Source organism: Bacillus sp. V33-4, assembly GCF_002860225.1.
Lineage (GTDB): Bacteria > Bacillota > Bacilli > Bacillales > Cytobacillaceae > Bacillus_BJ > Bacillus_BJ canaveralius.
The window spans coordinates 1-57,671 of record NZ_PGVC01000027.1 but is presented as its reverse complement, the minus strand read 5'-3'; the positions used below and the strand labels follow the sequence as shown (position 1 = coordinate 57,671).

Below are 57,671 nucleotides of genomic sequence, written 5' to 3'. Positions count from 1 at the left end.
CAACCGGCCTGGCGTTTGTCCAGAAGAAGGTAAATCCGTGGCTATTGCTCGTTTCGTCACTGATTGGTTTGGTTGATATTTACTGCATGGCGGCAATCTATGCCAATACGCTGGTTAGCGGCTGGCATTCGATTAACACCTTTACTTCCTTTTATGGTACAGCATTTGTGCTAGGACCGGTGCTGGCGGCTAGCTTTATCGCACCGTTATTACGGAACAAGCAGAGTGAAGCGGAAGCAAATGGCCTCGTGAAGTATGCTTTTTACATGGCGATATTCGGTATCGCCGTCCAAATCGTCGGAGTTGCCCTGTTTTCATCAGCTATGCCTGAAGTGAATATGATCAGCGGAACGAACGCAATGACCGGTTTGGAAGCGTATCAAGGCACAGTAGCTCTGCGCTGGATTATTGAAGTTATGGGAGTCGGCGTATTGGGATACTTGTCAATGGCGAACAGGAAAGTGTCTTTATCTTTTGCTTATGTGGCGCTCGCCGCACTGGTTTTCGCTGAAGGCATGAGCAGATATGTATTTTATGTTTTAGGTTCCTGATTTTCAAAATGAAGTTCTTTGAATGTGCAATCTTCTAGGGGGGTTAAAGTGATGGGTTTATTCAGTAAATGGGCAGAGAGTCTGGATTACGAATATGAAATATTAAAAACGTGCACCCGTCATCAAAGCCCCCGATCAAAATGTGAAAAGTGCCTGGATTCCTGCGATATTGATGCGATCTTAATTGTTAAAGGCGTTCCTGTTATTAATAATGAGGAGTGTATAGAATGCGGGAAATGCATGGCTGCTTGTCCTGTACAGGCAGTTGCAGGCATTTTCCCGAAAAGGACAGTGATTCAAAATCAGCTTGTAATTACAGATGACGATATACCTACAGTAATGGAACTCCTCGTCTACTATAAAAAAGGTATAAGAGCAATTGTCTGTGAACAAGAAAAATTGAATGAAAACTTGGAAAAAACAATCGATGAAGTGAATAGCGTCTTGCAGGAATTAGGTGAGTCCGCTTTTTCAGTTATTTTTCAAAAAGGCGGGGGCTCAACAGATACATCATGTACAAGAAGAGATTTGTTTATTGGCTGGAAACAAGAAACTCATTCTTGGATGAAGCAAATGACACCAGCTAAATGGCGGTTTAATCAAACTGACTTAGAATTGGCGAAACACTATCCAAACCATCAATTTTCCGAGATTAAATTGGACATTAGCAAATGTACTTTATGTAGGGCATGCCAGGTTCTTTGCGATAAAAACTGTTTGAATGTAACGGAAACTGACTTTTCTATTTCTGCTCAACGATGCTCATCTTGCCGCTTATGTGAGGATATATGTCCTGAAAAAGCAATCTTTGTTGAAGAAAAAATTTCACGACATAAAACAATAGAGCATCCTGTGTATACGAAAGTCTGTACATCATGCAACAAAAGCTTTGAGACATTGTCTGTGAACTCTGAAACATGTGTAACATGTATAAAAAGAAAAGGATTTTTGGTGGCGAGATAATAATTGAATTGTAAATCATATTTTAGGAGTGGTCTTGATGTTATCAAACATTGGAATACCGGGATTAATATTGGTTTTAGTACTCGCATTGATTATATTTGGTCCGAAGAAACTACCTGAAATTGGCCGGGCAATGGGGCAATCATTGAAGGAATTTAAAAATTCCACTAAAGGGATCATGGATGATGATAAAGAAAAAAAAGAGGAAAATGACATTAAGTCATAATATGAAGTAAAACTTTTTCGGATAAGGATGTGTTTTCTTTAGAATATGTCCTTTTTTTAAAAGATAAGCGTACTATGTCAAATAGTTTTTTTGGATTTTAGAGTAAGGCAAACACACCTATTCTAATTTAAATCCAAATTATGGATAAAAGAAGAGCAACTGACAGGAAGCTCTATGAAAGCTAACCACCAGTTCTCATGTCTGAAGTAGTTATCCCCGTTTCAATACTGTAGGGATGCATTCTGGCGTGAGTACAATCTGTTGATTTCATTAACGTACAATTCGCATTTACAGGACGAGGTGGACGATGCTTAACTCCGAGGTCTTATAGCCTCCAGAAAGTCGTTCCGATCTTACCTCGACCTCAAAAGCAGTGGCAGCTTTATTTAAATGATATTAGACAACCTAATAGTGGTTTAACAGATGCTAATAGGCAGGTATAGCTCAGTTTTTTATTCATTTCATGAAGCAAATTAAAACATTGTTGTTTTTTTGCCCGGTTTTTCTTTGTTTTCCCTAAATATATTCGGCCATTCCATTTTCCTTCAGCAGTTCGACGATTTCTTTGACAGACTGCGCTTTGTCCTTGGGACAGATTAATAGTGCATCCTCGGTGTCCGCAATGATGAAGCCGTCTACTCCTATTGTCGTGATTAGTCTGCCGTTTCCATATATGATCGAATTGCGTGTATCTATTCCCATGTGATTCGCTTTTATAATGTTGCCCGATTGATCCGGTGGGAAGATCGCGCCAAGCGCATCCCAGCTGCCGATATCATTCCAGCCAAATTGACCAGACAGAACAACGACTTCATCGGAGCGCTCAAGAATGCCGTAATCAATCGAAATGTTTTGAAGCGTCGGATAAATCTTATTAATGATTTCCTCTTCCTGCTCCGTACCCAGATAATCGCTGATTGGAAGCATCGTCTTATACAGCCGGGGCAGATAACGCTTGAAATTCTCAATAATAACGGATGTTTTCCAAATGAACATACCGCTATTCCACAAATAATTACCTGACGACAGATAGCCTTGCGCTTTCTGGAAGCTCGGTTTTTCTACAAATTCTGCTACTTCGTATACGGCCACAGGATTCGAAGCAATGGGCTCTTTATCAAAGGCGATATAGCCGTAGCCAGTAGAAGGGAATGTCGGTTTAGTTCCGATGGTTACGATTTTGTCCGTTTCCATCGCGACTGTACAGGCTTCGTCCAGCGTAATCCGGAATTGTTCTTCATCCGTTATATAATGATCGGAAGGCAATACGACCATTAAAGAATCACCGTGGGATTTTTCTATTGATAACGCCGCAAAAAGTATACTTGCAGCCGTGTTTCGCGCAACAGGCTCGATCAAAATGTTGCGTTTCGATACACTGCTATGCATGATACTCTCCAGCAATACAGCTTGAGAACGATTCGTCACGATTACTGTATTTTCCTGAGGGATAATGCCTTTGAATCGTTCGATGGTATCATTTAACATAATATCGTTTCCGCTAATATTTAAAAGCTGCTTCGGAATCTCTTGTCTGGACAGCGGCCAAAAGCGGGTTCCGCCCCCGCCCGCAAGGATAGTAGCAAATTTATTCATGATGCATCACCAAATGGGCAATATAGAAGGAAATGATACTCTCTGAGCCTTGATTAAGGTTCAACCCCGTCGAATGGATGCCGTCATAACAAGCCCCGGTTTGAGGATCAATTAGAGGGGTTTTTAATGAATTATTTCCTAAATACCATTCATAGCATAAGGCTGCTTGCTTCAGATAAGCGGTGTCTTCGAGCACGATCGCAGCTTCCTTACAAGCAAGAAGCATTTCACATGCTTCAATCGGCTGTTCGTCATAGGGAACGGCCTTTCCGTCTCGCAGCAGCCAGCCGTGGCTGCCAATCGGCTTATAATATCCTTCTTCAGAGTAGGTTTTGGATGCTAGAAAATCCAAGCTTTCCTTGGCCGTGTCCCTCAAACTAACTTTATCTGTAATACGGAATGCTTTTAATAGTGCCCATGGAAGCATCGAGTTTCCGTAGGTAAGGCTGTCTTCAAACCAATTCCAACCATTCCCCTTATTGCGGGTATATTGATTGTGCAGTCGGACCGCCATATTTTCGATCAGATCGATAATGAATGCTCTGGGCAGAATTACCTTCTCATCTGCGGTGCTTGGCGTGTGGAGATATGGAAAGGAGTAAGTTAAAGCATTAGGCGTTTCTATCAGGTAACTTAGACCGATTATGGCATAGGCTTGAGCACGTGGAGATCCGAGCGCATCGATATGCGATAATGCCTGATTGATTAAATAACGGCAGGTGTTTAGCAAATTATCGGGCAGGGAGGAGGAATGGGTGAGCGTGAATCCAAGCGCCCACAGCGTGCGTCCTTGACAATCCTCAGAGCCGCTATCCTCAACGAATGAACGGTTATAATCCATAAAGTTTCTAAAGTTTCCATCGGCATTCTGAGCGTGATGAATGAAGGAAATATAAGTATGAATCAGGTCCAACGTGACTGAATCTTTTTTGCTGCTATACAATAAAACGGCTGCGATTAATGCCCGTGCGTTATCATCTGTCGTATAGCCCATCGAGCGATCGGGAACTCCAAACTTGGTATGCTGAAAAATTCCTGTATCATCCGTTATCCTGCGCATATAATCGGACTTAAACTGTAGTATCGTTTGTACTCCCATCAAATCACACTCCTATTAGCTAACTCTGAAATCGTTATTTTCTCTTGGAATATTGTGGCATAGGTTTTCGCGATTTCGCTCCACAGCATGGTTCTTCCTAGTTCAAGTGTGCGATTTTCCATTTCTTTTATCATAGTAGGGTTGTCCAGTAATTGGAGGATGCAAGCTTCCAAGGAGGCAGAATCGCGGAAGTTTGCCAGTAAGCCCCTGCCCTCTGCCAGCATTTCCTCGGCATATCGGTAAGGAGTGGAAACTATGACCCTTCCATAACCGACTCCGTATGCCAAAGTGCCGCTAACGGCCTGATCCTTGCCTAAATAAGGAGTTATGTAGACGTCTGACATGACAAGCGATTGAATGACTTCTTCCTGCGTCAATAGCTTGTCGATGAAGAGAACGTTATGATTTAAATCGAATTCTTTCACAAGATCCATCAGCTTTTGTCTGTATACCTCGCCTGTTTCTTGTTTGACTACCGGATGTGTTTTCCCAAAAATGATATAGAGAGAATCCGGATGCTGTTTAACCACTTCGCGCATTGCCTCTATGCTATATTCAATTCCTTTGCCAGGACTTAGAAAGCCGAAGGTGGATAAAACTTTTCGATTCGCAAAGCCATATTGTTCTTTAAGCTTTGATCTTGATTCGGTTTTGACATAAGGCACGCCATGGTGAATGAAAGTGACTTTTGTGGCATCAATTCCATAAATAGAGATCAAATTCTTTACGCTAGACTTCGCCATCGTTACGACTTTAACACTTAGTTCCGCAACTCGATTCATGATGTGTCGCTGCTTGGCAGAAGGTTTAGTCAAGACGGTATGAAAAATGACGATATACGGAATACTCAGTCTCTCGACGAATGGAATCAAATACTCCCCGCTTTCTCCGCCATAAATACCGAATTCATGCTGGATAACGAGAAGATCAACGTCTGACAAGTCAAGATAATCAGCCGTATCTATATAATCCGACAGCTTGTACTGGTCAATTTCCCTCATCACCTGCTCCTGATAGTGGTAAGTTTCGTTGTTGTTGATTGCAATGATACGAGGTTTATTGAAGCCTTGAATGTGTTCGAATTCATCTAATAAATCTTGTGTAAATGTAGCAATGCCGCATTCTCTCGGCAGGCTGGTTCCTAGAAAAACGATATTCCGATTGTTGCTTGAATTTTTCATATAAAGAGCCTCCATAATTGTCGCGATTTTTGGGTAAAAAAAAGAAGATAAAGAAGTCTTTATTTTCTATAGGGAAAGTGGTATTTAATTTTCTGGAAATTCAAATTATTTCCTGTTCACACTATAACATGACCATTTTTTCTTGTCAATTTTATTGACTCTCCACCATTCTCCATATATATTAATGTAGGAGGTGCATGTATGGCAGTCATACGCAGTAAATTGAATGAAGTTATGGAAAATCACGATCCAAAATTATCTATACGTAAGCTTGCAAAAGATGTTAATTACCACTTTGATTCCGTTCGTCGAATGTATAAGGATGAGATGGTACAGTATCCCAGGGATTTGTTGCTAAAGCTTTGTCTATATTTTAATGTCCAGCCGGGACAGCTCATTAGAATCGAAGAGGATGAAGAAAGTGATTGCACGATAGATCAATCGATTGATCATGAGGAGGACGGCAATGACAAGGAAACCGATAAAAACGGAAACCTGTAAACAGCTTCTGGATAAATTTTATGCGAAGCCCCGTTTAACGAAAGTGGAGAAGCTAGCGTTCTCTGGGGTTGGAAATCGAGATGTATATAATATAACGGCCCCGTTTCGATTTGACGGGGAGGAAGTGATCTTAGGAAGAGTTGAGGAACGTGATAGTGAGTTCTCTCAAGTCTTCTTTTTTACATGCGACAATCAGATTTGGAGTCCCCGTAAACATACACATACCTATAATTTGCAGGATCCATGCACAACCATCATCAAGGGTGAATTAATTGTTGGCGGAGTTGAAGTCATCACTGCAGCCGATAATCCTGGGAAGATTGTGTCATGGATCACTCAATTTTATCGTGGGTTTCAAATTGATTCGTTACGTCACTTTTCATCTGGACCCGGTACGATGAAGGATATTCGCTTAATTGAGCTTGCGGATGGCAGGGTAGGCGTATTTACAAGGCCGCAAGGAGCAAGAGGCGGAAGAGGGCAAATCGGATTTACTATAATCGATTCTTTAGAGGAGCTCAATGAGCAAACCTTCATTGATGCAGAAATACTTCAAGATCAATTTGTTCCCGAAGATTGGGGAGGTGCGAACGAAGCGCATTTATTGAGGAATGGTCATGTGGGCGTTCTCGGGCATATAGCCTGCCTTGATATATTAGGTAACAAGCACTATTATTCTATGGTTTTTTCGATAAACCCCGAAACCTGTGAGAAAACACCTATAAAAATTATTGCTGCAAGAAGTGATTTTCCAAGAGGCCCCGGCAAACGGCCAGAGCTAGAGGATGTTATTTTTAGCGGTGGACTTATACGGTCGGGCAATGGCCGAGCAGTGCTTTCCGTTGGCGTTAGTGATGCCGAGGCTTATCAGATTGAAATCCCTGATCCTTTTATCGAATATGAATAATGAGAATGGCTTATTTGACTAGATTCTATGGTCATGTTATAATCAATATGACAAGAATTTATGGTCAAAAGAGAGCGGGAACAAACAAATGAGTAAATTTATTCTATTAAACAAGCGCACTGGTGAAACAAAGTCCCACATGAAACTAGCAAGAAAACAGGGACGCATCCCGGCTGTGTTGTATGGGATTGGTAAAGATACTTTATCATTAGAAGTTAATGAAAAAGAAATACTGGACATTTTGAAAAAAAATCCACGGGCTATTCTGCAGGGCAAGACATCCGATGAAAAAGTGATTCCGGTCATTGTTCAGAACATTCAAAGGGAAACCTTGTCGGGCAAATTGTTGCATATTGACTTTCAACATGTGAACATGGCTAAAAGCATGGATAGCAAAGTTACCATCCATTTTTCAGGAGAGGCAATCGGCGTGAAATCTGGTGGGGTACTGCAGGTGGAAATGTATGAAGTAGAAGTCCGCTGTATGCCTGATGATTTGCCGACTTCAATGGAAGTGGATATAAGCGGCCTTGCTTCTGGCGACCAGCTTCTCGTTTCTGACCTGATTTTCAAGGATGGAATTGAAGTATTGACTGATCCGAATGCTGTTATGATTCAGATCAAAACGGTTCACGAGGAAGTAGAAGAAACAGATCCCGTCCAAATATAATATAGAGAATGTGGTTACATCTCCTTACGGCAGAAAGTGTGAAAATTCATGGTTTCATGAACCTAGACACTGCTGCTTTGAGGGGATTTTTTTTTTTACTATCAGAATTTTTATCTTTGAAATTTGATACTGTCTAGCTCCGAGCACCATAGGATCGAGTGTTGTTACGAAGTGCCGTAACAACCTTCGGTAGTCAAATATTTACAGAGGTAATTAGCATAGCCTAAGCAATAAAGGAGGGAAGATGTATCAAGCACTCTTCAAGAAAGCATTTTAGTTGTCATCTTCGTATTTCATCCTCAAAATTCTGTGTATTTTAAGCAAACGTAAAGAATTTACAAATAATTTACAACTATCAGCAATTCTCCAGAAAATTCGGCTTTTCTGATGATTTCTACCGACCTTATCTTAATAAAAAATTTGCAATCTTTATATCTTTTCATTAAATCAGCTTAATATATGTTTTTTATGCTTAAGGTAATACATACACGTTGGGTTAAATGATTCACCAGGCCAGGTCTATCATTGGCTCAAGGACCAGCTCCTGCATTTAAAAGTTTTTCAGAATGAAAGAAACTAACTTTTTTGGCACGAAGGGTATATCCCGATTTCTCCAATCGAGTTAGGACTTACCATAACCGAAAAAACCTGTGTCAGAAAACTGGCAATCAACCAATGATTTAAGGGGGAAAAATAAATATGCGTAAATGGGCGATGACTTTTATCGTTGCAGTATTAATGACAATAACAGCAGCTTGCGGAAATAATTCAAGCTCTTCTGCTAATGACGGCGGGGCTGCTTCCGACACTACAGCTGAAGCTAATGAAGCCGAATTGGAAGGAACGTTGAACTTCTATACATCGCAGCCTGATGAAGATGCTGCTAAATTAGTGGAAGGGTTCCAGGCAAAATATCCTAAAGTAAAGGTAGAAACCTTCCGGTCAGGTACAGAAGAGGTTATTTCAAAAATCAAGGCGGAACAACTGGCTGGTGATATCCAGGCTGATGTACTGTTAGTGGCGGATGCTGTCACTTTTGAAAGCCTGAAGGAAGAGGATTTGCTTTTGTCTTACGAATCACCGGAAGCAGAAGGGATTTCGAAAGATTTGGTTGATCCTGATCGCACTTACTACGGCACTAAAGTAATGGCAACAGCGCTCGTTGTTAACACAGAAAACGTAGATAAAATGCCGTCGAGCTGGGATGTTTTGACCTCGGCAGAATCTAAAGGAAAGGTCATTATGCCGAGTCCATTATACTCGGGTGCTGCAGCATATAATTTAGGCGTACTAACACGCCACGATGATTTTGGCTGGGACTTTTATGAAAAAATCAGCTCCAATGAAGTGACAGTGACGAAGGGCAATGGTGATGTTCTTAAAAGTGTTGCGGGTGGAGAAAAGGATTACGGAATGGTTGTCGATTTTGTTGTTGCCCGTGCAAAATCAGAAGGTTCACCGGTTGAACTTGTTTATCCGCAAGAGGGCGTACCTGTTATAACAGAACCGATTGGGATTATGAAAGATTCGCAAAATGAAGCTGCAGCCAAGGCGTTTGTCGACTTTGTTTTATCTGAAGAAGGCCAGAAACTCGCTGCTGAGCTAGGATATACACCGATTCGTGAGGGTGTCGAGGCTCCGGAAGGATTGAAAACAATCGATGAGTTGAAAGTCATTTCTGCGGATATTAACGAACTTTTTCAATCAAGAGAAGATGATAAAAGACAGTTTGAACAAACAGTTGGTCAATAACTTGGCAACACTAGAGGAGTGGAGAAAATGATTCCACCATATCAAAGTTCATTAAGGAAAGCGAGAACGTTTTACTCGTTTTCCTTTTCTTCTATTTTTCGGAGCTGGTCGGGAATACTGGGCTTCTCATTGATTACATTTCTATTTTTACTGCCTGTATGCCGTTTGGTATGGTTGAGTGTTGTCTCGGAAGGGAACCTCAGTCTCAATCTGTATCAGGAGGTTTTAGCAGAAGCAGTAACATGGACAACGATAAAGAATACGCTTTGGATTACGATAGCGAGTACTTTTCTCTCATCAGTGTTAGGTGTAAGCCTCGCCTGGATGATGGCCTATGTAAATTTACGCAGAAAGAAATGGATACAATTATTTATTTTTATGCCGTTTATCATTCCTTCCTATATTACAACCCTGGCTTGGGTACAGTTTTTCGGCAAAAATGGCCCACTTGCAGCGTTATTTTCTTCGGACGGGCCAATCTTTAATTTATATAGTATGGAAGGAATTATTCTAGTGTTAGGGCTGTCCCATTATCCGCTTGTTTATTTATTGAGTATAGAAGTTTTTCGAAAAATCCCCCGGGAACTGCAACAGGCGGCCAGCGCAGGGGGAGCAGCAAATTGGACGATCTTTACGAAGATTGTTTTCCCGATGGCACTGCCTGGCATAGCCGGAGGAGGGCTGCTGGCTTTTTTGTCTAACCTTGATAACTTTGGAATTCCTGCTTTACTCGGAATTCCGGCCAACATTCGTGTACTAAGTACATATATTTATGAACAGGTCATAGGTTACGGGCCGACAGCATTTGCGAGGGCGGCAGTTTTGTCTGTTCTACTGGGATTGATTGCTTTAATCGGGACGGTGCTTCAGTGGTTGATTATTAGAAAAAGCCAGGTTCATGAAACGGCGAGCCGGGACATGGAACCCCGCTATTTTCTTTCAAACGGTTGGCGTTCGACTGTTGAGTTCACTCTCTGGACTTTTTTGCTTTGTACAAGCCTGATCCCTTTTCTGACGATGGCTGCAACGTCTTTTCTTAAAGCCTATGGTTTATCTTTTCGCTGGGAAAACCTTTCCTTGAAAAACTATCAATATCTATTGTTTGAAGATGCTAAAACGATAAATGCAGTTACCAACAGTGTTACCCTTGCTCTGGTTGCGATGCTTTGCTGTCTCGTAATCGGGACGACCATTGCTTATTTGCGCTTTAAACATCCATCTGTGTTTATTCGCATAACCGAGATGATGGTTACGATTCCTTATGCTCTTCCTGGTACTGTGTTTGCCCTCTCAATTATTCTCATGTGGCTGCAGCCGATCCGAGGATGGCAGCCCGGTGTGTATGGGACTGTTTGGATATTATTAATTGCCTATATTACAAGGTTTACCGTTCTGCAAATGCGCGGCAGCTTAACTGCACTTTCACAGATTGATCCTTCGATGGAAGAAGCAGCTTTGACAGCTGGTGCGGGATGGCTGGCGAAGTGGAGAAAGATCCTTGTGCCGCTCCTATTGCCTGGTGTAATGGGAGGCGCGTTGCTTGTATTCTTAACCGCTTTAACAGAATTAACAGTTTCAAGTTTGTTGTGGTCAAGCGGGTCGGAAACAATTGGGGTTGTCATTTTTAGTTTTGAACAGGCTGGTTACAGTACATTTTCAACAGCTTTTTCGAGTATGATTGTGCTGGCGATCCTGCTGCTCGGGATTTTGTTTATTTTCGTCGAAAAAGTTTGGAAGAAGCGGGTGATAAAGAACGATGATACACATTAATGAGGTAAGCAAGAAGTATGGAGGGTACACAGCACTAAAAAATATTAATCTCAAACTTCGTGAGCAAGAATTTGTCGCAATACTGGGACCTTCCGGCTGTGGTAAAACTACTTTGCTCAAGCTTTTGGCAGGATTTATGAAACCTTCATCCGGTGAGATCACGATTCATGATGATCTCGTTGCCGGTCCCTACAAGCTTGTTCCACCAGAAAAACGAAATATTAGTATGGTATTTCAATCTTTCGCCCTCTGGCCGCACATGACAGTCTCCGAGCATGTATATTTTCCGCTTAAACACCATCGTTATGGGAAAATCAAAGATAGACAGGAACAGGCTGACCGTGTTAGCGAGACGCTTGAAATGGTCGGCCTTGAGAATTTAAAGAACCGATATCCTTCCGAACTGTCGGGAGGCCAGCGCCAGCGCGTTGCTTTAGCAAGGGCGATCGTCCCCCGCCCGGCTTTATTGCTTATGGATGAACCACTCAGTGCGCTCGATGCGGAACTAAGGATGGAAATGCGTAAAGAAATTCAGGGAATTCACCGGCAGTTGGGCACAACCGTTGTCTACGTTACCCATGATCAAAGTGAGGCTCTCGCTATGTCGGACAGAATTGTGGTCATGAATAAAGGTGAAATTGAGCAAGTTGACCCGCCGGAAGCTATTTATACGAAACCCAGAACTGTGTTTGTTTCCACTTTTGTTGGAAAAAGCAATTTAATAACCGGAAAATGGATCAATATCGATACCTTTATTCCTGATGGTTTTCCGCATGTCAGCTGGCCGGATATGGGAACTTCGGTCGAACTCAAAAAGCAACATCTATACCCGATCAGGCCCGAACAATGGGTAGTCACCGAAGCGGAACGAGGCGAAGTAACGGGAGAAATTCTTTTCGCCCAGTTTCAGGGAAATGAAATTCATTATAGTGTATTAGTGAATGATCAAACGTTTAGTGTATATTCATCAGTTTTTAATAAACGCTTTATTCCTGGAGATAAGGTTAGCTTGAAAGTAAACATTGGTGTGAAGGAAACAGCGATATCCATTTGATCTGCACTTTTGGAGCTCAGTTTTCAGGTAAGCTGACTTTGTTTCGGAAAAGAGATGTAATGTGATAAAGTGGAAACAATCAGAATTATTACTGGGCTGTCTATTCTATTAGGCAGCTTTACACTTTATTTTTTCAAGAAGAGAGGATTAACATGAAGCAAACAGCTGGTCGATTTCAAAAAGAAATTACCGTAAGAAAACAAGTCAACTTAGATTATCTATTACATTTGCCGGAAGACTACCATTTTGACCAGGAGAAGGCTTATCCGCTTGTCCTATTTCTTCATGGAGTCGGAGAGCGTGGCAATAATGTAGAGTTTCTTAAAAGGAATGGGCTACCGAAGCTGGCAGAGACTAAGGAACTACCATTTATTCTTTTGTCACCGCAGTGCCCCAATTATGTGGACCGATATTCGAACTGGCTGTTAGAGTTGGATGCTGTTATCAATTTGCTGGATCAGACGATTCAAAAATACCGGGTTGATGAGAGCAGAATTTATCTAACCGGCTTAAGTATGGGCGGTTATGGTACATGGGAGCTTGCGATCCAGAATCCTGAAAGGTTTGCGGCGGTAGCACCCATATGCGGGGGCGGATCGGCAGAAAACGTTCATCGATTAAAAGATGTCCCTGTTTGGACTTTTCATGGCGCGAAGGATGATATCATTCCAATTGAAGAGACGGAACAGATGGTGGCTGCTCTTCAAGCAGCTGGAGGGAATGTAAAGTTTTCGGTCTATCCAGATGCAAAGCATGATTCATGGACGGAAACGTATAACAACCCGGAATTTTTCGAGTGGCTGCTCAGTCAAAGCAAGCTCCATTCATGAGGAGCAAGTCTATTTTGGAATTGTTTCGCAATACAAACTTATTTGTGGCAAAGTTTCGAACTTATGAAATTATGAAGTTATTCAATTGACGGTTTATTTCTCAAGTGCTATTATCTTATTAATCTTATTAAATTACTTGGTTTTCTTATCTAGAGAGGTGAAGGGATTTGGCCCGGTGAAACCTCGGCAGCGGACTCTTTTTAAGGGAGTACTGTGCTAATTCCAACAAGCACAAGGCTTGGAAGATAAGAGGCGTCTTTGCAGGACATCTTACTCTTCTTAATGATTTAAGAAGGGTTTTTTACTGCGGAAAAGGAGGGTATATAGTAGTGGGCGAATGGAACAAGAAACAACGTTTTGCAGCTTTATTGTCCGGTGAACGGGCAGACCGCCCAATAGTCAGCGGCTGGCGCCATATTTTAGACAAAGAACAGAATGCTAAAGACTTAGCAGAAGCGACCGTTGCTTTTACGAAGCAGTTCGATTGGGACTGGGTCAAAATCAATCCGCGGGCAACGTATTATGCAGAAGCATGGGGAAATACATACGATTTTCAGGATTATAGATCGGTTTTTCCGAAACAAACACGCGCAGTCATCCAAAAAGCTTCAGATGTTTGGGATATTCGTGAAAAAAAAGCTATAGAATCCACGCCATTAAAAGAGCAATTGGAGGCTGTAAAACAAATTCGTCAAGGGCTGCCTGATACTCCGCTTGTCCAAACGATCTTTTCACCATTAACGGTGCTGTTATTCCTGGCTGGCCAGTCGGCTTATGTGAATGATACGGTCTATGGCAGTGGAGATCCTGTCACCATTGCAGCATTATTGTCAGAACAAAGAACCGGTGTTCATCGCGCCTTACATGCAATTGCGCTGACATTGGCGGATTATGTAATAGAATTGAATCGTGCCGGCGCAGATGGCATCTTCTACGCTGTAACCGGTACTGCTAACCCGGATATGTTTGAGGAGGCTGCCTTCAATGAGTTTTCCAGACCTTATGATCTCATTGTGCTGGAAGCGGCCCAACAAGGGAAGCGAATCCTGCACACCTGCGGGGCACATGCCCATCCCGAACGGTTTAACGACTACCCAATTGATGGGATTAGCTGGGATACGAAGGCGGCAGGCAATCCTGATCTCGATGCAGCATTGAACGCGACAAAAGTAGGTGGTGTCGACCACGCGTTGTTTGCGGCAAATGATATTGGCCGGATTCGTGTTCAAGCTGAGGAAGCTCTGAGCATTATGGCAAATCAACCATTTATTTTAGCACCAAATTGCTCGATTCCGGTCAATGTGACGGAGGAAGCTTTAATACAGTTACGACAGTCAGTATTGAAAAAGGAGACAATGGAATGAAAAAATTAATCTTTGCTGTTTTATTAGGAATGGTATTGGTACTGGCGGCGTGCGGGAATGAATCGAAGACAAATTCAGCTTCAGAAGATAAAAAGGAAATTACCGTCGGCTTTGGGGTTGGAACGTATGAAGACCAATTCCGCAAAGGTATTTTACCGATTCTTGAGGAAAAAGGGTATAAAGTCAATATTAAGACATTTTCGCAAAACATGCAGGTAAACCCGGCGATGCAGGAAGGCTCAATCGATGCGAGTGTTTTCCAAAGTACTGCCTACATGGAGGGAATTAATGAAGAGAAAAACATGGATATGACGGGCATAGCCTTTATACCAAGTGCACCGCAGGGTTTATACTCCAAAAAGCACACATCCCTTGATGAAGTTAAAGATGGTACAACAGTGGCACTGCCAAATGACCCGGTTAATCAGGAACGTGCTGTACGAATTTTGGAAGAACTCGGTTGGGTAAAAGTGAAATCCGATGCCGGTATAACTGATTTTAACTTGAACAGCGTAGAACCGGATCAGTATGAAATTAAGTTCGAAGTATTGGATCCAGCTCAAATTTTGGTATCGCTGGAGGATGTAGATTATGGTGTAGTGAATGGGAACTACATTGCCAATGCCGGCAAGAAAATTACCGATGCGCTGAAGATTGAAAATACTCCGAAACAACACCGAAATATTGTATCGATCAATAAGAAAGATAAAGACACACAATGGGCAAAAGACTTGAAAGCAGCTTACGAATCGAGTGAATTTGAAGAATATATCAATTCTGAAAGCAAATATGATGGTTTCATTTTACCGGAGGCATGGAAAAATAATTAGGAAGGACTTGAGTAAAATGGGAAAGAAACGCATACATTTTATCGGCGGAGGCCAAATGGCTGAAGCGATGATACGTGCTGTTGTGGCCAACCAGACAGTGGCGGCTGGAGATATTAGCGTTACCGATATTAATGAAAGTCGGGCCCTGCTTCTCTGTGAATCATATGGTATTCAATGCCCTGCTTCACAAGAAACTGCCGTAGCTGAGGCCGACCTGGTCGTTATTGCTGTTCGTCCACAGGATGACCTAGCCGGATTGGGCAGGACTATCCGCCAATTTGCAGCACCGGATGCGGCCATTTTATCAATCGTTGCTGGTGTGACGATTGAAAAACTCGGCAGCTACTTCGGATCTGACCGTCCAATCATCCGTTGTATCCCAAATACCTTGACTGATACAGGGTTAGGGTACAGCGGTGCAGCATTGAATGACTATGCTTCCAAAGAGCAAGTTGACACCTTCCTAAACGGGTTTGGCAAAGTGCAATATCTTGATGAATCACTGATTGACATTTTTACAGGGTTCGGCGTGGCAGGACCGAATTACGTTTATTATTTCATAGAATCATTGGCCGATGCCGGCGTGCTTACAGGATTACCGAGGGAACAAGCCTGGGAAGTCGCTCTGGAAAATGTCGCAGGTGCTGTCGCGATGTTAAAGCATAGCGGACTTCATCCGAGGCAATTGTTGGACATTAATAATTCACCCGGCGGCGTCGGGATCAATGCCCTCTATGAATTAAACAACAGTGACTTCGCGGCGGGATTGCAGCGAAGTGTCCTGGCAGCCGTGAAGCGGACAACTGAACTAGGAGGACATCAGCAATGACGACGTTACATTGGGACCATACCGTTCATTATGTAAACGACCTGGAAAACGCGATTGAAACGTTTAAAGAAAACGGACTGATTGCATTCAAAGGCGGTTCGCATAAGCAGTGGGGCACATACAATGCCCTCAGCTATTTTGGCTTGACGTATATAGAGTTTTTGGCCATTGAAAACCGTGAATTAGTCGTCAAAGCCGATCCGTCAAACGTGGTCGTCAAGGATGCAATCAAGATGTTGCCGGCAAATGAAGCCTTCAGCCGCGTTGCCATCCGTACCGACGATATCGAAGATACAGCTGCTACATTGAAAGCAAACGGGTTAAAACTGTCACCCATCATTGATGGAAAACGTTTAAACACGCTCGGCCAATTGATTGAATGGCGGATGATGACGATTGAGGGTGATTTTCAGGGTCTTGTCTACCCATTTGTGATCCAGTGGAAAGGCAACGACGAAGATCGTTTGGAAAATCTCACAGCATCAGGGATTATCCAGCCCCATTCGGCCGGTGATGTTTCACTCGATCAAGCGGTTTTCCACGTGCAGGACCCGGCTGCTGTCGCGGCACATTGGCAAATGCTATTCGGGCTGTCAGTTATCGAATCGGGCGATTCCTCTGTAACGCTTGGGATTAGCGGCAAGTCGTTTATTTTCAAACAGGGGGCTGCCAATCAGTTAACACAGCTTGTTTTTAACACGGACGCAAATGATTTGAAAGGCAAATCGATAAAAATCGGGGAAGCTGAATACGTTTTTTAATCTTATGAAGTTACGATTAATGAGCGGAACTTGACATTTACGAGCGAAGAAAGCAGGACACCAATAGGTTTCCTGCTTCTTCTATACTGTGCTAGAAAGAAATAATCATTCCATTTTTCCCTGCGTAAGTGCCCATGGTGGCCCCCATATAATGCACAATTACGTCTTTAGGATTAAAGTTTTGAATGATTTCTTGTCTCATCAGTTCTGCATCATCTTCGTTGCCAGTGTGCGTAATCCCAAAAATGGTATCCGAGAAATCTGCTTTCCTTTCGCTAATGATTTCGATTGTTTTTTTATGAAATTTCTTCGTGCCGCGAATTTTCTCCTTCATTTCTACGACGCCGTTAATACCCTCTAAAATCACTTTAATATTAAGGATTTTCGCAACAGAACCCTGGAATCTGCTCAAGCGTCCACCTTTTACGATGTTTTCGAGTGTATCGAGGAGAATCAGAATGTTCATGTTTTTCCTGTATTCTGCCAGGTTTTCAATGATTTCTTCCATTGCATGACCTTTTTCAGCAAGTTCTGCAGCCCTGATAACTTGGAGGCCATGAGATAAAGAGCCAGCCAGTGTATCGAAAACCGTTACATTTCTGTTGGAGATATCTTTGCCGAGAAGAGCTGATTGATAGGTTCCGCTCAAACCCGAGGAAATGGTCAGGCAAAGCAGTTCAACGTTTTCTTCAAATTTGTTAAAGACTTCTGCGAAAGCTGCAGGCGATGGCTGTGATGTTTTCGGAAGCTCGCTTGAAGAAAACATTTTGACGAAAAATTCTTTTGGCGTTAAGTTAATCCCTTCTAAAAACTCTTCATTTTCTAATTGAATTTTTAAAGGAACGACAGCAACGTCGTATCGGTCTAACAATTCCTTTGGCAAATCTGCCGAGCTGTCCGTAATAATTTTGATCAATTCTGATCACACCCCTAAAAATGGAATATTTAATTAAACTATAACAGGTCTGTGATTATCACCATAAATTATAGCTTCAATCCTTTATTGAATTTTTTTAAGTGAGGGTCAGGCGCTCGTTGATAATGAATGTATGAAACCTTTGTGACATGTGTCCTGGTTAAGAAAATTTCGCTACGAGGATGATAAAATAAAGTTAAGAACAACAAATTTATTATGCACCAAAGGGGTGGTAATGGAACGAAAGATAAACTTATCTTTTTTTAAGCTTACTTGTGAAGTTATTCACGAAGGTGCATTATTTTTGAAAATTTCAAGAGGAAGGAGGTCTTTGTGATGAAATATAAAAAATCAATAAGTATTCTGACCTTATTATTACTTGTTTTATCGTTGGTTGCTTCAACTTATGGAATATTTTCAAGCGCTGGCTCCGGACCGCATCAATTTACCACATTGTCCGGTGAAACGATCCAGCTCTATGGGAAAGGAATTTATAAAAATGATTCTGTTTCAGGCGCTGAACAGGAAATAGCCCAGGATATCGTCACCCTTGGATTGGGAATTCCACTGCTCATGATTGCCCTTTGCCTATCGAGAAGGGAATCGATTCGCGGCCGTTTTTTGCTCGCCGGAACGTTGGGATTTTTTTTATACACCTATGCATCATACTCTTTTCTGACCACCTACAACTCGTTTTTTCTCCTCTATGTGATCCTGATGTCCGCTAGTTTTTTTGCATTCATATTAACGATTATGTCTTTTGATATGAAAAAAATGGCTGGTAATTTTAAACCGCGTATGCCCGTAAAATTTATTGGCAGCTTTCTTATTTTTATCGGGGTAGCGATCTTGATCATGTGGCTCGGCAGGATTATACCGGCACTAATGAACAATACGGTTCCTTATGGGCTCGATCATTATACAACGTTGGTGATTCAAGCCCTGGATCTCGGCCTTATCGTACCGGGAGGGATTTTATCGGGAGTGCTTGTACTAAAAAGAAAGCCGTTCGGATTTTTGCTCGCCGCCATTTTTATTGTCAAGGGATTTACAATGTTGACGGCAATTACCGCCATGTCCATCAGAATGATCATTGCCGGGGTCCAATCAAGCTTTGCAGAGATTGCAGTTTTTACTGTATTTAACATCGTCATTATCTTTTGTTTGTATCTTGTTATGAAAAATATTCAAGAGCCGCCACAGTACGTCGGCTGGAAAAGTATCATTAAACAAGGAAAGGAGCGTCGACTTTAATGAAGACGATTATCATTTTTGCAACGAAGCATGGCAGTGTAGAAAATGCTGCAAGATTACTGAAAACGAAGCTGGGAGAACACGTGGATTTAGTAAATCTGGCGAAGGAGACGAGACCTTCAATAGAAGAATATGATACCGTTATTCTTGGCGGATCAATTTACGCAGGCAATATACAGAAGAGTTTAACTAAGTATATAGGTGAAAGTTTACCTCAGCTTTTACAAAAAAATGTCGGGTTATTTATTTGTGCCGCCGAACCAGATTCGCAAACAAGATTAAAGGAACTTACTGGTTCATTCCCGCCGGAACTGTATCATCATGCAAAAGCAAAAGACATTTTGGGGTATGAAATTCACTATAGCAAGATGAATTTTTTTGAAAAAATGATTGTGAGATCGCTGATGAAAATTAAATCAGACCATTCTGCCCTATCTATCGAAAATATTGATGATTTTGCGAAATTCTTGAAGGCAGGCTAGCTTATTTTAGCATTGCTAAAAAAATGTAACAGGGCCAGTCATTGAGAGGCAGTTGAACTGGTCCTTCTAAATTTTAAGCTGAAACGGGAATGGTATAGAAACTCGTTCCAAATCCATTAAACACAGGAATTTGGAGAACAACATGAATTGTTTCAAAAACAAGACCCCGGCGCACAATACCGGAGTCATTTGTTGCCTGCGAAGCTTAGGCCATCTTAGACAGCCACATTTTTATAATGCGTCTTTCAACGATATAAGTTATTTATTCCCTAAAAATGCTGCTGATTTTCTCAATTTCTTCAGCCGTTAGCTCGACATCCAATGTTTTTAAATTGTTTATTACTTGTTCTGGTTTTTTTGCACCGGGGATCAATACGTCAATTGAGTCCCGAGTTAAATACCAGGCAAGCACAACATGGGCAGCTTCTGCGTTTTTGGCATTGGCAATTTCACGAACTTGTTCGACTTTTTCGAGGTTGCGGATAAAAGCTTCTCCCTGGAAGAGTGGATTTTTTGCACGTCCGTCTTCAAATTTTGTATCTTTATTGTATCTTCCGCCTAAAAGCCCGGCTGCAAGCGGGAAATAAGGAACGAATGAAATGTTATGTTCTGTTGTATATGGCAATATCTTCTGCTCGACCTCACGTTTGAATAAGTTATATTCAGACTGCAGGACATCAACATACCCATCCACATTTGCTTCCTTTAATTGCTCGATTGAAAAGTTGGATACACCAATGGCTTTTATTTTTCCTGCATCTTTTAGTTCTTTTAATGCACCGACAGCCTCGGCTTTTGGCGTATGTTCATCAGGAAAGTGAATATAGAACAAATCAATATAGTCAGTTTGCAGTCTCTTTAAACTTCCCTCTACCGCCTCTTTTAAAAATGCTGGAGAGTTATCAAGAACGACCTCGCCATTGACAAATTTATGGGCGCCTTTCGTAGCAATGACTACATCGGAGCGGTTGCCATTTTCTTTAACCACTTCGCCAATTAATTCTTCAGAGCGCTCAGGGCCATAAATGAAGGCCGTATCCAAAAAGTTGATGCCATTGTCTAAAGCTGTACGAACTACTTCTTTTCCGGTATCTTCACTTAGATTTGGATAAATATTATGCCCGCCAACCGCATTCGTTCCAAGCCCAATTCTGTTTACATACAAATCGGTGTTGCCAATACGTACTTTTTCAGCCATCTTCATGTTCATCTCCTTTTTGTGTTCAGTCCTATCATACAAAAATCAGAGGGGAATTTGAAATAATTGGTTTGCGCGATATTCATTCTATTATGGTGAGCCGCATTACTGGTGCTTATTACGACGGCGAGGTTATTGGCGTTGATTTTCATATAAAAGGCGAGGTAGAAAAGGATAAAGCCGGTCAGTATTTGGCCCTCTATGAAATCTTTGATGGTGATGAAAGGATGGGTGAAACGAAAGAATTAGTCTATTTGAACCCTACAGATAAAGGTTATGCAGGACATATTCAGCTGAATTATCCAAAAGCAGAATTACCCCCTGAGGCTACTTTTCCACTGGCCTTTTAAGAATTGGAAAAGAAGAAGGGGGATGGAAATTTGATGTCCCAATTAAGCAATTACCATACGAAACAGCCGAAGTGGATAAAGAAAGCAGCGATATTCATTCAAACATAAAGGTTCATTTTGATTCGATTATTGCAGGAAGGTCATCTACCGCAATTGATTATACAGCAACTTTTCCAAATGAAGGAACAAAAGATCAAGTCAGGCTGGAAATTTATGATGACCAAGGAAAAAGATTTGAACGGTTGACAGACGGGATTGATTTGGAGACTACAACCAAAGATAATCAAATAAAAGTAAAAGGAAGAACAATAATTCCACAATCAACATACTTAGAAATCAAGCCAAGTGTGGCATTATATGAAAAAGATCAATTCATAGAGTTGGAGAAGAAAACTCCATTTGAAATAAAAAGCAGTAGGCAGAATCTCGCTGTAAAAGTAGAAAAAATGGTCGTGGAGGGCAAAAATTTCAGCGTTGATTTTCAAGTTAACAATGGAGACCCCAACAACCAAGACTTCACGTTTTTTGAAAATTTTGCCCGTAATGACGTTTCGTTAGTTAAAGAATCAGAGAAAGACACTTATGAAGAGCCGCTTAAACATTCATTGAATGTATTAGACAAAGAAAACTTACGTTTCAAAAGCACCTTTGATATTAGCAAAATAGACGATCTCCAGGATTATGTTCTCAGGGTGAATTTAAACTCATTAGGTATGAACATGCCAGTTGAATTAGAATCGGTGAAAATTAATTTGGAGGAATAGCGTCTCGGTTAGTTAGCTGCTAATATAAGTATTTCGAAAAGATTGGCATAAAATGAAAGACTAGCCCCGAATAGAAGCTAGTCTTTTCCATATTTATGAAGCTTTTACATCCGCCTGGTTTTCGGCCATTTCTTGCTTTCTTCCAAATGCACTTAAAAGCAAACCGACTCCTGTACCTACGAGGGCAGGCACGACCCATTCCAGTCCAACTGAGGAGAACGGAAGCACTTCACGCAAGGTTTGTAGTGGGCCCAAATCGAGGCCAAATGTGTTTAATCCGCCGATTACGGCAAATACACCCGTAAATAGCATCGCGCTGCCGTATACCTTTTTCGTATTTTTGAAATAACGATTAAAGAAGGCAAGTGTGATCAAAACGATTGTTAATGGATAAGCTGTAATGAGGAACGGTACAGATACTTTCAAAATTTGGCTTAAGCCGAGGTTCGAAAGCGTGAATCCAAACAGGGTGATGACGAGAACGACTGATTTATAACTTGCTTTTGGAATTAGTTTTGAAAAGTATTGGCCGCATGCTGCTGTCAGTCCGACCACTGTTGTAAAGCAAGCTAAAGTAAAAATGAATCCAAGCAAAGCCGTACCGTTTTGTCCCAATAACAGCGTTGAAGCAGCGGACAGGATTTCTGTCCCGTTTTCAAAAGGCCCATTTACTGCCATTTTTCCGCCAATCAGTCCTAGGCTCACATACACAAGTGTAAGTAAAACTGCAGCGATGACCGCAGCTTTCAATGTGTATTTAGTTAATTGCTTTTCATCGCGGACTCCTCTTTGCTGAATAGCGGTGAGGATCACGATTCCGAACGCGAGCGAAGCGAGGGCATCCATCGTGTTATACCCTTCTAAAAATCCTTTAAAAAATGCTCCAGCCTGGTAGTCAGCAGCCGGTGCTTGCAACGGCGCATCGAGATTGGCAAACCCGACTGCGCACAAGACAACCATTGATAACAGCAGGGCAGGTGTAATCCAGCGGCCCATATACTTTTCCATTTTGGACGGGTTTAAGCTGATCACAAATACGAGTGAAAAGAAAATTACAGTATACAAAAATAAGACCAACGCTGCGTTTGCAGATTCAGGAACGAAGGGCATTACGCCCATTTCAAAAGCAACATTCGCATTTCTCGGAATTGCCAGGAACGGCCCAATTGATAGATAAACAATCACCATAAAGATTGCGCTGAAATATGGGTGAACGCGGTTTCCGATCGCCTGTGCTCCGCCCTTTGCAAGCGAAACGGCAAGCAAGACTGCAAAAGGAAGGCCAACTGCAGTTAGAGTAAATCCAGCCATGGCGAGCCAGAACGCAGTGCCCGATTGAGCTCCCAGAAATGGAGGGAAAATCAAATTCCCTGCTCCAAAAAACATTGAAAATAACATTAATCCAATAAATAAGGTGTCAAATTTCCTCATGGTTTTCTCTCCTTTACTGTATAAAAAAAATAAAAAAACCCGTCCCTAAAAATAGGGACGAGTTTGTGCTCGCGTTACCACCCTTATTCCGCAGCTTTTAAAAAAACTCGCGGCTCTCAGTCAACGTACGATCATACGTGCTCCATTGTAACGGCGGAGGACCCGTCAAAGCTTACTGTTTTCAGCTTTGCATCTCGGAGATGATCTTCGGATAAGTACTGAACACCGGCTTCCACCAACATGCCGGCTCTCTTTAGAACAGTGATCCCATCTTACTCTTCTCGTCATCAATTTTATTATTAAAAATAATTTACCAGAGGGAAAATGATATGTCAATATAATAAAATAATTTTAATAATTCTATCATTAATTACTTTTTAGCAATTAAACCAAAATTAGCCAGGTTTACAAACAATAAAGAAGCCATTAAAGTGAAAATAAAAAGAATCGGAGATAATTTAATTGAAAATGAAATCATGAAATATACGATGAGCATAAAAATCCGATCGGAGAGGCAACACGCAGAGAGGTCCGTAAGCTGGCGTACTGGCATGAAACCTTTCATTTCTGGATTATAAGCCATGAGGATGACATAGATTATCTCTATTTTCAGCTTCGCACTTAGGAAAGGCCATGAATTAACAAAGCAAATTCAAATAACAGGGGATAATAACACTGTTAGGCTACGTTAGAATATCGACTAGTTGACAATCAAGTATGTTTTGTATTATGCTTAACGGTAATTAGTTGAATAGTTCTCCTAGAGGGGAGTAGCTTTTACAGCAAAGTCGTCATTTCGGAGTTTTACCACTCCCGGCTTTGTTGGCAACATAACGTTGTTAGCAAGACCTTTGCCTGTTGGTAAAGGTCTTTATTTGTATTTAAAACCTTTACCGCATGTTGGTAAAGGTTTTTTAATTATAATGAAGGGAAAAAACCATGTGTTTTTTTCAACAGGATGTATGACTATTCAGCTGTCGATTATAAAAAAGGAGAAATGAAAAATGAATAAAAGGAAAGTATCTTTTAAGGAATTAATCAGAAAAAACAAAGAAGAGCTGTTAAAGGATAAGCTTGAACTCGAAAAAATCGAAAAGCGCGTAGATGAAAAAATACGCAAGGTTAACTAAAAGTTTCTATTATTATTCAGGAGGGTATTCGGTGTTATTAAGAAAATATATGTCGCTTGTCGGAATAGGTTCAGCACAGATCGATCTTATTCTGCAAAAAGAAACTTACAAACAAGGAGATCCTGTCCATGGACATTTCTTGATTAAAGGCGGCACGATTGAGCAACACATTAAACGAATCGACTGTGATTTGGTTATGATTGATCACGCTGAGGGAACAGAAAAAGTAGTAGATACTGCTACGATTTTAACATCAACACGTATTGATTCGGAACAGTTCAATGAAATTTCATTTTCTTTCCAGCTGCCAGCTTTTGTGCCCGTTTCAACGGAGGATAGATCATACCGTTTTAAAACAAGGCTTACCTTTAATGAAGGTGTGGAAAGCAAGGATCAGGATATGATTCAAATCATCCAATAAACAAGGGTTTCGGACACAAAGGCAAGTTTCCAGCGGACTCTCCTGGATTTTTTCACGAAAAAGACGCCTAATGAACGGACATAAAACGATGATTTAGATGATTGAACTTTTAATAAATGAATATTATTGCTTAGAAGGTTGCCGGTTAATAATGCCCTGTGGTTTAGTAGTAATGGTCAAGCATCTTCTGGAATAGGATAGGAAGCGGGCTTTTTACGGACTTGCATGTTTTATGAGTACTCCTTCGTGGAAAATAACAGTGTTAGTCCATAATCACTGTAACAAGGAGACAAAGAATGACTGCACAGAAGAGTCCGGGGCGGAATATCTATTTTTAGACATCGCTGCTGCCCGTTCCGATGCGAGCGGGTGACGATTCGATAAGCAATGTTAAGCAAGAAAGGGGGCATTTAACTTGAAATCATTCAGTGAATTGGCTCAAAGTGTAAAATTTTCGAAACAGGGCTCACAAACGATGCTGATGAGGAAGGACTGTGACCTTGAATTTATAGGTGCGGGAAGAAGTGCTTTTGTATTCAAGATTCGTTCGACCGATAAAGTCTTAAAGGTGTTTTTCCCGCCGTTTACGGAAGTGGCAAAGGAAGAGGCAGAGGTTTACAAAGCTCTTGGAGAAACTCCGTTTTATCCGGTATTGTACGATTCCGGAGACAATTATATCGTCATTGATTTTGTTCAGGGGAACACTTTATTTAGCTGTTTGGAAAAAGGGATACCAATTACACATCGACATATTCAAAAAGTGGATGAAGCGCTTCGTTTTGCCCGTAAAAGAGGGTTAAATCCGTCCGATATTCATTTGCGAAATATCCTGATCACACCTGCAGGTGGTATAAAACTTATTGACGTTGCCCGCTTTCGGCAAACGAAAGATTGCTCCCAATGGGATGATCTAAAAAATGCCTTTTATGCGATTTATAGCCACCGGATCTTCCCTAAGAAAATTCCTGCATCTTTGCTGAACCTTATTGCTTTTATATATAAGAAATGCGAAGCGTGTTTGCAAAAAACTGAAAAAGTAAAAGCAAACAGGGCAAGCAGGCGTTCTTTTCCTTCTGGAGAGGACTGCTTATGAGCAACATCTTTCATCCTCTAATCCTTAATTAGAATCTCGTACACCTCGACACCACGAATAATGAATGCATAAAAAGGCGTGCTTTATGGAAAATACAGAAGAGCTTTCATTTATGTGGTTCGAGTTTTTATTTCATTATATATAGCTGGAGGTTGGTTTTTTTGGCAACAGAAATATTGGTACTTATTGTACTGATAATTTTAAATGCATTTTTTGCTGCATCTGAGATTGCATTAATTTCATTGAATGATAATAAAGTAAAAATGATGGCTGACCGAGGCGATAAAAAGGCAATCATGCTCCATAATCTTCTTTCAGAACCTAGCCGTTTTTTGGCTACGATTCAAATCGGCATCACACTTGCCGGATTTTTAGCAAGTGCCTTTGCCGCTGAGAGTTTTGCCGGGCAATTGGCAGAAACGCTTTATAATCTTGGTGTTCCGCTTTCCAGGGATTTGCTTGCCACGATTTCGGTAGTCGTCATTACACTGGTGCTGTCCTATTTTACATTAGTGCTCGGCGAGCTTGTCCCAAAGCGGCTTGCTTTGCAAAAAGCCGAAGCGATTGCGAATTTTGCAGTGGCACCTTTAACGTTCTTATCTAAAATATCTTCCCCGTTTGTAAAATTATTAACACTATCAACGAACTTAATTGTCCGTATGTTCGGAGTCGATCCGAATGCCGATGATGAGCATGTCACCGAGGAAGAAATTCGCATGCTCGTTGACGTCGGCAAAGAACGGGGAACGATCGAAGAAGACGAAAAAATGATGATTAACAATATTTTCGAATTCAATAACAAGACAGTTTCGGATATCATGACGCATCGGACAAACATAGTTGCGATCCCGATTGATTATACCCTAAAAGACACGGTCGAGCTTGTAAGTATTGAAAGATACACGAGATTTCCGGTCTATGAAGAAAATATCGATCATATTGTTGGAATCCTCCATGTTAAGGATTTAATCCAGTTTGTTGAAAACTCTGAAGCGAAAAAATTCAATCTCCGCGAAATGATACGTGCCCCTTTTTTTGTCCTTGAATCAAAAAGAACGGATCATTTGTTTAAGGATATGCAAAAAAACAATGTCCACATGGCGATAGCAATTGATGAGTATGGTGGTACAGATGGAATTGTTACAATCGAAGATCTGATCGAGGAAATCGTTGGCAACATTTTTGATGAATATGATGAACCTTTAGCGGGTGATGAGGAAATTAAAGAACTCGGACCGAATACTTATTTGATGGCGGGAACCACCAATCTTTATGAAGTCGAGGATATTGTGGACAGAGAACTGCCAACCCAGGAGTATGATACATTGAGCGGATTTGTAATCGGGCAGCTCGGCTATATACCTCCGGTTGAAGGCCAGCCTTCCATTGAAGCTGAAAATATTGTGTTCACGGTTGTCGAAATGTACGATAAACGGATTATGAAAGTGAAGGTCGAGGTTAAGGAAGAAACCGATTTGCCGGAGTAATAAATCGATTGCTTCTTGTCGTATATTAAAAAAATAGCATAAAAGTGAAGCTATCTAATTTCTCTGGGATTGTGGGACTGGATAGCTATTTTTTCAAGCTCAATTTTCATAATGTTTAAAACAGTTAGATTAGTTGTACTAACTTAAAAACCTCTCCCATATACTGCAATTAGAACATGACGAGGAGGGTTTATATGGAATTTCATCAAGTCTATGATCCGATGGGAAATTCATTTTTTTCTACGTTGCTAGCGGCTATTCCAATCCTGACACTACTATATTTGCTTGCATTTCATCCTCATAAAGATAAGCTTGGCAGAACCCATTACGGGATTGCTGCTCCGCAAGCGGCGCTTATTGCCGGAGTGGTCACCATTCTTATGGCAATACTGCTGGTAGACATGCCTGTTTCTTCTACTTTAGCCGCATTTGGTTATGGTTCTTTTTTTGGCATGATTCCGATCGGCTGGATTGTTGTGGCTGCAATGTTTTTGTATACGATTACATTGGTTACTGGTCAATTTGACATTGTGAAATCATCCATTGTTTCTTTATCTTCTGACCGGCGTATCCAAACACTTCTGATCGCTTTTTCCTTTGGTGCTTTTATTGAAGGTGCTGCAGGCTTTGGCACTCCGGTAGCTATAGCGGGAGCACTGATGGTTGGGCTCGGTTTTCGGCCCATGGCGGCAGCTGTCCTCTGTTTGATTGCAAATACAGCTCCGGTTGCGTTTGGAGCAGTAGGAACTCCGATCATTACGTTGGCGACTGTCACCGGTCTTCCAGAAATGGCGTTGTCGGCAATGGCAGGGCGTCAGCTTCCTTTTTTCTCAGTGCTCGTGCCATTTTGGCTTGTTACCACCATGGTATTTATGCATAAAGGAAAATGGAAACAGGTTTTAGAGATTTGGCCCGCCATTTTGGTTACAGGTGTCACATTTGCACTAACCCAATTTTCTGTTTCCAACTTTATCGGACCGATGCTTGTTGATATTTTAGGAGGAATTATTTCTATTATTGCGTTAATTTTACTTCTCAAAGTATGGCAGCCTAAAAATAAATTTTATCTGCCTGGAGAAGAGGAGGCTATAAAGTCTCTTGAACAGCAGGAAACTAAGTATAAATCAGGAGAGGTGGCCAAGGCTTGGGCGCCGTGGGTCTTCCTGACGCTTTTTGTCTTCATGTGGGGCCTGCCACAATGGAAGGGGCTCCTGAATTCCTTAAATATTTTTGGTATTAAGTCATTGTATAGTATTCCCGTTCCTTTTTTGGATCAACTAGTTTTCAGGACCCCGCCTTTAGCAAATGAGTTGGTCCCGGAGGCTGCGATCTTCTCATTTAATTGGCTTTCGGCGGCCGGTACAGGAGTATTTTTTGCGGCAGTCATAAGCGGTTTGTTCCTGCGGATGAACAGTCAACAGTGGAAGCTCTCTGTCATACGAACGGCGCAGCGAATGAAAACACCCTTGATTACGATTGCTTTGGTTTTGGGATTAGGATTCACAACGCGCTATTCAGGCTTAGATGCGATTCTCGGTCTTGCCTTTACGAAAACAGGCGTATTTTATCCTTTCTTCGCCGCGATGCTGGGTTGGCTGGGAGTCTTCCTAACCGGGAGCGATACTTCTTCAAATGCATTGTTCGGAAGCATGCAGCGAATTACAGCAGAGCAGTTGGGCCTCGATCCCGTGCTTATTGCCGCATCCAACTCAACGGGGGGAGTTATGGGGAAAATGATTGATGCCCAGAGCATTGTCGTCGCAACCGCTGCCTGCTATGAGGATCGCAACGAAGGAGCTAATGCAGTAGGGCCAATATTCCGGGCGGTCTTTTTCCACAGTCTTGCCCTGGGCGCTTTAATGGGAGTTTTAGTCATGCTGCAAGCGTACGTGTTTCCTTGGATGATTCCGGCATATTGATCTTAAAATGATAGGCTGTTTTTACGGGATCATGGCTGGATAGTGATTTTGTGAAAAGATGGACTAATAAATCATTGAGGCAAATTCCCTATGGATTTTGCCTTTCTCTTTTAAAATATTGCGCTAATTTTTTAAAAAACACGGTATAATTAGGGAAAATTCACACTTTTAGAAAAGCTAAGAGGCGAAAATAAAATGCAGAAATTATCCGAATGGGGAATGAATTATTTAAACAATCTCAACCTGCCGTTGGGAAGTCCGTCATACCGCTATTTAGAACGTATTTGTCATGCGCATTTAACAACGATTCCGTTTGAAAACATCAGCAAATTGCTCTATTTCCGTGATAGGCAGCAACTTGGTTTTGCAATTCCTCCTTTTGATATGTTTGTTGAAAACTATCGTCAATTTCATTTTGGCGGGACTTGCTATTCTTTAAACTCAAATTTGATGTCCTTATTAAAAGAAATCGGGTTTGCCTGCTATCATATTATGCTTGGAAAGGAACATATCGGGATCATTGTCGATGTTGAGGGAGAAAGAGTATATGTGGATTGTGGTGCCGCAGCTCCTTTTTTCAAACCAGTAAGGTTCGAAAATGATCCAAATAACGTTTCTCAATTTGGAGACGATAAGGTTCAGTTATTAAGAGTTGATGGAGAAAAACATCAATATAAATATGTTCGTTATACGCAGGGCAAGCAAAGCGGAAATACATGGGAGTTCAATTCCAAGAAAGCATTTGAGCTTGCTGATTTTAGTCATGCAATAGAAAAGTCCAATCAGCCGGGTGCCACTTTTATGTCAATTTTACGATGCCAGTTGTGGCAAACCGAGAAAGATAGGAGCGTATCCCTCGTGAACAATCAATTTTCAATTCGATACGCAAACGGAAACACCATCAAAAAAACACTAACATCAGCTGGGGAAATTGAAAAAGTAATCACTGAAGAATTCCTGCTGCCTAAATTACCGGTGGCTCAGGCAATTGATGTGTTGAAGGAATTGAAGGTTGATATTTTTTCAGGAAAGTAATGAATCGAGAAGGAGCAGTTTCTAAACACGATAATGGCGTATACTCTAAACAATAATCTTAATTATACTTAACGAACTTAAGTTGATAAACGATGATAGGTTAAGGAGTAAGTTCTCCTCGATAAAAAAAGAGACCGGTCAGGGTCTCTGCTGTGAATGATTTTTTATCCAAGCCGCAATATATGTTAAGTCAGGCTTTTCCACAACCATTTTTACTGTAAAATCTTCTGCTTGTTTTTCATCTACATGTAGTGTGTATCCATTGATCCATAAAAACTGGTGTAGACAAGCAAAAGTTGTTCTTTTTTTCCCGTTATGAAAAGGATGATTTTGTGCCAAGCTTTCGAATAACGCAGCGGCTTTTTCTTCAATATTCGGATAAGCATCATTTCCAAAAACTGAAGCCTTTGGCCTGTTAATGGCACTATCCAACAATTCAGCAGATTTTACGCCAATGGTTTCTTCGGGTGTGTACTTTCTAATTACAACACCATTTAAAAAGATAGCCTGCTTATGTGTAATATATTTCGTCATCACTCAGATTCCTAACTTTTACGGTCTGCCAGGTTTCGCAGTGTTTTATCGTATTTTTTAAACATCTCTTGCATACCCTCAAGAAAATCCTGATCTATATCTTCAAATCCTTCCATGTTTAACAATCGTTTCTTTTCAAAGGAAACCTTCCCGTTCTTTTCAATATTAAAAATAACTTCGTCTCCTTGTTTCACATTTAAATGCTCTAATACCTCGGCAGGAAATGTCACGCCTAAGCTGTTTCCAATTCGAGTAACCTTTCTTTCCACAGGTTTCACCGCCATTTTAGTCATAATAAGTTTCATTCCTCATTATTAGCATATGCTGACAGAGGTTATAACAGTTTATTTTATTTTACTGTTATAACTATTATAATCCTTTTACACCTTTAGATTTGTATGTAAACTAAGAGATATAAAGATTCTGAATTGCAGCATGTGTGAAAAATATAAAACGAGGCGCTAATTGATTAGTTTTTTTCTGAACAGAATACTGCTGTTAGTACACAAAATCACCATAAATTTTTTGCAGGGTATTTGCCTTTTGATATAGAAGGTTTTTGAAAGCAAATGAAAGGAGTGAAAATATATTGATTGTAAAAAGACGGACCGTTCCATTAAAAATTCAAGTTGGCGAGGCATTGCTAAGGAGGCTTCCTGAAGGAGCTTTTTCCCGGGAAGAGTTGCAGGGAGATTTGGAAAGAAGGAGAGCAGGCTATTGGGGAGAACAGTCTATAGATCACTATTTAAGCTTCCTGGATGAAAAGAAGTATCTTATTTTTCATGATTTAAATCTCCCCAGGGGTGAGTATACGTTCCAGATTGATACGCTCCTCCTTACAGCCAATCTAGCGATTATTTTAGAAGTCAAGAATATTGCGGGCACATTATTTTTTGATCAGCTATTTCACCAGTTGATTCGGACGAATGCGAATGGTAAAGAAGAAGGCTTTCCTGACCCAATTACACAAGCAAGCCTGCAAAAATATCAACTGAACGAATTTTTGCACGAACTGCAGGTACCTGATATACCGATAGAATATGCAGTAGTGATTTGCAATAAACACAGTATTTTAAAAACAAATCCCGGCCAAGAGAAGATTTTTCGAAAGGTATTCAAAACTCCCCATCTCCTCAACTGGATTCAAGCCTTGGAAAAAATGTATCCGAAAGAAGTCCTCTCGTCAAAAGAACTTCGTAAAATCAGCCGCCAATTGATCAAAAAAAATACCCCTCCAAGAAAACTTTTTCTTGATCGCTACCTTACTTCAAAAGATGAGTTAATAACCGGCGTTTATTGCCCTTTTTGTTTTTATATTCCCATGCAGCGAATGAAAAGACACTGGCATTGTCCGGATTGCAGCACGAAGTCTCGAGATGCCCACATGCTTGCATTGCGTGATTATTTTTTGCTGATTGATTCGAAAATAAGCAACCAGCAATTTCGTGATTTTGCACAACTGTCATCAAGAGATATTGCATCGCGATTGCTCATTTCCACAAATTTTCCCAGCTCGGGCACGACAAAAGGAAGGTTCTACTTCCCGCCAGCAGATTTATTTAATGTTACAATTTTAGATAAAAAGGGTTTCGCTTAATTAATTTGAATTTCCGCTTAATTAATGATTTTTTCGCTTAATTATTGGTGCGAACGCTTAATTAATGCCTCGTTCCGCTTAATTCTAGTCAATTTCCGCTTAATTATTTTTTCACGACTGATAGAGGTTTTATGGGTAGCGAGTTAACCCCCCAAGAATAGTGAGTTGTCCAATTGCCATTTCAAAAATGACTCAGGAACGACAAAAAGCTGCACGATTCATAATGAATTGCACAGCTTTTTGTGTCTTTTTGTCCTGATTTTTAGAAAATTAGCTTTGGCATCTTGCAGGTTACAGAATGTTTAACTCGGACAGCGCATGCCGATTGATAAAAAACTAATCTGTAAAAAAGTTCTCCGTATAATAAGGATGCGCTTCGGGGTTAAAGGCGACTCCGACACCGAGAAATTCGTATTCTGGTTTTAAAATATTTTCTCTGTGCCCAAGTGAGTTCATTAGCCCTTCGTGTGCAAAAATGCTGCTGAATTGGCCTGAAGCAAGATTTTCTCCTGCAACTGTAAAGGAAATGGCGTCCTCTTCCATGCGGTCGAATGGGGACTGGCCTTCAAGATTGGTGTGGTTGAAATAATTGTTGTCGGCCATATCCACACTGTGTTTGCGTGCCGTTTCTTTTATTTGGTCGTCCCATGTTAAAATTGGCAGGTTATGATGAACTCTCGTCGCATTAGTTAAGTCAAACAATTGATACTCAAAGCCTTCCCTCAACTGTGGGCTTTCCGCCGCGTAAAAATCCTGCTTCGCTTGTTCAAGCTCTTTACTGATGATTTGCATGGAGGTAACGGTATTGTTTTTGTGGATATCATAGAAAATAGTTACATAGTTGTTATCCAGCAAAAACACATCATAGTCCCTTTTCTCTTGAAACTGAAAATAAACCAGCCCTTTGCGGATTTGTGATAATGGCTCCCCTAATTGTGCGAGAACCGTTTCTTTCGGGGTCCCGAGCTTAATGTCTTTTGTTGATGTAATTAAATCCTGGCTCGTGTATAGTCCAGCCACTTTATCATTCTCATCATACGCCAACATGAAAAAGTTTTGATAGCTGTCATGGTAGGCGTTCCATTCGGTTCCGTATTCATTGGCAGTTGACCGTTTCGGAGCTCCGATTTGTTGTTCAACCGCTTCCTTTGAATCTCCAATTTCAATATTGTAGACCGAGAACATTTGCTTAGCGGGAGCAGACAGATTGGGTTTTTCAAGCTTGTTAATCGGATCTGGCTGTTCGTTTTGCCGGGGTTGTTCTGCAACTCCATTCAATTGTCCAGCCAGTTGATTTATTTCATCGTACAAAGTATCAATAGCAGCGGAAAAATCTATTTTTTCTATATTCGAGCGAATATCGTCGATAACTGGTGCTTTATATAATTGTTTATCATAGACAGTCCATATTAAAAATAAGCATAATAAAAAAACAAAAAACCGTCTCAACTCATCGCCCCCATTTCTTAATTTTTGGAATGAATAAGCTGGTCACCCTCAACTGCTATATAACAACAAAGGGACGGATAATGCAACAATAATACCCTATTATCATATTAAAAGCTAATGGAAAGAGATTAATGTGTACGTTTTACGATAAAAAAGAAGCAGGGATCTGCTTCTTTTTTAAAACTCACCATCCGCTTGCGTAAATGGGATGTTCAGCCTGTTTTCGACTGCACGCAGCCGCTGGTTTAAGCGTTGCAGCCGCCGCGTATGGCGTTCATCATTTTGATTTATCCTTTGAATTTCCTGGTTAATGCGGCCGATCTCTCTATTCAACCGGGTAATCTCCTGGTTTTGCCGGTTGTTTTCCCTGTTTAGCCGTTCGTTTTCTCTTGTCTGTTGTTCACTTTGCCTTTCGAGCGCTGCCACTCTTCGTTCGAGGGCCGGCTGTCTCTCATAGTCATACTGCGGGTGCATATACGGATCGTAATTCGCTGTGAATTCGTCAGGTTGCTGGGGGACATATCCGGGATAAAATTCATAAGGGTTCATAAAGCATCTCTCCTTGATATTTTTATAGAGGGGGGCTATACTCTTTTACGGGAATTTCCCGTTCGAGCATGATAAATCTCTATAAACTATGCACGTTTGTGCCGGGTGACTGGGCGAATAACTTTATAAATACCCCGGATTTTTAATGGTTTGACAGAAGGAGTATTTTTGGTGATGATCAAGAAACAAGCCGCCAATACGCGTTGTATTAGAAAGGACTGGACGAATTGTATTTAACCATAAAAGAAACAGCGGAATTTTTATCCGTTCCGGAAACATACGTTGAAAAGATGGTACAGAACAATCAAATTCGCGCTATCCATGATGGAGAACAAATTTTAATCAACAAGGAACAATTCAACACACATCTAAAACAAATGGAGAAATATAAGGAACTAATCGAAGAAGTACTAAATGAACCTATTCCTGAGGATTTGGATATCAAGGATGAAGATTAATATACTAACTGTCATGAAAAGCAGGACCCATACACACAATGGTCTCCTGCTTTTTTTGTTGGATCGATGCACTAGATTAATGACTCACGCTTTCCTGGTTCATAATAACTTTGGATCGGATTTGCTTTGTTAAATGACTTAATAAACCAAATCCTATGGCCCCGGCCGCCGCCAAAACAAGCCATGGCCAATTGCGGTCTTGCAGGCTATTTGTAAAATATGCACCAAAATAGTTCCCGCCGGTTGCTCCGAGTGCAAAGGAGATCTCAAAAAAACCAAAATATGTAGCATGAAACTTACTCCTTGTGAAATTGGAGACCGCTAGATCAGAGGAAGGCAGGACCAATGTTTCACCGATTGTGAAAAATAGGATGCATGCTAAAAGCCAGTATGGAGAAGCATTCAAACTTATTGCAGCAAGAGCCAGTAACATGATCAGGAAGCCGGCTTTTATCAACTTTAATGAATTAAACTTCTCATAGAAACGTCTGAATAACACCATAAATATAAGCCCGGTGATAGCGTTTACCGTAATGACTAGACTAACCATCTGCTCACTATGGCTGATGTTGTACATATGCAGGGGAATTGAAACTGTTAGCTGCGCAAACATGAACCAAAAAAACGTCATCGCAAAGCAATAATATAGAAATAATTTGTTTTTCTTAATGTCGAGCATCCCTTTCAAAAATGATTGTTGTTTCTGTGTAATACCATTTGCATTAATTTTCACCGACTGGAACAACGACAATATGTAAAAGATGAAACCACTGAATATAAAAGGATAGCTTGGATTAAAAAGCAGGAGAAAGCTTCCCAATAACGGGCCAATAATCGCGCCGGCATTGAGACAAATATTCAAATATGAAAATGCCTTTCTTCGAATCGACTCATTTGATTCAGACGAAAAAAACGCCATTGCTGAGGGCTCATACGAAGCGGAGCCCAATCCTATTAAAACGGCAGCAACAATTAGGACATAAAATGATTGGGACGTGCCCAGCATAAGCAGACCTGTTCCTCTTATCAACAATCCGCTAACCATCATCTGTTTATATCCAAACCTGTCTCCCAATCCTCCCGCAACGACGGGGACTCCTCTGGACACAATCGTGAGTAAAGATAGAATAGTTCCTGTTTCTAATGCAGAATAATGAAGATTAAGAGAAAGATGGATGGCCAGAAATGACATGACCGCGAACCCTGCTACATTCATCAAAAAAGCAGACAGTAAAATGACCTTTAAGTCTTTATGCATATACTCCCTCCATTTGTAACCATCATTAACTTATGATGGTTACGTGTCTTTTATGGTAAAATATTTTCAGGAACAATGCAACCAGTAAATTTGAATGGTGGTTACCTATATGAAAACTAGTGAAGATGCACAACAACTCTTATTATTTTTAAATACATGGGAAATTCCCAATCATGATCGAAAACCGAAAGAACATTTTCAGACAAAACAGCAATTGCTTGAATTCGCCAAAACTCAAATCGGATTTACCAGCGAAATCGATAGTTTGGAAGAAGCAGTGTCTTTTAGAAAAGATGTTAGACAAACGATTGAATCGGGCGAAGCAGACTATATCAATGCCTGGATTATCAAAAGAGGCCTGCAATTCAGAGTTCACCGTATCGATGCCAAAGAACGATTCTCACCATGGTTCACATCAGAAAAGGATAGCTTGATTGACTTCATGTTGACGAATATGATGGAATTGATCGTTTCTGGATCTTTCCAGCGCATAAAAATATGTCCGGATTGTAAATGGGCATTTTTTGACCAGTCAAAAAGCGGGACAAAAAAGTGGTGCAGTATGAACGTAAACAGTCCATCCGGACGGGCTTGCGGGACGATTGCGAAAGTAAGACGGTTCAGGAATAAAGAGAAATAACCATAAAATCCGCAGTATACAAAATCAAGTGATCATATCAAGGGAGAACACAAATGAAACTGTCCAATTTCGAAGATTTTATTGAAGATGTCATACTTGAGCGGGGCCTGGATTATTTTCAGAACGGACGGGTTGAAACTGTAATAGAAACCACCGATGGTTATACCGTTGAAATAAACGGATCAGATTATTACACGGTCGAAATCTATCTTGGACATGAAGATCAGGTTGTTGATTCATTTTGTGACTGTCCCTATGATTGGGGTCCCCATTGCAAGCATATAGCAGCTGCCCTGTTTGCGATCCGGAAGAAGGAACTGAAGCCGAAAAAAAGTAATAAGAAGAATGCGGCCAGGAATATAGCAAAGTTTTCAACTTTGCCTGGACGGTGAAGAGACTGATGCTGATTATCGTGGCCTCGTGAACGAGTGGAAACGAAGTCGTTATCAGGCATATGAGCTGCTTAATGATGTTGCAAATCAACGTGAATTAGCGTATGACCTTTTATTTCAGCAGGATTATGATTATTTTTTGAAGCTAAAAGAACTCTATCAACCTGAAGAGTGGGACGATGTTCTTGATAAGATTATTAAAGATTTTGACTCATCCTACCAGTCTTCCGTTTATGAGAAAATCTTGATCGAAGAGAATTTAACATCCAAGCTGCTGGAATATTGCCAGCGCCATCCTTCCTATATCACCGATTTATATCCGCAACTGACCGGTGAATTCAGTGAGGAAGTAGATGCACTGTTTAAGGATTATATTGAACAGTCAGCAGCCGAAGCTTCAAACAGGAAGAAATACTATAATGTTTGCCGGATTATCAAACTGTATAAAAAAGCGTGCGGAAAAATCAAAGCTGACGGGCTCATCGAAGCTCTAAAACAAAAATACGAGAGGCGGCCGGCCTTTGTGGACGAGCTGGGGAAGATTAAATGATAGGAGAATAGCAGTGAGCAGAAAGGATATTGAAAAGAAAGTATATAGCTGTGCTTCAGAACTTCTACATGAAAAAGGATACGTCAGTCCTGTCGATCTGCTTGTGAAAATGGACCGGCTGACCAAAAAACAAGTGGAAGAGTGGAGATTCGGGAAGATTCCGTATTTAGAGAGGGTGACGATCGGAAATCTTTCAAAATTAAATCATGCTCTCCAGACATTAAAAGAGTTTGCAAGAAAAGAAGAGCTTAAATCATCGAAAACAGTATATATGCAATGGGGGAAAGGCGCAAAGCGCCCGCTTCGTTTTTCCAAAACAGGGAATCCACATTTGGAGGAGATGTATTCTACTCATTATGTAAAAAAGCAAATTTGACGGGTGATTCCAGAAGAAAACTTTTCTTCTGGAATTTTTTTTTATCCAAATTGGTAACTGGAACCATAAATGTTATAATGAAAATTGACAATTTTCATACATTTACTTTAGGGGAGGTGGGAGCGTGTTTAATTGGAGACTAGTAACGCTTCTGCTTAGCGGGATCGGGATTTCGACGCTGGGCGATTTTATTTACTTGATCGCTATCAATCTGCTGGTATATGAAATGACCCAATCGGCAACAGCTGTAGCCGGGTTATGGATTGTCGGGCCGATCACCTCGATCCTGACAAATTCGTGGAGCGGGAGTATTATAGACCGGGCAAATAAGAAAAAGATTATGATTATCGCTGATTTGGCCAGGGCAGCCGGCGTCGGGATTATTCCATTTGTTTCAAACATTTGGACCATTTATGTCTTGCTGTTCCTCATCAGCGTTGCGAGAGCTTTTTTTGCTCCGTCATCGACCACGTACATAGCAAAACTTATTCCCGTCAATAAGCGAAAAAAATTCAATTCAATCAACAGTTTGGTGACTTCAGGGGCGTTTATCGTCGGTCCTTCCATTGCAGGTGCGTTGTTTTTAATCGGTTCAGTGAAAATAGCGATTCTGTTGAATGCTGTTTCATTCCTCATTTCCGCCTTCATCATCATGTTTTTGCCTGACACAGATCAACAGGCAAATCCCGCTGAAGTGAAGAAAGGCAGCTATGAAACGCTCCGGGATGATTGGAAAGAAGTGATCCAGTTTGGAAGGGAAAAGTCGTTTGTGCTAGCTATCTATGCCTGTTTTCTCGCATTTGGCTTATTTTCGTTAACGCTGGATTCCCAAGAAGTTGTCTTTATTCAAGATGTAGTCGGGTTAACAGAAACGGATTATAGCTTTCTTGTCAGTATCACCGGAATAGGCTACTCACTTGGTGCTTTCCTGGTCACCGTGGCAACACGATTTTTAAGCATTAAACATTTGATTGCAGGCGGAATGCTAATGGTCGCAATCGGTTATCTCATTTACGCACTTTCCAATTCATTTGTTGCCATCGCGATTGGCTTTACAATCCTCGGTTTTTTTAACGCTTTTTCAAATACCGGCTTTAGCACTTTTTATCAAAATAATGTTCCGATTCATCTGATGGGAAGAATGACAAGCGTTATCGGAGTGATTCAAAGTGGCGCGCAAATCGTATTCTTGTTGTTGATCGGTGTATTGGGTGATATTTCCCCCCTCCGCTACACAATCGTCATCCTCGCCGGTTTGAACATGATCCTTTCTGTTTTTATTGTTATCCTCGTTGCCAAGCCTGGAAAACAGGTTTATTTTTCAGTGGGAAAAGAAGAAACAGTAGAATACTAAACTTGATAAATAGAGGTGACTGATTTGAAAGATAACGGCTCCCAATATTACGACAATGACGATTTTTTTCGTAAATATACTTTAAAAAGAGAATCAAAGGATAATGCCAATGATACAATTGAAAAACCCATTTTTCAGGAGTTGGTTGGAAATGTTTCCGGTTTATATATACTTGACTTAGGCTGTGGGGATGGGAAATATGGAGTCAAATTGCTTCAAGCTGGTAGTGCGGGCTACCTGGGTCTGGAGGGTTCGAACAATATGTATAACCTGGCAGTAAAGAACCTGGAAATATTTGAACATGGCAATGTGGTGCATTCTACCCTGGAGGATTACGATTTTCCGGAAAGCAGATATGATCTCGTTGTCTCTCGACTGGTGCTTCATTACATAGAAAATATCGACACCCTTTTCGAGAAAATCTATTGCTCTTTAAAGGATGGGGGAAGATTTATTTTTTCAATTGAACATTCTGTTATCACATCAACTCTTCAGACGGTTGGACAAAGAACAGGCTGGTTAGTCGATCAGTACTTTAGCGAGGGCATCAGGGATCAAATATGGTTGGATCCACAGGTGTACAAATATCATCGAACGATTGAAACTTACTTTCTCGCATTGCAAAACGTGGGATTCAATATAGAAAAATTAAGAGAATCAAAACCGCTACGGCAACATTTTAAAAATGCCGATATATATGAAAGAAGATTAACAATTCCGTGGTTTTTATTCATGGCGGGAAAAAAGTAAAATGCCTCCTGCTTTGGAGGAATTATTTTTGAAAAGGAAAAAAGGGATTTTTCTTTCGAATGTCGAAATATTCATACACACTTATTTGAGAGGAGCTTGTTAATGGGTAATCACAACTTGGATGCACTATGGAGTCATACAAAGGAACTGGTTCCTGACTCTATCGAGACACTAAAGGAATATTTAAGATTTCCGACCGTTTCTGCACAAAATACAGCTATTCCAGAAACGGTTCAATATGTAGTCAAAATGATTAAAGAGGCTGGCGGGGAGGCGAAAATTCTCGACGATTTAGGCGGAAATCCTGTTGTCTATGGATTCTTTGCCGCCGGGTCTAATGGAGATTCCAGCAAAACACTCCTGTTTTATAACCATTATGATGTCCAGCCGCCTGATCCATTGGATGAATGGCATTCTGAACCGTTTAACCCTGCCGTTGTTGACGGCATTCTATATGCCCGAGGGGTAGCCGATAATAAAGGCGACCTGGTTGCCCGCTTAACTGCTCTGAAGGTTTTGCAAAAAGCAGAAGGCGGACTGCCGTGCAATGTCAAATTCCTGATCGAGGGTGAGGAAGAAATCGGAAGCCCAAATCTTGCTCCTTATCTTAAAAACTATCAGGACTTATTTCAAGCAGACGCCTGTATTTGGGAATTCGGCGGCAAAGATGAAAATGAGCGGATCAACATGGTTGCAGGGGTAAAAGGGATGGCCTATTTAGAGTTGACATGTGTCGGTGCAGCTATTGATATGCACTCATCTGTTGGAGCGTACGTTGACAATGCGGCATGGCGGTTAGTCCAGGCATTGGCCACGATGAAAAACCAGCAAAACGAAATATTAGTCGAGGGATTTTTTGATGGGATAACAGCGCCGACCGACGCAGAAAGGCAAGCGGTTCAAGCCCTGCCTTTTGATGAGAAAGCGGTAGGAAATCTCTATGGACTTACAAGACCGCTCATCACCGCAGCTAACGGAGAAGATCCAAGAGAAGCGATGGTGTTTCAGCCGACAATGACGATTTGCGGCCTGGTCAGCGGCTATACGGGTGAAGGTTCGAAGACGGTTCTGCCTAAAAGCGCCAAAGCGAAGCTCGACTGCCGGTTGGTGCCTGGCCAGGACCCGGATCATATTGAGGAATGTGTTAAAAAACACTTAATCAAGCATGGCTTTACTGATATTGAAGTAACCTCAGTAAACGGGCAAAAAGCATACCGCTCAGATTTTAACCACCCATTTGTGGCTCACGTACTGAAAACGGCTAAAGAAGTCTACCAACATGAAGGCGTGCTTGCGCCCAACTCAGCCGGAACCGGTCCGATGTATGACTTCGGGAAATACTTGAAGCTGCCGATTGTCAGCACCGGTGTGGGTTGGCTAGAATCGAAGGCGCACGCACCAAACGAATCGATTCGCCTTCAAGACTTTGAAGAAGGCGTTGTCCACATGGCTCATATGCTGTCAGGATTTGCAAAGGCACTTCAAGCGGACCAGGAAAGTGTGGAAAGTCTATAATCATACTAAAAGCATTCTACTTTTTTTTGGTAGAATGTTTTTTTCTAAAAAAGGTTAAAAAACATTTTATATACTGGAAAAACTTGTTCTCTCCAAACAAACCTACTCGTTGGATATCCAGATACAGTGAATTTAGCGAAAAAATGCAGGGATTTAAGCGAAACCTCGTTATGATATAAGCGAAAGTCTTCTGAATTAAGCGAAAACGGGTTTTATTTAAGCGAAACAGTATTAATCCTATTTCTGCAGGAAATGCCATTATATCTTCTATAGTGATTCTTCCCCATAGCGAACGCACTAAATTTTACATGAAACCCATCAAATAGAATGAATGGCCTACATTTTTCGGTAATATTTACCCTTATTTTAATATTCTAAATATTGTAATATCTACTAGACTATCATTCTTGTTAGGAGGGAATTGAATGAAAAAGCCAATTTTATTGGCAGCTTTGATAGCTGCATTATCTTTTAGTGCAGTTGGGTCGCCTGCTGTTTTAGCAAAATCAACTGAAACCGCTCACAATCAGTGGGATCATAAATTTGAGCAAATAGTCAGCAAGAGGATAAACGTTGATAATATTTATAACAATATTGATTATCTATCAAAAACACCGCGTGTCGCAGGAACTGAGTCCGAGAATAAAGCGGTCGAATTCATTAACAGTCAATTTAAAAAATACGGATATAAAACCGAAATACAAGAGTTTAAGTTTATCGGTTATACGCCTCCTGATACGGTCGAACTTAGTGTAGATGGTTTCAGCGGCGATCTGCAGCCAGGAGCCTTTACCTTCTCTGTGAACGGGGATGTTTCAGGACAGTTAGTAAGTGCGGGTTTAGGAAAAAAAGATGAGCTGCAAAATCTCGATTTAACCGGGAAAATTGCTTTTATTAAACGCGGTGAAATTCCTTTTGCCGAAAAAGTGTTGAATGCTGCTGAAAAGGGAGCTGTCGGCGTCGTTATTTATAACAATGTTGATGGCCCTTTAAATGGAACGCTTGGGACGGCGAATGATAAATATGTGCCGGCTGTTTCATTAAGCAAGTCCGAAGGAGAATCGCTTGCCTCCCTGCTAAATAATGGCCAAACATTGACAGCTGCTTTAACAATTGCAGGAGCCGAGTCGGGTGAGAGAACTTCCCATAACGTAATAGCAACAAAACCGCCGACATCGAAAAAGAAATCTACTAATGAAATCATCGTTCTCGGGGCACATCACGATTCGGTCGCCGGTGCTCCAGGCGCCAATGATGATGCATCAGGAACGGCAATGACGTTAGAGCTGGCACGCGTTCTTAAGTCTATTCCGACCGACACCGAAATCAGATTTATTACGTTTGGGGCGGAAGAAGAGGGTCTTCTTGGCTCCAGACATTATGTGAATAATCTGCCTGAAGACCAACTAAACCGGATCGTCGCAAACTTCAATCTTGACATGGTTGGAAGCAAAGATGCGGGAGACCTGATCATGCTTACACTTGATGGAAAGCCCAATCTGGTTACAGAATTGGCCCAGGCTTCCAGCACGAGATTTAATGGACAGCCAACACCGTACGCACAGGGCGGAAGAAGTGACCATGTGCCATTTGCGGAAGTTGGTATTCCGGCGGCTCTGTTCATTCACGACCCGGTTGAGCCGTGGTACCATACTCCAGACGATACAATTGATAAAATCAGCAAGGAAAAGCTGCAGGATGTTGCTGAAATCGTCAGTGCCGCCATCTACGATCGCGCAAAATACGATATAAAATGGCCAAAACCGAAAAAATCGAAGAAACAAAAGGCAGAGGAACTATATTACGAACAAAGTATTAAATAAGACTGAGATAAGGATAATCCCTTCAGTGGCACTACCGCTGGGGGATTTTTTCTGTGATTGCATATCTGAGGCAGACTATTTTAATATATAACTTGTTTTTTCTGGCTATTTTTAGATGGGGCTATGAGAGCGGCTGCTTTTATGGCTCATGAAGACCAAAACTGATTCGGAAAATAGGGAAAGAGGTCTTCATAGGGCTCATGAAGACCCAAACTCATTTGGAAAATAGGAGAAATGGTCTTCATAGGGTTGATGAAGGCCAAAACTCATTTGGAAAATAGGAGAAATGGTCTTCATAGGGTTCATGAAGGCGACAACTTATAGGAAATATGAGAGAAGTGAGCTATGAATACCATAAAGTAATAAATTATTGTCGGGAAAAGCTCTGTCTACTTTTAAAATATGAAACTCCGTAAATCAATAATTCACTTACTATAGAATCCCGCAGTTCATTGATTTTTAGAGAGTGTCAGTTGCAATAGTACGTTATTTTAAAAAATTAATAGTATATAATGAAGTGTGTTTTTATTTTTCGAATGTTGGATTCACCGTTCAATTAAGTATCTGGGAGTTGAGATTTTGGGAGAAATATTAATAGCATTCATACTGGGAATTGTTGAAGGGTTAGCGGAGTTCCTGCCTATTTCTTCTACAGGTCATTTGATATTGGTAGGACATTTGCTCGGATTTGAGGGGGAGAGTGCGAAAACTTTTGAGATCGTCATCCAGCTGGGGGCCATTCTTGCGATTTCGGTTTTGTACCGCGGGCGTCTAGTTTCTTTATTCAACATCAAGCCCATATTTCGAAAAGAACAGAAATTCAATGCGATACATATCATTCTGGGTGTGTTACCTGCAGTGATTGCAGGTTTATTATTGCATGACGTGATCAAAACATATTTGTTTCAGCCGTCCACAGTCGTGATTGGACTTGTCGCAGGAGCGATTCTGATGATTTTTGCGGAAAAGAAGAAACCAGAGCCGACTTCTTTTTCATTGGATGATTTAACTTACCGGCAGGCCCTAACCATTGGCTTGTTTCAATGTCTGGCCGTCTATCCTGGTTTCTCAAGGGCGGGATCGACGATTTCGGGAGGGTTGCTTGCAAGAGCCAGCTATAAAGCAGCATCGGAATTTTCTTTTTTGATTGCGATCCCTGTTATGATTGGTGCAACGGGATTGGATTTATTAAAAAGTTGGGATTATTTGAGCGCAAGTGATATTCCAATGTTTGCGGTAGGATTTATTACTTCTTTTGTTGTCGCGATGTTAGCAGTGGTAACCTTTTTAAAGCTGCTTGAAAAGTGGGGCTTAACACCATTTGCGTATTATCGAATTGTGTTAGCTATTTTGTTTACGGTATTCGTCTTGCTGTGAAAAAATAGATACGGGTGAAATAGTTTGTTGTTGAAATGAAACCAAAGTCTAGTCACTTTGGTTTTTTTTATGAAAACGCTTTGAAAACGTTAAAGAAATATTCATATCCAGAAGCGAAAATCTGCAGTAAAATTAATATTGTGAACTTATTCACATTCATATGGCATTCATTTGAAAGGATCTGGTTCCATGTCATTTTACCGGCCTGAGCAAATTGTTAAAATTAGTATTGAAAGCGGGGTAAAGAAAACCAAGTACCCGTTGCAGCAAACATTGATATTGGGTTTCCAGGCAGGCGCATTTGTTGCGCTTGGCTACTTACTGTACATACGTGTCACAGCTCCATTGCCGGCGGAGCTGGCTGGTTTAAGTTCCCTGATCGGAGCATCAGTTTTTCCAATCGGGCTGATCCTTACCCTGATTGCGGGAGGGGAGCTGCTGACCGGCAATATGATGGCTGTTCCACTCGCAAGGTTAGCTGATAAAATTGCGACGAAAAAGGTTATTTATAACTGGCTGTTGATTACGGTCAGTAATTTTGCAGGTGCGATTTTTGTTGCTTACATATTTGGCCATGTCGGCGGGCTTACCGAAACAGGTCCTTACTTAGCTAAAACCGTAAGTATAGCCGAGCACAAGCTTTCTGCATCCTATCTTGAAGCGTTTATATCGGGTATTGGCTGCAACTGGCTCGTTGCATTGGCGGTCTGGCTATCATACGGATCAAAGGATATGGCGGGGAAAATGATCGGAATCTGGTTTCCGACGATGGCTTTTGTTGCGATTGGATTCCAGCACGTCGTCGCCAATATGTTTGTCATTCCTGCTGCCATTTTTGCCGGCACATTCACATGGCTCGATTATATTCGAAATCTAGTTCCCGTATTTTTAGGCAATGCAGTGGGCGGTTCCGTCTTTGTTGCGATGGCATACTGGCATGCATACAAAAAGGATAAAACTTGGATACCCGATGAGACCGCTGCCCGCAAGGACACCCTCAAGATCGTGAAAGAGATGTAAAATAACGAAAGCTCTGTTCGAATTTTTTCAAACAGAGCTTTTTTTCGTCATTGATGTTGTTTTGGAAAATACACATTACGTATAGTATAGTTGGTCTATAGTTATAGGTTCAGACGGTACTTTATACAAATGCACAGTTGCATTAGAGGATGAGCGCAATAAAGCAGGAAGACTACCTGTGGATGAAGTTTAGAAATTAATCAAGAGCGATTTGATCTTTGGGTTACATCGAATGAGACAATTGATGAAGGTTGCCAAAAATGCTTTTTTAGACCATCTTGTCAAGGCGCCTCTTGTCCAGGTGAACAACCATGCCCAACTGATAAAAAACATATTAAGAAAGTATTAACAACTATATCAGGAGTTTCTTAAAAATGGAGCATTAAAACATGACTAATTTAAAACCTAAAAATATAGTATCACCTGCATTTTCAATCTCATTAATTATACTGTATATTGGTCGTCTGGTATCATCACTTGGAGACTGGATCGCTTGAGTTTGATTTTCGCAGAACATGCTCCGCATTATATCCCGCTGTTATGGTTAGCTAAGAGTCTTGCTTCATTTTTTTCTGGATTCATAGCGGGGACAATTTCTGATAGATTTGGGCATAAACAAACGGCTATGGTTTCGGATGTACTACGTGCCATAACAGTTGTACTAATGCCTAGTTGTATTGAAATACCGTTTATTCTACTATTATTAGTTTTTATAACGAGTTCTTTGGGTTCCTTTTTCTCCTCATCTCTTAATCCTATAATTTCGAGGATCACAGAGAATGAACCTTCATCACGACACCGTGTAAATTCAATTCTCAGTATGATTGTGCCATTAGCTCAATGATAAATAAAACATTTAAACTCAATGATCATTATTACGGAAAAGTAGATAGTAATTACTCTAAAAGAATTATGGATATTTATAATACTTTAAGGTTTGATAAGAATGAATATGAAAAAATGGAAAAATCAGTATCACATGGAGAATATCAGAATACTAATATTTTGTTTTATAAGGATCAGATTAATTTAATTGATTGGGATTCACTTTCAATTAGACCCCATCTATTTGATATAGTCTCCTCAACTTGTTACTTATGTAGAGATAAACGCGGGGATTTTATAATTAATGCAGAGAAGTTAAAAAGATATTTAGATCAAGAAAATCTAATAAGTGAAGAAATAAATAACCCTAGGAATATTGTGTTTTTAACTTTCATTCCTAAGGAAGATAAAATTGAAAAGTTTTATGTAGCTGGTCATGACCAGTTACATTGGTATTTAGAATGTACACTTGACTCAATGGAGAAATGTTTGAAGTACTTTTAGGTACTAAATTTTGCAAAATTAAAGCATTAAAAACATAAACGTCTACTATTCATTATTTGTTTTAATATTAGCAAGAAATTTAGTATTAATAGGGGGGAATTTGATGGATATTCGCAAATGTTCAAGAGCTTTGATAGTCAATGAATTTAATGAAATTCTTCTTGAGGAATTTGAGTTTAAAGACGTTATAGAAAATAAAGTGTTATGGGTAACTCCAGGCGGAGGTATTAATTTAAATGAAACTCCAGTTGAAGCTTTAAAACGAGAATTAGACGAAGAGCTGGGTATTATTATAGATATTAAAGATATGCCAATATTTGAGCTAGATGTATTAATTGAAGGAAAAAAAGGGTCTTTTATTAGTCGTGAAATTTATTATAAAATTAAGATTCAATCTAATACAAAACTGTCGATACAAAAGATGAGTGAAAATGAAAAAAACACATTTAGAGGATTAAAATGGTGGAGTAAAAAAGAACTGCAAGAAATGGAGGAGTTTGCGCCACGTGATATATTGAACTATTTTTAAGAGAAAGTAAAAAATACCGAGGGGTCCGTAGAAACCAACCAGATAATTCTATATGTAACTTTTTTGAGTAGTGGATATGAAAAGGTCCATTATTCTTTTTTTATTTTTTAAGATTAAAAATTAACCAATAGTGTTATTCAAGTCTGGCAGGGAAGTTTAAGAGTGCATATTTCTGCTTCTTTAATGAAGAGGGCGCGTGTCAATAATCTTCTATGTTTAAGTTCAAGTTAAGCGAGGAATCTCTTCGGGTTTAACATTCTAATTTTAATGAAATCATATTTCCTCATGCAATCAAATTCATTATTGCAACGCACCGCCCTTTAGTGTAACCGCGCGCGAATCGATTGCTTATAATTGGAATTTCCTCCGTCAATAAGGCGGCCCTGCGCTTATTTTTCATGTTTGGTTTCCATCTTATTTGTAACAGTGCTAAAATAAAACTATCAGATATAGTTTATTAAGCTGACAATATGGAGGGATCACGATGAGTGGACAATCGGTAACGATCAGCACTGCAAAAGCTGCGACCGAATTTACGGTGAACAGAATGGCCTGTTATCATCGCGTGAAGGTTCTTGAGGTCATAAGTCCCGGTAACGAGCCCATCTATCTGTTTTTCTATAAAAACCGCTTTATTCTAGGTAAGTCAACGAAAATATCCGACCATTCCCGTTTGAAAAAAGTTTTTACAGAAGGCATTATCTTTTCATCGCCCCATCCGCTTATTGATACGATGCTTCTTCAGCAGCATACCTTCCCATTGAAGTTGGAAAAACAGGTCCAGAACATGCTCCGAAAGCAATATTCTTCACAAGAAACTGCACTCATTCTCTCTTTTTTCGATTCCTTTATGCCAAAACACGCCATCATTGATACAATGAAAGCTTTCTTTTACGAATATCGACGCAATGGCCAGCTCCGCTTTGCTTATCAAATTCTCATGATTATTATTGATTTCGAACCGGAAAATACGTGGGCACAAGAACTTTCCCACCATGTGTATTATCAAAAATATAAGCTCCTTTATGACAGGATAGATCCGGAACAGCATGCGAAAGATTCCCTTTATTCCGAGATGAATGCCTTTTATCAAAAGGAGAGCGAGCCCCATTTTGCTTATTTGCAGACGGTTTTATCGAAGGAAGCCAGATGGCATGACCTGCTCGTCCTATACATCGATCATTTCCGCACATCAAGCTGTCCTGAAGAAAAATATTATGACCAGTTTATACAATTAATTACTGCTCATCTGTCAGAAAAAGAGCGGTCTGTCTTGTTATCGGATCCTTTTCTTAAAAAGGTTGTAAAAGGTAATCGGCTTCAGAAAGAAGTATTTGAAATGATGATTGATATCGGACAATTTGAAGATGCAATCAATCTGATCACTGAACAGCCGCGTTCCAATATTACCGGGCCTCAGCAACAGCAGTTATCCGAATTATTTGAAAAAAACTCTTTGAGCATCAAGAAATTACACTTGGAAAACCTGCGCACATACCTGATTCATGAAACAAGCCATGTCAATTTGGAAAAGATACTCCAAGCGATTATTCCTCTATTATTAAGTGAAAACAGCATCACCTATGTCCATAATTGGCTCCAGCCTTTGTTGGAAATTGAAAATTCCATTCCGACCATGAAATTAATTACGTCGATGTTTATCATTCAAGATGATCCGGATAAGCAGTTTACACTTGGCCAGTATTATCACAAATTTAAACAGTACGAGAAAGCGATAGAGTGCTTTACATGGGAAATGGAATTAAAACCCGACGATCCGAATCCTGTCCAGTGGTTGACAAAGGTTTACCGTGAACTCGGGATGGTTGAAGAATCGAATAATTACCTGTACATCTACTCCAATATGCAAAAAGCTTGAATCGGCAGGTCGCCTTAATTTTGACGCCTAGTCCCGGCTTATAATGAACAATTTCCGCATAAGCCTGCTAGAAATGATTTTTTAAACACGTAATGAGAAACATATTTTCAAAGTCACCCAAGCTGAAAAAGATTGGCAGAACAATTCTTTCAGTAGTTCTGCTATAATTTAGAAATAATAAAGATATGGAACAAGGGTGATGATCTTGAATAAACAAATGAAGACCGGACTGGTGCTTGATGTTGAGACTACAGGACTTAGTCCAAAGTCAGATGAAATCATTGAGCTTGCTGTAAAGTTATTTTCTTATCGTGAGGATACAGGAGAGGTGCTTGAGATCATTGATGAGGCTTCTTTTCTAAGAGAGCCAATCTCAACATCTGCCCGGCAAAATTATGACCAAGCCTTTAAAATTCATGGTATCCCTTATCAATCGGTGATGGGCAAAAGCTTTTATGATGCGAAAGTGACATCATTTTTTTACAGGGCGGATACCGTACTGGCCCATAATGCATCCTTTGACAGGAGTTTTTTATACTGGATGTACCCGGAGGTTAACGATTTAAAATGGTATTGTACAATGAAAGGCGTTGCCTGGAAAGACTATGGTTTTCCCAACAGCAAGCTTCTGACACTATTAAAATCACATAGTATTACCAACTACCAGACACATAGGGCGTTAGATGATATTACATACTTAATGGAATTGCTTAAAAAGATAAGCCCTCAAGGAGCTCCATACCTTAAAGAGGTTCTGCAAAAGCTCCCGATGAGCAAGTATCAACCGGCTGGGGCCAAAAAAAGTTACAAGCGTTCACTTGCTATGGAGGAGAATGGCAGGCATGCAATAAATGAATAACTATTCATAATAATGTAACTTTTTGCAATTTATGTATGATGAGGCTCCTTCACTTTAAGGTCGGAAGTGGGGGAGTGTTGCATTAAATAGGAGCTGTTAAGTGCTTAGAGCATTTTTTTGTTGAACTAAAATTTGATACGAAAGCTATTTATAAAAGCTAAGAATTGTTTTTGTGAATCGAGTAAAATCGTCAAGGTGAAGCTCGATTACTTTTTGAAGAATATTCAGTTGAATAGTTCGATAGTCATGTACAGCGATATTTCTAAATCCAACCATTGCTTTCATTTGTCTGCTTAATTCATCATTAATAATTTTTTGTGAGTGCAGAATGTCAAAAGCATCTCTGCTTGATTGCGGCAAACCAAGCCCTTCTGTGGCAATGATGTGCATGGCGATATCAATACAAGCTTCGCAGGATCTTTGAATATTGAGGATGATCGAGTCCTGCTTTGTAAAATTGTTTAGATTGTCCGGGTTGTCTTTATATTCTTCACGAACCCTCTTTATACAGCGTTCAATAATACTGACTTTATTAAGGATGACATCATTTTTCATAGATAATCCCGCTTTCAAAAATTTTATCTAATATAACCTGCCGTTCTTCGTTGAGCTTTGCATACATTTTTAAAGTCTTCATCTCGAACGCTCTTTTTGCAGCTTCATCAGCACAATAAATCGTTTTTCCCGTTGTAATAATTTGAGCTTGAAAGACGGTGGACGACCGGGACAAATCAATAAGGTCAACATCCCTTTCCGCATAATCAGCGAGCTGCTGAGAGAGAATAAATAAATCGTATGGTGTAACCGACTTATTGCTAAAAAAAGCAATATCGAGATCGCTATTTGGGTTTGCTATTCCTTTCGCTGCCGAACCGAATAGGATAACAAAAACTGGTTCAAGTTCCGTCACCAAAGTGTTTATGATTTTCTTACATATCAGTTCGCTCACCTCAATCACTCCAACTCGTTATTTCCTAGTTTAACTTAATTTTAAACAAGAAATTAAGGTTTTAAAATCTTTTTTTAAAAGATCATATAGAAAATTGAATGAAAGAAGATAATAGATGTTCCTCGAACAAAAAAGCCGACTGTCCCAGACACAATCGGCTTTAATCATTCTTTGCTGTGCTGTCAGTTTCCAGCCATGTTTGGGACCATTTTTCTATTTCTCTCATCAGCGGTTCCAGAGATAAACCTTTTTCGGTCAAAGAGTATTCGATTCGAACAGGAGTTTCTGGAAAAACTTCGCGGTTCACGATCCCCTGATTCTCCAATTCCTTTAACCTTTCTGAAAGCAGTCTTCCGCTCACGCCAATCGCAGATTCGATCGTACAAAAACGCTGTGGACCCGACAGCATTTGGTAAATGATCAGCCCTGTCCATCGCTGGCTTAAAATACTCATCGCTTTTTCAAACCTCGGGCAAAGAGCAGTTTTATTCATGTCTTCCATCCTCCCGTTGTTAATAGTATATCCTATTGTGAAAAATAATAACATTATTTTATACAATTAAGTTACTTGACATTATTAAATTACAAAAATATAATTACTTACATAAAGTAACTAACTTTAATGTTGAGAAAAATAAGGAACAGGAAACAATAAGCAAGAATGTAGTATATGTTAGTTGGAATGAATATTTATACATGGGAGGGTTTTATGGAATTTCATCGCCAGCCACACACATTCGTTCGTCAAGTTGACCTAAAAGTAGAGAATTTGGAGCGGTCTTTAAATTTTTATCAAAACGTGATTGGGTTTCGCGTCTTGGAGCAATCAGCCGGAAAAGCGATATTAACAGCAGACGGGCGAACTCCCCTGTTGTCGATCGAACAGCCGGAAAATGTGGTTCCGAAACAGCCACGCACTACAGGTTTATACCATTACGCACTGTTGCTCCCGAAACGGTCCGATTTAGCAGCGGTTTTAAAGCACTTTATCAAACACGGTTATCCATTGCAAGGAGCTTCTGATCATCTTGTCAGTGAAGCGCTATATTTAGTAGACCCGGATGGAAATGGGATTGAGATTTATACTGATCGGCCTGCTTCAACATGGGATTGGCACAATGGTGAAGTAGTGATGGCAACCGAACGGTTAGACGCAGAAGACCTTCTTGCGGAGGGGAACGGTCAAGAGTGGAACGGTCTTCCTGAAAGAACATTGATGGGGCATATCCATTTGCATGTAGCCGAATTACAAAAAACTGAAGAGTTTTATATTCAGGGTTTGGGATTTGATATCGCAACCCGTTACGGAAATCAGGCATTGTTTATCTCTACCGGCGGATATCATCATCACATCGGATTAAATACATGGAACGGAGTGGGGGCACCGGCGCCTGCTGATAACAGTGTTGGATTGAGCTCGTATTCTTTACTGCTTCCCACTGCTGATGCGAGAACAGAAGTGATCGAACAGCTCAACAAAATCGATGCGAAAGTGTGGCAGGAAAACGGGGTTTTCATGACTGAGGATCCGTCCGGAAACAGGATTCAGTTAGTAATTTAAACTTTGTAATCAGAAAAAAAGAGGTGCAAGTGAACAGACTACACCTCTTCTTAACAGTGCACTGGCTAAATGATCCGACAAAGTTTCAGTCTATTATCTACAATAAATTAGGACGCAGCCCGAGATGAAAGGATGCAATTCTATATTGTCTTAGAAAGTAACACGATACACTAGCATATTTCTGCAATAATGTGATTGATTTAGCTAAGATGCTGGCTATGTTCAGATGAAAGATAGAAAACACCGTGAGATTTCCGTTCCTACCCTATGAAGAATGTCGATATATAAGGATACAACGAAGTTTCTAGGATGGACGGAAAGTCAGACGCTCCCATATCACTATGCGCGTGACAGCGTCGTTAACAAGTAGATTAAAGCCCTTCACTGCGCTATATCCACGCTTTAGGGGAATGACTCAAGGGACTGTATTAATCCAACATAGGGCAGACTATCTGCAGTAAGAATAATTCATTCCAAAGGACTTGCAAATAAGTACTATGCTGCACCAACGAGGCTGTCGGAATCATGAAGAGACAAAGTTGAGTCTGTACTATGGAGACGAAGTCGTTTTAGCTTATAGATTGATACTAGCAGTACGGTATCGAAGGCGACGAAGTGTCTGTAGAGGTATCGTTATGTCGGCAACGGAAACACTCAAGGATGAGTGGGGAAATAAGGTAAGGATGTTCGTACCGTACTTGCCGTCCTTTTATAGAATCTGCAGAAGTTTCAGTATTGCGTTCTAAAAGAACACATCAAAATTTATCACAAGCATTGATCGGATCAAGACTAGTGGCCCTCGTTTACCCAAAAGGCAAAATGGGGAGGAGAGGTATGCTCGCTTCATGGAAAGAGAACTGGATGAGTTTTTGTAGTAGGCGGTAATCAGATGGGTGGTTTCTTATGTGAAACCCAAAACTAGAAATGTTTTATAACAATGGAAGAAACTGGAAATAAAATAGAAATGCCCATCTCTAAGAAGTTGGCTAAGAAAAAGCCTAAGTTCGGGGAAATTATACATAATAAATATTGGCGTATGTAACCCCATACTGCTCAACACACATTAACTCGCATAATGACAAGATCCAGGACAGAAGAGTATACAAGGACCTAATCCGTCAGAACTTAAGGGAATCGCTTATAACAAACGTTACATACGGTGGTGGGAGAGGACGGTGGAAAAGTCCCCCCCTGATGCTCCACTGTTTTTCCTATATGAATAGTTAATAGTATCCGAAAATGCAAAAGCAATAGTAAAGCAACAGTAGCTATAAATGGCAAAGGTATTCACCCTTTTCCCCGCTCGTTAGAAGAACTGACTGAGTTTTAGCTAAATTAAAATGAGCGACTATGCTCCTTTTCTGATTCTAATGAGGAGTTTTGTTCCTCCTCATCGATTGTATCTACGCGAACGAAAATAAACACAAAGGAAGTGATTAAGGTCGTAACGCCTCCAGCGAATAGAAACAATCCACCAGTTCCTAAATTTTCAATCAAAAAAGCGCCAATCAGTGGTGCTATTAATATGGGAATGCTTTGTATACCTTGAGAAGTTCCATAAATTCTTCCCATCAGATCTTGTGGAGTTTCTATTTGAAGAATATACCCGAAGGAGATAGAATATCCCGACCCAATGAAACCGACGGAAAACCAGACAACGATCCATAGTATAATAGATTTAGGAAGATAACCTAACTCGCCTATACCTGCAACGGCGATAAGAGATCCTACCAAGATTGCAGCTAAAAACATAAGTCGTAATGGGTGGATTTTTTGACCTAACTTTCCTATAATAATTGCTCCAATAACACTTCCTAACCCTATAGAGCCTATTAAGATACCAAATGATGACTCAGATAATCCCATATCTTTTGCCCATAAAGCAAGAAAGCTGTCAAACAGAAAAACAAGAAAGGTTCCAACAAACATAAAGCCCATACCGAGAATCAGATTACGCTTAGTAAGGATATGTCTCCATCCGTCTTGAAAATCTTTCCAAAATGAAATTGGATTTAATTTTGCTTTTGTAGCGGATATATTCATTCGTGGCAATCCCAAAAGAAAAAAAGCAGATATTAAATAGCAAAGTGCATTTGTGATGAAAGCTATATTAGGACTAAAGGTAGTCACAATGATACCACCAAGGGTTGGAGCTAAAATTTTAGATGTATGGACGGAGAGTTGACTAAGTGAGTTCGCTTGAAGCAGATGTTCCTTTGGGACAATAAAACGGATAGCGCCTTGTCTCGCCGGATCGAATAAAGTTGAAACAATTCCATTTAGAATAACAAGAGTTAAGATAACAATTAAGTTCGGGGCAAAAATGTACCCGGTAACTATAATGGCTCTTAACAAATCACAGATAATAAGTAGCCTTTTTTTAGGCAAAAGATCCGCCCAAACACCAGAAAAAGGGCTGAATACAATCCAAGGAAGAGACATAGCGATAGGAAATAAGGCTATCTCTACAGGAGATAATTGCCATCTGTAAGCTAATAATATGCCGATAGCTAGAAAACTAAACCAGTTACCAATGTCTGAGACTACTTGTCCAGCGAATAGATATCGGAAATGACGGTTTCTCAATGGAGCAAAAAGAGAACGATGCTTCATTTTTAGAGATATCCCCTTTTAGATTTCAATTTATCGTGGCTCTTTATGTGCAAAGAGACCAGACTGACAAGAAAATACTGATTGGTGCTACAAATGACATTTACTTTTTTTGGTCTTTGTTCATACTTTCAAAAATAATTTTTCGTCTTTCCTTTGCCTTAGCAATGAGATTATTTGGATCTTGAACGGGGGGTTTTTCTTCTCCTTCAAGCTGTTTAATTGCGCCATCAATCCATTTTAATTCCAATTGTAATCGTTCTTTTACATATGCAATTCCTAAAGCTCCAAACTCACTGATTGATGAGAATCCATTCCTTTCCCAATTATTATAATGTTTTAACATCGATAGAGATTCGCCGTACCGTAACTTTAGGTGCTCAATTAATGTGGTACGTGCTTCCGGTAAACCAGTTTCCCAAAAGCTCAATTTCATAAATAGTTCATCTCGCGTAACAGGATAGGCTGGAGGCTTAATTAACCAGTTTGATAGAGCCCGCCAACCCTTTTCGGTTAATTCATATACATTGGTTTTCCGGCCACCTTCTTCTGAATGATATGTATAAATTAAACCTTCAATTTCCATTCTTTTTAATTTTGGATATATACTTCCATATCCTACCCTGCCCCAGCCCATGTTACGTCCCTTATACTCTACTTCTGTTTGTATATCGTATCCTGAACAAGGTTTCCAACTAAGAACTCCTAGGATGATATTTTCAATCGACACATGCTCACCACCTATAGATAAGATAGGTCTCAACTATATATAGATTATACAAAAAATTAAAAATTGTCAATGTAAAATAAATTCAACCTATTCAGTTTATTTGATTGGCATAAGTAAGAGAAAATGAGAAGGTGTGGGTAAGGGTTTACTTGTGGGTTTTAAGCAAAATAGCCAGTCCAAGACTGACCATGTACTTCTTTAGTTTTAACCATGATGTTACACAGTAAACCAACTGATTAGTTCTGTACATTTGATATTGGTAAATTGTTTCCGCTCGTCCAATAGTATAATTCTTCATTAAGGGCGCCTGCTCATAATATGTTCATGGAGAAGCGTCCTAAAAACTACGATATTGGATTTTTCAATCATATACGCATCCATATAAATAAAGTGCTACGGCAACATTAGAGTAATATTTGGTATTTTAATGAATCGAATCTTGCCATGAGAAAAATCTATTATTAGCTCTAATATAGGCTGGAATGAAATTACGGGAACCATAATATAGGTGGTGATATTTCTCTAACAGTTTGCCCACCATCTCTATGGAAGCTGGGTTTGTCCTTACTGTTTTTTAAACATGGAACTAATCATATGATTCCATCTGTCGGGCGAAGTCTGAAACCGGACGGAGGAATCACAAGCACAAGAAAAGAAGGACACTGTGTTATTAAATCGATCACCTAATTTATCGAACATAGCCTAAAGCTAAAGGTCTACAAATAGAACACCGCATAGACTATCCTTATAACCGTAGGTTTCTTGGTTGGGTTTCCTGGTCCATACTGAGTCGATATTCGGACTAAGCAAACAAAGTATAATACAGCGAAGTGGCAAGTGCAGAAATATTAACTCCCGATCAACGTCGTATGCAATGGAAGATCATATAAAGGAACTGAACTATATCTAGTTGGCTCATGTCGCTACTTCTCGTTAGAAATCGTACGAAGCAAAGTTAAAGAATTGAATAGCCGTTAAGACGAAGGTTTAGAAGGTTTTTATAAAGGTGCGGAACCTAGGCCAGAAACTCACAAGATTCGGTGTGCCGGGAACAAAGGATATAAATGGGGGCCACTCTTGGCAGAAATAGTGCTAAATCCTAAACTTATATAAACCCCTGACGATCCTATTGGAGCAGTCAAGGGCTTAATTGTTATACGCGTGCCCAGCAAGCCGTTAATTGCTAGTTGGTGAAAGTCCAACCCGAGTAAGTGTCAAG

Annotated in this window: 58 protein-coding genes, 1 riboswitch and 1 other annotated feature (1 of these 60 running past the window's edge); of the genes, 42 read left to right on the top strand and 16 right to left on the bottom strand. The window is 40.4% G+C overall.

All coding sequences use genetic code 11. The features are described from left to right. The 3 genes in view from CVD23_RS10800 to CVD23_RS10790 are tightly spaced (at most 51 nt apart) and all read left to right on the top strand, a layout consistent with a single transcriptional unit that may run on beyond the window. Positions 1-551, top strand: partial view of a dimethyl sulfoxide reductase anchor subunit family protein gene (locus CVD23_RS10800; protein ID WP_101666010.1) — the 3' portion only. The gene continues 295 nt to the left of window position 1, outside the view; 551 of the gene's 846 nt are visible here — the last part of the coding sequence; its start codon lies off the left edge, out of view; the stop codon is at positions 549-551. A 51-nt stretch (positions 552-602) separates the two neighbouring features. Beyond that, complete coding sequence (locus tag CVD23_RS10795) at positions 603-1,514, top strand: 4Fe-4S dicluster domain-containing protein (protein ID WP_101666009.1); 912 nt, start codon at positions 603-605, stop codon at positions 1,512-1,514. A gap of 37 nt (positions 1,515-1,551) precedes the next feature. Then, entirely contained in the window at positions 1,552-1,740 is a 189-nt protein-coding gene (locus tag CVD23_RS10790) for a twin-arginine translocase TatA/TatE family subunit (RefSeq protein ID WP_101575166.1), read from the top strand. Between the two features lie 516 nt (positions 1,741-2,256). Here CVD23_RS10790 and CVD23_RS10785 read toward each other — a convergent pair. Genes CVD23_RS10785 through CVD23_RS10775 form a run of 3 tightly spaced genes read right to left on the bottom strand, consistent with a single transcriptional unit; the run spans position 2,257 to position 5,616 of the window. Then, the gene (locus tag CVD23_RS10785; RefSeq protein ID WP_101575167.1) at positions 2,257-3,336 is read right to left on the bottom strand and encodes a mannose-1-phosphate guanylyltransferase; all 1,080 of its coding nucleotides are present in this window, start codon (positions 3,334-3,336) and stop codon (positions 2,257-2,259) included. Next, a complete protein-coding gene (locus CVD23_RS10780; protein WP_101666008.1) occupies positions 3,329-4,435 on the bottom strand; it encodes a glycosyltransferase in 1,107 nt (368 codons plus the stop codon). Before CVD23_RS10780 ends, CVD23_RS10785 begins: the two co-directional genes overlap by 8 nt. After that, positions 4,435-5,616 (bottom strand): glycosyltransferase family 4 protein, encoded by a 1,182-nt coding sequence (locus tag CVD23_RS10775; protein ID WP_101666007.1) that lies wholly within the window; start codon positions 5,614-5,616, stop codon positions 4,435-4,437. Before CVD23_RS10775 ends, CVD23_RS10780 begins: the two co-directional genes overlap by 1 nt. A gap of 201 nt (positions 5,617-5,817) precedes the next feature. Here CVD23_RS10775 and CVD23_RS10770 point away from each other — a divergent pair, with 201 nt between their 5' ends. The 11 genes from CVD23_RS10770 to CVD23_RS10720 all read left to right on the top strand — a co-directional run bounded on the left by CVD23_RS10770 (position 5,818) and on the right by CVD23_RS10720 (position 16,884). Next, on the top strand, positions 5,818-6,117 hold the full coding sequence (locus CVD23_RS10770; protein ID WP_245917217.1) for a helix-turn-helix domain-containing protein: 300 nt from the start codon (positions 5,818-5,820) through the stop codon (positions 6,115-6,117). Further along, positions 6,083-7,024 carry a DUF1861 family protein gene (locus tag CVD23_RS10765; RefSeq protein ID WP_101575170.1) on the top strand — a complete coding sequence of 314 codons (942 nt, stop codon included), beginning with the start codon at positions 6,083-6,085 and terminating at the stop codon, positions 7,022-7,024. The genes CVD23_RS10770 and CVD23_RS10765 overlap by 35 nt, the downstream gene beginning before the upstream one ends. Positions 7,025-7,112: 88 nt before the next feature. After that, positions 7,113-7,694: a 50S ribosomal protein L25 gene (locus CVD23_RS10760; RefSeq protein WP_101575171.1), complete on the top strand. Its 582-nt coding sequence runs from the start codon at positions 7,113-7,115 to the stop codon at positions 7,692-7,694. A 699-nt stretch (positions 7,695-8,393) separates the two neighbouring features. After that, on the top strand, positions 8,394-9,446 hold the full coding sequence (locus CVD23_RS10755; protein WP_101666006.1) for an extracellular solute-binding protein: 1,053 nt from the start codon (positions 8,394-8,396) through the stop codon (positions 9,444-9,446). A 27-nt stretch (positions 9,447-9,473) separates the two neighbouring features. Beyond that, on the top strand, positions 9,474-11,216 hold the full coding sequence (locus CVD23_RS10750; protein ID WP_101666005.1) for an ABC transporter permease: 1,743 nt from the start codon (positions 9,474-9,476) through the stop codon (positions 11,214-11,216). Next, positions 11,203-12,270, top strand: a complete 1,068-nt coding sequence (locus CVD23_RS10745) for an ABC transporter ATP-binding protein (RefSeq protein ID WP_101666004.1) — start codon at positions 11,203-11,205, stop codon at positions 12,268-12,270. The genes CVD23_RS10750 and CVD23_RS10745 overlap by 14 nt, the downstream gene beginning before the upstream one ends. Positions 12,271-12,422: 152 nt before the next feature. Next, complete coding sequence (locus CVD23_RS10740; RefSeq protein ID WP_101666003.1) at positions 12,423-13,100, top strand: prolyl oligopeptidase family serine peptidase; 678 nt, start codon at positions 12,423-12,425, stop codon at positions 13,098-13,100. Between the two features lie 142 nt (positions 13,101-13,242). Beyond that, a riboswitch (SAM riboswitch) is annotated at positions 13,243-13,352 on the top strand. A gap of 77 nt (positions 13,353-13,429) precedes the next feature. Continuing rightward, positions 13,430-14,464 (top strand): uroporphyrinogen decarboxylase family protein, encoded by a 1,035-nt coding sequence (locus tag CVD23_RS10735; protein WP_101666002.1) that lies wholly within the window; start codon positions 13,430-13,432, stop codon positions 14,462-14,464. Further along, entirely contained in the window at positions 14,461-15,294 is an 834-nt protein-coding gene (locus tag CVD23_RS10730; protein WP_101666001.1) for a MetQ/NlpA family ABC transporter substrate-binding protein, read from the top strand. The genes CVD23_RS10735 and CVD23_RS10730 overlap by 4 nt, the downstream gene beginning before the upstream one ends. A 16-nt stretch (positions 15,295-15,310) precedes the next feature. Beyond that, positions 15,311-16,123, top strand: a complete 813-nt coding sequence (gene proC, locus CVD23_RS10725; RefSeq protein WP_101666000.1) for a pyrroline-5-carboxylate reductase — start codon at positions 15,311-15,313, stop codon at positions 16,121-16,123. Continuing rightward, entirely contained in the window at positions 16,120-16,884 is a 765-nt protein-coding gene (locus CVD23_RS10720) for a VOC family protein (RefSeq protein ID WP_101665999.1), read from the top strand. The genes proC and CVD23_RS10720 overlap by 4 nt, the downstream gene beginning before the upstream one ends. Positions 16,885-16,975: 91 nt before the next feature. Here the strand turns inward: CVD23_RS10720 and CVD23_RS10715 are convergent, their stop codons facing one another. Continuing rightward, positions 16,976-17,800, bottom strand: a complete 825-nt coding sequence (locus CVD23_RS10715) for a DegV family protein (RefSeq protein WP_101665998.1) — start codon at positions 17,798-17,800, stop codon at positions 16,976-16,978. Between the two features lie 336 nt (positions 17,801-18,136). Here CVD23_RS10715 and CVD23_RS10710 point away from each other — a divergent pair, with 336 nt between their 5' ends. Together CVD23_RS10710 and CVD23_RS10705 are read left to right on the top strand one after the other, a co-directional pair. Then, positions 18,137-19,054, top strand: coding sequence for a hypothetical protein (locus CVD23_RS10710; protein WP_101665997.1), 918 nt, complete (start codon positions 18,137-18,139; stop codon positions 19,052-19,054). After that, the gene (locus CVD23_RS10705) at positions 19,054-19,536 is read left to right on the top strand and encodes a flavodoxin domain-containing protein (RefSeq protein WP_101665996.1); all 483 of its coding nucleotides are present in this window, start codon (positions 19,054-19,056) and stop codon (positions 19,534-19,536) included. Before CVD23_RS10710 ends, CVD23_RS10705 begins: the two co-directional genes overlap by 1 nt. Before the next feature lie 262 nt (positions 19,537-19,798). Here the strand turns inward: CVD23_RS10705 and CVD23_RS10700 are convergent, their stop codons facing one another. Then, positions 19,799-20,734 (bottom strand): aldo/keto reductase, encoded by a 936-nt coding sequence (locus CVD23_RS10700; RefSeq protein ID WP_101666037.1) that lies wholly within the window; start codon positions 20,732-20,734, stop codon positions 19,799-19,801. 71 nt (positions 20,735-20,805) lie between these two features. On the opposite strand from CVD23_RS10700, the gene CVD23_RS10695 reads away from it, so the two are divergent. Beyond that, complete coding sequence (locus CVD23_RS10695; RefSeq protein WP_101665995.1) at positions 20,806-21,084, top strand: hypothetical protein; 279 nt, start codon at positions 20,806-20,808, stop codon at positions 21,082-21,084. Between the two features lie 71 nt (positions 21,085-21,155). Further along, positions 21,156-21,848: a DUF5643 domain-containing protein gene (locus CVD23_RS10690; protein WP_101665994.1), complete on the top strand. Its 693-nt coding sequence runs from the start codon at positions 21,156-21,158 to the stop codon at positions 21,846-21,848. A 93-nt stretch (positions 21,849-21,941) separates the two neighbouring features. Here the strand turns inward: CVD23_RS10690 and brnQ are convergent, their stop codons facing one another. Beyond that, positions 21,942-23,279, bottom strand: a complete 1,338-nt coding sequence (gene brnQ, locus CVD23_RS10685; RefSeq protein ID WP_101665993.1) for a branched-chain amino acid transport system II carrier protein — start codon at positions 23,277-23,279, stop codon at positions 21,942-21,944. A gap of 50 nt (positions 23,280-23,329) precedes the next feature. Beyond that, positions 23,330-23,576: a binding site (T-box leader), on the bottom strand. 707 nt (positions 23,577-24,283) lie between these two features. Here brnQ and CVD23_RS10675 point away from each other — a divergent pair. The 6 genes from CVD23_RS10675 (at position 24,284) to CVD23_RS10650 (ending at position 30,364) form a co-directional block, all read left to right on the top strand. Beyond that, positions 24,284-24,409 carry an FbpB family small basic protein gene (locus tag CVD23_RS10675; RefSeq protein ID WP_101575186.1) on the top strand — a complete coding sequence of 42 codons (126 nt, stop codon included), beginning with the start codon at positions 24,284-24,286 and terminating at the stop codon, positions 24,407-24,409. A 31-nt stretch (positions 24,410-24,440) separates the two neighbouring features. Beyond that, positions 24,441-24,830 (top strand): sporulation protein, encoded by a 390-nt coding sequence (locus CVD23_RS10670; RefSeq protein WP_101665991.1) that lies wholly within the window; start codon positions 24,441-24,443, stop codon positions 24,828-24,830. A 415-nt stretch (positions 24,831-25,245) separates the two neighbouring features. After that, entirely contained in the window at positions 25,246-25,923 is a 678-nt protein-coding gene (locus CVD23_RS10665) for a protein kinase family protein (RefSeq protein WP_257988300.1), read from the top strand. A 161-nt stretch (positions 25,924-26,084) separates the two neighbouring features. Continuing rightward, entirely contained in the window at positions 26,085-27,410 is a 1,326-nt protein-coding gene (locus tag CVD23_RS10660; protein WP_101665990.1) for a hemolysin family protein, read from the top strand. A gap of 194 nt (positions 27,411-27,604) precedes the next feature. After that, the gene (locus CVD23_RS10655) at positions 27,605-29,329 is read left to right on the top strand and encodes an L-lactate permease (protein WP_101665989.1); all 1,725 of its coding nucleotides are present in this window, start codon (positions 27,605-27,607) and stop codon (positions 29,327-29,329) included. 195 nt (positions 29,330-29,524) lie between these two features. Beyond that, entirely contained in the window at positions 29,525-30,364 is an 840-nt protein-coding gene (locus CVD23_RS10650) for an arylamine N-acetyltransferase (protein WP_101665988.1), read from the top strand. Positions 30,365-30,502: 138 nt separating this feature from the next. Here CVD23_RS10650 and CVD23_RS10645 read toward each other — a convergent pair whose 3' ends face one another. Both CVD23_RS10645 and CVD23_RS10640 read right to left on the bottom strand, forming a co-directional pair. Next, on the bottom strand, positions 30,503-30,898 hold the full coding sequence (locus CVD23_RS10645; RefSeq protein ID WP_101665987.1) for a type II toxin-antitoxin system death-on-curing family toxin: 396 nt from the start codon (positions 30,896-30,898) through the stop codon (positions 30,503-30,505). Between the two features lie 11 nt (positions 30,899-30,909). Continuing rightward, positions 30,910-31,191: an AbrB/MazE/SpoVT family DNA-binding domain-containing protein gene (locus tag CVD23_RS10640; RefSeq protein ID WP_180955631.1), complete on the bottom strand. Its 282-nt coding sequence runs from the start codon at positions 31,189-31,191 to the stop codon at positions 30,910-30,912. Between the two features lie 296 nt (positions 31,192-31,487). On the opposite strand from CVD23_RS10640, the gene CVD23_RS10635 reads away from it, so the two are divergent. Beyond that, positions 31,488-32,495, top strand: a complete 1,008-nt coding sequence (locus tag CVD23_RS10635; RefSeq protein ID WP_101575193.1) for a nuclease-related domain-containing protein — start codon at positions 31,488-31,490, stop codon at positions 32,493-32,495. Positions 32,496-32,831: 336 nt separating this feature from the next. Here CVD23_RS10635 and CVD23_RS10630 read toward each other — a convergent pair whose 3' ends face one another. Both CVD23_RS10630 and CVD23_RS10625 read right to left on the bottom strand, forming a co-directional pair. Then, positions 32,832-33,944, bottom strand: coding sequence for a CAP domain-containing protein (locus CVD23_RS10630; protein WP_257988296.1), 1,113 nt, complete (start codon positions 33,942-33,944; stop codon positions 32,832-32,834). A gap of 177 nt (positions 33,945-34,121) precedes the next feature. Next, positions 34,122-34,493 (bottom strand): hypothetical protein, encoded by a 372-nt coding sequence (locus tag CVD23_RS10625; protein ID WP_101575194.1) that lies wholly within the window; start codon positions 34,491-34,493, stop codon positions 34,122-34,124. A gap of 227 nt (positions 34,494-34,720) precedes the next feature. Between CVD23_RS10625 and CVD23_RS10620 the strand changes: the two genes are divergently transcribed. Continuing rightward, positions 34,721-34,951, top strand: a complete 231-nt coding sequence (locus tag CVD23_RS10620; RefSeq protein WP_101575195.1) for an excisionase family DNA-binding protein — start codon at positions 34,721-34,723, stop codon at positions 34,949-34,951. Between the two features lie 76 nt (positions 34,952-35,027). On the opposite strand, the gene CVD23_RS10615 is transcribed toward CVD23_RS10620, so the two are convergent. Continuing rightward, a complete protein-coding gene (locus CVD23_RS10615; protein ID WP_101665985.1) occupies positions 35,028-36,209 on the bottom strand; it encodes an MDR family MFS transporter in 1,182 nt (393 codons plus the stop codon). 109 nt (positions 36,210-36,318) lie between these two features. Between CVD23_RS10615 and CVD23_RS10610 the strand changes: the two genes are divergently transcribed. The 15 genes from CVD23_RS10610 to CVD23_RS10540 all read left to right on the top strand — a co-directional run bounded on the left by CVD23_RS10610 (position 36,319) and on the right by CVD23_RS10540 (position 50,602). After that, positions 36,319-36,849, top strand: a complete 531-nt coding sequence (locus CVD23_RS10610; RefSeq protein ID WP_180955630.1) for a CGNR zinc finger domain-containing protein — start codon at positions 36,319-36,321, stop codon at positions 36,847-36,849. Positions 36,850-36,902: 53 nt separating this feature from the next. Then, positions 36,903-37,241 carry an SWIM zinc finger family protein gene (locus tag CVD23_RS10605; protein WP_101665983.1) on the top strand — a complete coding sequence of 113 codons (339 nt, stop codon included), beginning with the start codon at positions 36,903-36,905 and terminating at the stop codon, positions 37,239-37,241. 28 nt (positions 37,242-37,269) lie between these two features. Continuing rightward, positions 37,270-37,791 (top strand): hypothetical protein, encoded by a 522-nt coding sequence (locus tag CVD23_RS10600; protein ID WP_101665982.1) that lies wholly within the window; start codon positions 37,270-37,272, stop codon positions 37,789-37,791. A gap of 13 nt (positions 37,792-37,804) precedes the next feature. After that, entirely contained in the window at positions 37,805-38,167 is a 363-nt protein-coding gene (locus CVD23_RS10595) for a hypothetical protein (RefSeq protein WP_101665981.1), read from the top strand. A gap of 124 nt (positions 38,168-38,291) precedes the next feature. Continuing rightward, complete coding sequence (locus tag CVD23_RS10590) at positions 38,292-39,521, top strand: MFS transporter (protein WP_101665980.1); 1,230 nt, start codon at positions 38,292-38,294, stop codon at positions 39,519-39,521. A gap of 15 nt (positions 39,522-39,536) precedes the next feature. Beyond that, complete coding sequence (locus tag CVD23_RS10585; RefSeq protein WP_308314934.1) at positions 39,537-40,271, top strand: class I SAM-dependent DNA methyltransferase; 735 nt, start codon at positions 39,537-39,539, stop codon at positions 40,269-40,271. 102 nt (positions 40,272-40,373) lie between these two features. After that, positions 40,374-41,786 (top strand): M20/M25/M40 family metallo-hydrolase, encoded by a 1,413-nt coding sequence (locus CVD23_RS10580; RefSeq protein ID WP_101665978.1) that lies wholly within the window; start codon positions 40,374-40,376, stop codon positions 41,784-41,786. 425 nt (positions 41,787-42,211) lie between these two features. Then, the gene (locus tag CVD23_RS10575; protein ID WP_101665977.1) at positions 42,212-43,609 is read left to right on the top strand and encodes a M28 family peptidase; all 1,398 of its coding nucleotides are present in this window, start codon (positions 42,212-42,214) and stop codon (positions 43,607-43,609) included. Between the two features lie 579 nt (positions 43,610-44,188). After that, on the top strand, positions 44,189-44,986 hold the full coding sequence (bacA, locus tag CVD23_RS10570) for an undecaprenyl-diphosphate phosphatase (RefSeq protein ID WP_101665976.1): 798 nt from the start codon (positions 44,189-44,191) through the stop codon (positions 44,984-44,986). A 189-nt stretch (positions 44,987-45,175) separates the two neighbouring features. Then, complete coding sequence (locus tag CVD23_RS10565) at positions 45,176-46,006, top strand: formate/nitrite transporter family protein (protein WP_101665975.1); 831 nt, start codon at positions 45,176-45,178, stop codon at positions 46,004-46,006. 493 nt (positions 46,007-46,499) lie between these two features. Further along, the gene (locus CVD23_RS22865) at positions 46,500-46,850 is read left to right on the top strand and encodes an MFS transporter (RefSeq protein WP_180955629.1); all 351 of its coding nucleotides are present in this window, start codon (positions 46,500-46,502) and stop codon (positions 46,848-46,850) included. Then, complete coding sequence (locus CVD23_RS10555) at positions 46,847-47,335, top strand: hypothetical protein (RefSeq protein WP_180955628.1); 489 nt, start codon at positions 46,847-46,849, stop codon at positions 47,333-47,335. The genes CVD23_RS22865 and CVD23_RS10555 overlap by 4 nt, the downstream gene beginning before the upstream one ends. A 103-nt stretch (positions 47,336-47,438) precedes the next feature. Then, the gene (locus tag CVD23_RS10550; protein ID WP_101665973.1) at positions 47,439-47,864 is read left to right on the top strand and encodes an NUDIX domain-containing protein; all 426 of its coding nucleotides are present in this window, start codon (positions 47,439-47,441) and stop codon (positions 47,862-47,864) included. A 484-nt stretch (positions 47,865-48,348) separates the two neighbouring features. Then, entirely contained in the window at positions 48,349-49,743 is a 1,395-nt protein-coding gene (locus tag CVD23_RS10545; protein WP_101665972.1) for a tetratricopeptide repeat protein, read from the top strand. 205 nt (positions 49,744-49,948) lie between these two features. Further along, on the top strand, positions 49,949-50,602 hold the full coding sequence (locus tag CVD23_RS10540; protein WP_374702632.1) for an exonuclease domain-containing protein: 654 nt from the start codon (positions 49,949-49,951) through the stop codon (positions 50,600-50,602). A 144-nt stretch (positions 50,603-50,746) separates the two neighbouring features. Here the strand turns inward: CVD23_RS10540 and hepT are convergent, their stop codons facing one another. The 3 genes from hepT to CVD23_RS10525 all read right to left on the bottom strand — a co-directional run bounded on the left by hepT (position 50,747) and on the right by CVD23_RS10525 (position 52,044). Continuing rightward, entirely contained in the window at positions 50,747-51,157 is a 411-nt protein-coding gene (hepT, locus tag CVD23_RS10535; protein ID WP_101575238.1) for a type VII toxin-antitoxin system HepT family RNase toxin, read from the bottom strand. Continuing rightward, complete coding sequence (gene mntA, locus CVD23_RS10530) at positions 51,147-51,551, bottom strand: type VII toxin-antitoxin system MntA family adenylyltransferase antitoxin (protein WP_101665970.1); 405 nt, start codon at positions 51,549-51,551, stop codon at positions 51,147-51,149. Before mntA ends, hepT begins: the two co-directional genes overlap by 11 nt. Before the next feature lie 160 nt (positions 51,552-51,711). Continuing rightward, complete coding sequence (locus CVD23_RS10525; protein ID WP_101665969.1) at positions 51,712-52,044, bottom strand: winged helix-turn-helix transcriptional regulator; 333 nt, start codon at positions 52,042-52,044, stop codon at positions 51,712-51,714. 216 nt (positions 52,045-52,260) lie between these two features. Here CVD23_RS10525 and CVD23_RS10520 point away from each other — a divergent pair, with 216 nt between their 5' ends. Further along, positions 52,261-53,112 (top strand): VOC family protein, encoded by an 852-nt coding sequence (locus CVD23_RS10520; RefSeq protein ID WP_101665968.1) that lies wholly within the window; start codon positions 52,261-52,263, stop codon positions 53,110-53,112. Between the two features lie 1,335 nt (positions 53,113-54,447). On the opposite strand, the gene CVD23_RS10515 is transcribed toward CVD23_RS10520, so the two are convergent. Both CVD23_RS10515 and CVD23_RS10510 read right to left on the bottom strand, forming a co-directional pair. Continuing rightward, positions 54,448-55,725: an MFS transporter gene (locus CVD23_RS10515; RefSeq protein ID WP_101665967.1), complete on the bottom strand. Its 1,278-nt coding sequence runs from the start codon at positions 55,723-55,725 to the stop codon at positions 54,448-54,450. Positions 55,726-55,825: 100 nt separating this feature from the next. Beyond that, positions 55,826-56,452: a PadR family transcriptional regulator gene (locus tag CVD23_RS10510; protein ID WP_180955627.1), complete on the bottom strand. Its 627-nt coding sequence runs from the start codon at positions 56,450-56,452 to the stop codon at positions 55,826-55,828. Positions 56,453-57,671 lie beyond the last annotated feature (1,219 nt).

Excerpts from the sequence above, each read along its gene's own strand:
- CVD23_RS10795 (WP_101666009.1), top strand. The coding sequence starts at position 603 with ATGGGTTTATTCAGTAAATGGGCAGAGAGTCTGGATTACGAATATGAA.
- CVD23_RS10790 (WP_101575166.1), top strand. The coding sequence starts at position 1,552 with ATGTTATCAAACATTGGAATACCGGGATTAATATTGGTTTTAGTACTC.
- CVD23_RS10785 (WP_101575167.1), bottom strand. The coding sequence starts at position 3,336 with ATGAATAAATTTGCTACTATCCTTGCGGGCGGGGGCGGAACCCGCTTT.
- CVD23_RS10780 (WP_101666008.1), bottom strand. The coding sequence starts at position 4,435 with ATGGGAGTACAAACGATACTACAGTTTAAGTCCGATTATATGCGCAGG.
- CVD23_RS10775 (WP_101666007.1), bottom strand. The coding sequence starts at position 5,616 with ATGAAAAATTCAAGCAACAATCGGAATATCGTTTTTCTAGGAACCAGC.
- CVD23_RS10770 (WP_245917217.1), top strand. The coding sequence starts at position 5,818 with ATGGCAGTCATACGCAGTAAATTGAATGAAGTTATGGAAAATCACGAT.
- CVD23_RS10765 (WP_101575170.1), top strand. The coding sequence starts at position 6,083 with ATGACAAGGAAACCGATAAAAACGGAAACCTGTAAACAGCTTCTGGAT.
- CVD23_RS10760 (WP_101575171.1), top strand. The coding sequence starts at position 7,113 with ATGAGTAAATTTATTCTATTAAACAAGCGCACTGGTGAAACAAAGTCC.
- CVD23_RS10755 (WP_101666006.1), top strand. The coding sequence starts at position 8,394 with ATGCGTAAATGGGCGATGACTTTTATCGTTGCAGTATTAATGACAATA.
- CVD23_RS10750 (WP_101666005.1), top strand. The coding sequence starts at position 9,474 with ATGATTCCACCATATCAAAGTTCATTAAGGAAAGCGAGAACGTTTTAC.
- CVD23_RS10745 (WP_101666004.1), top strand. The coding sequence starts at position 11,203 with ATGATACACATTAATGAGGTAAGCAAGAAGTATGGAGGGTACACAGCA.
- CVD23_RS10740 (WP_101666003.1), top strand. The coding sequence starts at position 12,423 with ATGAAGCAAACAGCTGGTCGATTTCAAAAAGAAATTACCGTAAGAAAA.
- CVD23_RS10730 (WP_101666001.1), top strand. The coding sequence starts at position 14,461 with ATGAAAAAATTAATCTTTGCTGTTTTATTAGGAATGGTATTGGTACTG.
- proC (WP_101666000.1), top strand. The coding sequence starts at position 15,311 with ATGGGAAAGAAACGCATACATTTTATCGGCGGAGGCCAAATGGCTGAA.
- CVD23_RS10720 (WP_101665999.1), top strand. The coding sequence starts at position 16,120 with ATGACGACGTTACATTGGGACCATACCGTTCATTATGTAAACGACCTG.
- CVD23_RS10710 (WP_101665997.1), top strand. The coding sequence starts at position 18,137 with ATGAAATATAAAAAATCAATAAGTATTCTGACCTTATTATTACTTGTT.
- CVD23_RS10705 (WP_101665996.1), top strand. The coding sequence starts at position 19,054 with ATGAAGACGATTATCATTTTTGCAACGAAGCATGGCAGTGTAGAAAAT.
- CVD23_RS10700 (WP_101666037.1), bottom strand. The coding sequence starts at position 20,734 with ATGGCTGAAAAAGTACGTATTGGCAACACCGATTTGTATGTAAACAGA.
- brnQ (WP_101665993.1), bottom strand. The coding sequence starts at position 23,279 with ATGAGGAAATTTGACACCTTATTTATTGGATTAATGTTATTTTCAATG.
- CVD23_RS10675 (WP_101575186.1), top strand. The coding sequence starts at position 24,284 with ATGAATAAAAGGAAAGTATCTTTTAAGGAATTAATCAGAAAAAACAAA.
- CVD23_RS10655 (WP_101665989.1), top strand. The coding sequence starts at position 27,605 with ATGGAATTTCATCAAGTCTATGATCCGATGGGAAATTCATTTTTTTCT.
- CVD23_RS10650 (WP_101665988.1), top strand. The coding sequence starts at position 29,525 with ATGCAGAAATTATCCGAATGGGGAATGAATTATTTAAACAATCTCAAC.
- CVD23_RS10645 (WP_101665987.1), bottom strand. The coding sequence starts at position 30,898 with ATGACGAAATATATTACACATAAGCAGGCTATCTTTTTAAATGGTGTT.
- CVD23_RS10640 (WP_180955631.1), bottom strand. The coding sequence starts at position 31,191 with ATGACTAAAATGGCGGTGAAACCTGTGGAAAGAAAGGTTACTCGAATT.
- CVD23_RS10625 (WP_101575194.1), bottom strand. The coding sequence starts at position 34,493 with ATGAACCCTTATGAATTTTATCCCGGATATGTCCCCCAGCAACCTGAC.
- CVD23_RS10615 (WP_101665985.1), bottom strand. The coding sequence starts at position 36,209 with ATGCATAAAGACTTAAAGGTCATTTTACTGTCTGCTTTTTTGATGAAT.
- CVD23_RS10610 (WP_180955630.1), top strand. The coding sequence starts at position 36,319 with ATGAAAACTAGTGAAGATGCACAACAACTCTTATTATTTTTAAATACA.
- CVD23_RS10605 (WP_101665983.1), top strand. The coding sequence starts at position 36,903 with ATGAAACTGTCCAATTTCGAAGATTTTATTGAAGATGTCATACTTGAG.
- CVD23_RS10580 (WP_101665978.1), top strand. The coding sequence starts at position 40,374 with ATGGGTAATCACAACTTGGATGCACTATGGAGTCATACAAAGGAACTG.
- CVD23_RS10575 (WP_101665977.1), top strand. The coding sequence starts at position 42,212 with ATGAAAAAGCCAATTTTATTGGCAGCTTTGATAGCTGCATTATCTTTT.
- CVD23_RS10565 (WP_101665975.1), top strand. The coding sequence starts at position 45,176 with ATGTCATTTTACCGGCCTGAGCAAATTGTTAAAATTAGTATTGAAAGC.
- CVD23_RS10555 (WP_180955628.1), top strand. The coding sequence starts at position 46,847 with ATGATAAATAAAACATTTAAACTCAATGATCATTATTACGGAAAAGTA.
- CVD23_RS10550 (WP_101665973.1), top strand. The coding sequence starts at position 47,439 with ATGGATATTCGCAAATGTTCAAGAGCTTTGATAGTCAATGAATTTAAT.
- CVD23_RS10545 (WP_101665972.1), top strand. The coding sequence starts at position 48,349 with ATGAGTGGACAATCGGTAACGATCAGCACTGCAAAAGCTGCGACCGAA.
- hepT (WP_101575238.1), bottom strand. The coding sequence starts at position 51,157 with ATGAAAAATGATGTCATCCTTAATAAAGTCAGTATTATTGAACGCTGT.
- CVD23_RS10525 (WP_101665969.1), bottom strand. The coding sequence starts at position 52,044 with ATGAATAAAACTGCTCTTTGCCCGAGGTTTGAAAAAGCGATGAGTATT.
- CVD23_RS10520 (WP_101665968.1), top strand. The coding sequence starts at position 52,261 with ATGGAATTTCATCGCCAGCCACACACATTCGTTCGTCAAGTTGACCTA.
- CVD23_RS10515 (WP_101665967.1), bottom strand. The coding sequence starts at position 55,725 with ATGAAGCATCGTTCTCTTTTTGCTCCATTGAGAAACCGTCATTTCCGA.